Here is a 55277-nt window from a genome sequence, read left to right on the forward strand (position 1 = left end):
AGGCGGGTCAGGGGCGGGCAGGTCAGGGGCGGGCAGGACGCGGATTCAGCCTCAGCGGCTGCCGCTGGCCTGGCCTTGCAGATGGTCGAGCAGCGCCCGGGCCTGGTGCCGGACCTGCTCCGGTGCGGTTCCGCCCGGGTGGTTGCGGGCCGCGACGGAGCCTTCGAGGGTGAGCACCTCGAAGACATCGGCCTCGATCGAGGGGTGGAAGCCCTGCAGCTCGGCCAGGCTGAGATCGGCCAGATCGCACGCCGCCTGTTCACAGTGGCGTACCGCCAGCGCCACGGTTTCGTGCGCATCGCGAAAGGGCAGGCCGCGCTTGACGAGGTAGTCGGCCAGATCGGTGGCCGTGGCATAGCCTTGCAGTGCGGCCTCGCGCATGGCCGGCGCGTGCACGGTCACGCCGCCCATCATGTCGATGAACAGGGTGAGCGTGTCGCGTACCGTGTCTACGGTGTCGAACAGGCCTTCCTTGTCTTCCTGGTTGTCTTTGTTGTAGGCCAGCGGCTGGCCCTTCATGAGCACCAGCAGAGCCAACAGGTGGCCGTGCACGCGGCCTGTCTTGCCGCGTGCCAGTTCGGGTACGTCCGGGTTCTTCTTCTGCGGCATGATGGAACTGCCGGTGCAGAAGCGGTCGGCCAGCGTGATGAACCCCATGCGCGGGCTCATCCACAGCACCAGTTCTTCGGACAGGCGCGAGACGTGTGTCATGATGAGTGCGGCAGCGGCGCAGAATTCGATGGCGAAATCGCGATCCGAGACGGCATCGAGCGAATTGCGGCAGATCTCGTCGAAACCCAGGCGGCGCGCCACCCGTTCGCGGTCGATGGCAAACGTGGTGCCTGCCAGCGCGGCGGCCCCCAGGGGCAGCCGGTTGGTGCGCCTGCGGCAATCGGCCAGCCGCTCGGCATCGCGGCCGAACATTTCGGCGTAGGCGAGCAAATGGTGCCCAAATGTAACGGGTTGTGCCACTTGCAGATGGGTGAAGCCGGGCAGGATGGTGTCCGCGTGCTGCAGGGCCAGGTGGGCCAGACTGCGCTGCAATTGCTGCAGGAGATCGATCTGCACATCGATCTCATCGCGCAGCCACAGGCGGATGTCGGTCGCCACCTGATCATTGCGCGAGCGCCCCGTGTGCAGGCGTTTGCCCGCATCGCCTATGAGCTCGACCAGGCGTTTTTCGATGTTCAGGTGCACGTCTTCGAGATCCAGGGACCAGGCAAACTGGCCCGCGGCGATCTCTTGCCGGATCTGCGCCATGCCGCCTTCGATGGCCGCCAGGTCGGCCGCGCTGATGATGCCGCAGGCGGCCAGCATGTCGGCGTGGGCCAGTGAGCCGCGGATGTCGGCGCTGGCCAGGCGCTGGTCGAAGCCGACCGAGGCCGTGTAGCGTTTGACGAGTTCGGAGACGGGTTCGGAAAAACGCGCCGACCAGGCGTGCGCCTTGTTCTCGAACTGATTGTGGGCAGAATCGGTATTGGGCATAGTGGGCGCATTATAAATGAGCAAGCTGCGTTATATTGTCAGCTTTCCGGACAGTGGCCCATTGTATGACCCCCGACGACATCCAGCAGATCACCGCCATCATCAAGCCCTTCAAGCTCGACGAGGTGCGCGAGGCCTTGTCAGAGATCGGCATCAGCGGCGTCACCGTCACCGAGGTCAAGGGTTTCGGGCGCCAGAAGGGGCACACCGAACTCTACCGGGGGGCCGAATACGTGGTGGATTTCCTGCCCAAGATCCGTATCGACGTGGTCGTGCCCGGCGATCGGGTCGATGGCGTCATCGATGCCATTTTGCGGGCTGCGCGCACCGGGCGCATCGGTGATGGCAAGATCTTTGTCAGCCCGGTGGCGCAGGTCATCCGCATCCGTACGGGGGAAAGCGGCCTCGCAGCCCTGTAGCGGCCGATTCACTGGCCAGGGGCCAGAAGCCGGGCAGAAAGTATTCGGCCACCAGCAGGGGCTGGCCCTGGCGCAAGAAAATCGAATGCCGCGCCTGTACGACATCCTGCGCGCGAGTGGCGATCCAGGGATCACCGGCCTGCCGGGCCTGCAGTTGCCCGAAGCGAAAACGGCTGCGCGTGATGCGTGCATCCCCATACAGGATATCGGCCAGCGGGTGAGAGCCCAGGCCGCGCATGGCCTTCCAGGCCCCCTGGCTGGCCAGGCGCGGGGTGAAACTGCAGGCCTGCACGGCAGGCCGGCCGCCTATGCTCATCAGGATCTCGCGCCACCAGACCGCAGTGCCCACCGGCACTCCGGCTTCATGGGCCCAGCACGCCGGCAGGGCCAGCATGGCCTCGCGCTGTACCCGCAGGGTCAGGTGGCCGAGGCGCCGCAGGCCCGCGGTGAGCGCCCCGGGTTGCTGCAACCAGGCCCGCTGCAGCGGGCCCAGGCCAGGGCGAGGCGCGGCGTGCCAGGCGCGCGGGCAGGCGACAACGGGTTTCATCGGATCGACTTCATCGGGTGGAATACAATGCGCGTCATGACGGACCGGGTACGAATCTCAAAATTGATGGCGCAGCGCGGGTTGTGTTCGCGCCGCGAGGCCGATGCCTATATCGAGCGCGGCTGGGTGCGCGTCGATGGCGCCATCGTACGCGAACTGGGCAGCAAGGCGTTGCCCGATGCGCAGATCGTGCTCGAGCGCCAGGCGGCCCGCCGCCAGGAAGAAAAAGTCACCATCATCCTCAACAAGCCGGTGGGCTACGTATCCCATCGTACCGAAAAAGGGCATCGGCCCGCCGTGGACCTCATTCGCCCCGAGAACCAGCAGCGCGGCCGTGGGCCTGCGTTCGATGCGGCGCATCTGCGCGGCCTCGCGCCGGCGGGGCGCCTGGACATCGATTCGCAGGGGCTGCTGGTCCTGACCCAGGATGGCCGCCTGGCGCGCCAGCTGATCGGCGAGGATTCGACCATCGAAAAAGAATACCTGGTGCGCGTGCAGGGCAATCTGTCGGATCGGGGCCTGGCCCTGCTCAATCACGGTCTGACGCTGGATGGCCGGGCCCTGCGCCCGGCGCGTGTGCGCTGGCAGAATCAGGATCAATTGCATTTCATATTGCGCGAGGGGCGCAAGCGCCAGATCCGCCGCATGTGCGAACTGGTCGGGCTGCGCGTGCTGGGCCTCAAGCGGGTGCGCATGGGGCGTGTGGCGCTGGGCGACCTGGCTTTGGGGCACTGGCGCTACTTGCGCCCCGGCGAGCGCTTCTGAGGGGCCGCGCTGCTGCGCAGCGTATGGCCCGCACGGGCATCCTGGCCCAGCACCCTGGCCAGCCAGGGCAATGCCGTGCGCAGTTCAGCATGCAGTGTGTAAGGTGGGTTGATGACGAACACGCCGCTGCTATGCAGGCCCAGGCCATCGGCCGAGGGTTTGCGTACCTGCAGCGTGGCGTGCAGCCACTCGACTGGCAGGCGTTCGAGTGCGCGCGCCATTTCGGTGGCTTGCACCCGCTGTACCAACGGATACCAGACCATGTAGCAGCCCTGGGCAAAGCGCTGCAGACCGGCCCGTATCGCGGCCAATACCTGGCGGTAGTCGCGCTTGTCTTCGTAGGATGGGTCGATCAGGATGAGCCCGCGCCGTGGGGCCGGCGGCAACAGGGCGGCCAGGCCTGCAAAACCATCGACATGATGAATCCCCACGCGGCGCGGATCGGCGCCAAGGCGTTCGAGCGATTGATGCAGCACCGTGATTTCGGTGGGGTGCAACTCGAACAGATGCAGCTGGTCGTGGCTGCGCAGGGCGTGCACCGCAAGGGCGGGCGAGCCCGGATACAGCGGCCCATCCCGTGCGTCTGAAAAGGCCTGCAGCGCCGTCAGGTAACGCTGTACCAGCACCGGCGGGTCGGGCTGCCCGGGCAGGCGCGCCACGCCGGTGCCGGCTTCGCCGCTCTGGCGCGCCCAATCGCCCTGGAGCGCGTACAGGCCGGCTCCTGCGTGGGTGTCCACCACCCAGAAGGGTTTGTCCTTGCGCTTCAGATATTCGAGGATCTGCACCAGGATGGCATGTTTGAGAACGTCGCCGTGATTGCCGGCATGGAACGCATGGCGATAGCTGAACATGCAGATCTCAACCCAGAGGCGTGCGCAAGGCGTGCAGCGCATCGGTGAATACGGCCTGGCAGCCCCAGGACAGCACTTCGCTGGCTCGTGCGGCGTCGTTGATCGTCCAGACCGCTACGGTGGCGCCGGCCGCAAGAATCCTGCGCAGGGTCGCGGCATCGGCATGCTCGTCGGACAGGTTCAGGCCGATGGCCCCCACGCGATGCACACGCGTGCGCCAGTCGGCCGGCACCGGGCCGTCGATGAGCAGCGCCCTGGGCAGTTCGGGGGCGGCCTCGCGGGCCGCCATCAGCGCGGTTTCGGAGAATGACGACAGCAGGGGCGGCAGCCCGGCGCCGGCCCACCACTGGCGGGCGGCCGCGGCCACCACCTGCCCGGTGCGTGCATCGAACCCGGTTTCGGGCTTGATTTCGATATTGCAGTGCAAGCCCTGCGCAAGGGCATAGCGCGCGACGGCATAGAGCGCAGGAGCGGGTTCACCGGCGAATTCAGGCGAATGCCAGCTGCCGAAATCCATCTGGCCGAGGTCGGCCCACGTCAGCGTGCTGGCCAGGCCGCGGCCGTTCGAGGTGCGCGCGACGTCGTCATCGTGCAGCAGGAACGGGATGCCGTCGACGCTCAGTTTGACGTCGAACTCGACCATGCGGAACCCTGACGCGGCACCAGCGCGCACCGCGGCCAGCGTGTTCTCGGGGGCCAGGGTGCCCCCGCCGCGATGGGCGATGCGGTCGGGCCAGGGCCAGGCCGGGTGGGGCGCTGTCATCTTCGAAGGACTGTAATGGGATGTCATCGGTCTGATTTTATGATTTTTGCAATGCGGATGTTAAACTTCGGATCATTTTCCACATGCGGCCCTGGGGCCGTGAGTCTCCAGCAGGTGAGCCGTTCATGTTCGATTTCATCCGCACGCATCAGCGCCTGATGCAGCTGATCCTTCTGGTGCTGGTCGTGCCCTCGTTCGTGTTCCTGGGGGTCAGTGGCTATTCGTTCGTCACGGCCGATGCGGCGCTGGCCGTGGTAGAGCATGCTGAGGTCAAGCGCGAAGCATTCACCGAAGCGCAGCGCAACCAGTTGCAGCAGATGCAGGAAAGCACCCAGGGCCGGTTCGATCCGGCCATGCTCGACAATCCGCAGGCCCGTCAGGCGCTGCTCGACCAGCTGGTCGATCGTCAGGTGCAGATTGCGGTGGCCTCGAAAAATCACTTCAGCGTGTCGGACGCCACCCTGCGCAAGGCGATTGCCGCTATGCCGCAACTGCAGGTCAACGGGCAATTTTCTCCCGATCGCTACAACGAAATCCTGGCCAGTTACGGCTTGTCGCCGCGCGATTTCGAGGCCGGGCAGCGCGCCGAGCTGTCGCTGGACACGGTGTTGGGGCCGGTGCGCGATACCGCGCATCTTCCCGTGCCCGTCCTGGATCGCATCAAGCGCGCACTGACCGAGCAGCGCACCATTCGCCTGCGCTTTTTCCAGGCGGCCGAGCATCGCGAGCAGGTTCAGGTGTCCGAGGCCGACGTACAGGCCTGGTATGACGGCCACCAGGATACCCTGCGCCTGCCCGAGCAGGTCTCGGCCGACTATCTGGTGCTGGATGAGGCGGCCGCCAAGGCTGCCGTACCCGCGGTGGACGAGTCGCAACTGAAGGAATATTACGAACAGAACAAGGCGCGCTATGTCGTGCCGGCACGGGCCGACGTCAGCCACATCCTGGTCAAGCCATCCCCGGGTGACGCCGGGCAGGCCGATCAGGCCGCGCTCGACAAGGCCGAAGACCTCGCCCGTCGTGCGCGCGCGACGCCAGCCGAATTTGCCGAGCTCGCGCGTGCGGAGTCGCAGGATGCCGGTTCGGCCCGTGACGGCGGCCATCTGGGCTGGATGCAGCGTGGCTCGCTGCCGCCGGCGCTCGAAGAGGCGGTGTTCGCCCTCGCGCCGGGCCAGGTGTCCGATCCGGTCAAGGGGCCTGATGGCTATCACATATTCAAGCTCGACGGGCTCGAACCCGAACACGGCGAATCCTTCGATCAGGTGCGCGGCAAGATCGAAGACGAAGTACGCCAGCAACTGGCGGCCGAGCGGTTTGCCGACATGGCCACGCGCCTGACAGGTCTGGTCTACGACCAGCCCGCCAGCCTCGAGCCCGCGGCCAAAGAACTGGGCCTGTCCGTTCGCCATGCCAGTGCCATCGGCCGTGATCGCTTGCTGACAGGCGCAGAGTCGCATGTGTCCGATGCCGCGGCCGACGGCCAGGATGCCGCCATTCTGGGCGACGTGCGGGTGCGTCAGGCGCTCTTCAGCCCGTCGGTCTATGCCGACCGGCAGAATTCCGGGGTCATCGAAATTTCACCGGACACCATGGCCGTCGTGCGGGTGGCCGATGTCGTGCCGGCCCACGTGCCCACGCTCGACCTCGTGCAGGCGCAGATCCGTGCACGGCTGGTCGATGAGCGCGCGCTCGAAGCGGCTCGCGAACAGGGCGAGCAGGTTCTTGCCGGTCTGGAAAAGGGCGCGGAGGCCAGTGATTTCCAGGCACCGGTGACGCTGAGCAGGCTCGATCCGGGCGGCGTGTCCAAAACCATCCTGGATGAAGCCTTTTCCCTGCCGGATCATGATCTGCCCGGCTATGGCGGCGCCACGCTGTCGCAGGCCTATGTCATCGTCCAGCTCGACCAGGTTCAGCCTGGCACGCAGGATCAGGCCGCTCTGGCCGGCCTGGATGCGCAGCTGGCGCAGGTCTGGGGGGGCCTCGAAGAGCAGGCCGTGCTCACGCGCCTGCGCGAGCAGCTGGGCGTGCAGATCACCGACGAGGGTCGCAAGGTGGTCGCGGAGGGTGTGGGCGGGCAGCAGTAAGCCAGCCGCCCCGCATGCAGGTCAGCGGCGCCCGTGCCGGCAGTGGCCGTGTTCCGTGATGCTCGTGGCCAGCGGTGCCCGTGGCCGCGCATCCATGCGCCCGGTGCGGGGCTGTTGCCTTCATCGGGCCCGCAGATACTGCGGTTCGATACCGGGTGGCGTCAACCCTTGGCGCGGGTGATCTTCTGTACCTGGGGCACGTGCCGTATCGCGCGTATCACCTGAGCCAGGTGCTTGCGGCTGTCGACCTGTACCGTCAGGTGCAGCAGGGCGGTGGCCGCGGCCTCGTCGGGCATGGTGAGCTGCATGATGTTCGAGTCGGCATCCGTGACCGCTGCAGCCAGGCGGCCCAGCACCCCGCGCTCGTTGATGACCATCAGGTCCAGGCGGGTGGTCAGGTGACGTGCGGTGTTGGTGTCCCAGATCACCGGGATCCAGCGCTCGGGCTCCTTGGCCTGCTGGCGCTTGGCCACCGGGCAGTCTGCCATGTGCACCACCAGCCCGTGCCCCAGGCGGATCCCGCCGATGATCGCATCGCCGGGCAAGGGGCCGCAGCAATGGGCCAGTTGCACGGCCTGACCCTCGTTGCCGTGGATCACGATGGGTGCGCTGGTGGCGGACGTGTATTCGTCCACCGCCATGGCCGTGGTTTCGAGCATCGGGTTTTCGGGTGCGAAGCGCCGCGCCACGACTGCCGCCAGACGTTTGCCCAGGCCGATGTCGGCCAGGATCTCGGTGCGCGAAGCGCCGCCGGAGCCCTTGGACAGGCGTTCCCATTGGGGGTCATCATCGGCTGGATAGGGAATGGCGAGCTGGTCGAAGGCCTGGTTGAGCAGGCGGCGCCCAAAGGCCACGGACTCTTCATAGCGCTCGGTGCGCAGATAGTGCCGGATCTCGGAGCGCGCCCGACCGGTGCGCACGTAATTGAGCCACTGGGCACTGGGCCGCGAAGCGGCCGACGTGATGATCTCGACGGCATCGCCGCTGTGCAGTTCGGTGCGCAGGGGTGAAAAATCGCCGTTGATCTTGCAGGCCACCGCGTGGTTGCCCACATCGGTGTGGATGGCGTAGGCAAAATCGACCGGTGTGGCGCCCCGCGGCAATGACAGAATCTTGCCCTGGGGCGTGAAGACGTACACCGCATCGGGAAACAGATCGATCTTGACGTGTTCGAGGAATTCGCCCGAATCCCCCGTCTGGCCCTGGATGTCGAGCAGCGATTGCAGCCACTGGTGGGTGCGTTTCTGCAGATCGTTGAGCGAGGTGCCCTGCTCTTTGTACAGCCAGTGCGATGCCACGCCTTCTTCGGCCACGTGATCCATTTCGCGTGTGCGGAACTGGAATTCGACCGGCGTGCCATAGGGGCCGATCAGGGTGGTGTGCAGCGACTGGTAGCCATTGATCTTGGGGATCGCGATGTAGTCCTTGAATTTTCCCGGTACGGGGCGGTACAGCTGGTGCAGGGTGCCCAGGGCCAGATAGCACTCGGGCAAGGTGTGCACCACCACCCGGAAACCATAGATGTCCAGCACGTCGGAAAACGACTTCTTCTGCTGGACCATTTTCTTGTAGATGCCGTAGAGTGATTTCTCGCGCCCCGAGACTTCGGCATCGAGGCCTGCGGCCGGCAGGGCGGTGCGCACGGCATCGGCAATCTTGCCGATGACCTCGCGCCGGTTGCCGCGTGCAGCCATCATGGCCTTGTACAGGACATCGTAGCGGTTGGGGTACATGGCCTTGAAGCAGCGGTCTTCAAGCTCTCGAAAGAGGCTGTTCAGGCCCAGGCGGTGGGCGATGGGGGTGTAGATATCGAGGGTTTCGCGCGCGATCCGGCGGCGCTTGTCGGCCGCCACGGCATCGAGCGTGCGCATGTTGTGCAGCCGGTCGGCGAGCTTGATGAGGATGACGCGCACGTCGCGCGACATGGCCAGCAGCATCTTGCGAAAGGATTCGGCTTGCTGTTCGGCCTTGGTGGCGTATTCGAGACGCTCGAGCTTGGTGAGCCCGTCGACGATCTCGGCCACTTCGGTGCCGAAGCGTTCGGCGATTTCGGTCTTGCTGACGCCCTGGTCTTCGATGACATCGTGCAGCAGCGCAGCCATGAGCGCATCGGCATCGAGTTTCCAGCCCGCGCAGATTTCGGTGACGGCAATGGGATGCGAGATGTAGGGCTCGCCGCTGGCACGAAACTGGCCCAGGTGGGCGCTGTCGGCGAAACGGTAGGCCTCGCGGATGCGCTGGATTTCGTTGGGGCCCAGATACGTGGAGATGATCCTGTTCAGGTCTGCCAGTGAGGCGATGGGCGTGATGGGGGTATCGACATCGGGCAGCATGGGGGCGCCGCGCGGCTTGCGCTTGCGCAGGCGCGGGCCCTTGCGCAAGACCGCGAGCAGCCCGGACGAGGCACCACGCAGGGTGGAGAATGCCATCCGCCGCCCTCCGGCCCTTATGTGGGTACCTTGCGCAGCATCTCGATGCCGACCAGCCCCTGGGATATTTCGCGCAGCGCGGTGACCGTGGGCTTGTTGTGCGTCTGGATGCGGGCTTCGTGCCCCTGGGCCAGCTCACGGGCACGATAGGTGGCGACCAATGTGAGATCGAAGCGGTTGGGCACCTGCTCGAGGCAGTCTTCTACGGTGATGCGGGCCATGAGTATCCTTTCTTAAAGCGTGCTTGGAGAGGGGGTTGCGACGGGTTTGCGGATGCCCAGCTGAGAGAAGAGTTCGGCATGCCGCGCGGCCTGATTGGCGTAGCGCAGGCGGGTGGCTGCCACGATGTGCCGAATTTCTTGTGTGGCCAGGTTAAAGTCTTGATTAATAATAACATATTCGCAGTCAGAGGCATGTGCCATTTCGCCCCCGGCGGCCAGCAGCCGGCGTGCAATGACCTGCGGGGCATCCTGGCCGCGTTTCTTCAGGCGGGCCTCGAGGGCCTCGATCGAGGGTGGCAGGATGAAGATGCCGATGGCCTGCGGATAGTGCCCGCGAACCTGGCGCGCGCCCTGCCAGTCGATTTCAAGAATGATGTCGGTGCCGGTGCGCACGGCGTCTTCGACCCGGTCGCGTGGCGTGCCGTAGTAGTGATCATGGACTTCTGCCCACTCGAGCATGTCGCCGCGATCGCGCATGGCGCGGAATTCTTCGTCGGAGACGAAACGGTAGTGCTGTTTGTCGCGCTCGCCCGGGCGCGGAATGCGCGTCGTGCACGAGATGGACAGTGTGATCCCCGGGTCGTCGGCCAGCAGGGCGTTGACCAGGCTGGACTTGCCGGCCCCGCTGGGGGCCACCACCATGAAAATATTGCCGGCGGAAGGTGTTGTCATTGCGGTCGGGGTGAAACAGGCGTGTCTTGCCCCAGTTCGACCAAAGCAGACTGGTAGGCCGCCAAGCTGGTGCACAGCAGGACGATGGCATCACCCGGGTTGAGGTTGAAGAGCACGTCGCCGATCTGGGTGGCCATGTCGTCGCCCGTGTGCAGGGCGGCCACATGCACGTCACCTGCACTCTGGAATTGTTCGGCAGGGACGAGCGCCGCCACCTGCTCGACATCGGCCGGACGCTGGGCGACGTACGCACGGAACACGTGCCCCTCGAGGTGGATGTCGAGTACCTGGGCATCGTGGGCCAGGCACCGGATCAGTTGGCTGTCTAGCGGCATGCAAAGGGGTTCATACGCGGAAACCCTCATTATACGCAGGCCGGTGCGTGGCGCGCAGGCCGATCGGTGTGCATGTCGGGGCGCAGGCGGCCGGTTGGTGCGCAGGCCGGTCGGTGCGCGGCAGTCGCGCTGGGTGGACGGGCCGCGCGGTCTTGACCCGGTGGATGGGGGGCTAACGCGAGAATGTGGCGATGACCGGTGCGTGATCGGAGGGCTTGGGCCAGCCGCGCGGTTCCTTGTCGATCACGCAGGCCGTGCATTGCCGGGCCAGGTCGGGGCTGGCCAGCACATGATCGATGCGTACCCCATGGTTGCGCCTGAATCCGCCCTGGCGATAATCCCACCAGCTGAAGACCCCGGGCGGCTGGTCGAACAGACGGAAGGTGTCGGCCAGCCCCAGGTCGATCAGGCCGGCAAAGGCTTCGCGTTCGGGCCCGGACACCAGGATGCCGTCTTTCCAGGCTTCGGGGTCATGCACGTCTTCATCGGCCGGGGCCACGTTGTAATCGCCCAGAATGGCGAGTTCGGGATGGCGCTGCAGTTCATCCTGCAGCCACTGGCGCAGGGTATCGTACCAGGCGAGCTTGTAGTCGTATTTGTCGCTGCCCACCGCCTGGCCGTTGGGGCAATAGGCGCTGATGACGCGCAGCGGCTGGTCGCCGGCTTCGGGCAGGGTGGCGGCGATGATGCGCTGCTGGGGATCATCGTGACCGGGCATGTTGCGCTGCACATCGATGAGCGGGCTGCGGCTGAGTATGGCGACGCCGTTGTAGGTCTTCTGCCCCGCCCAGCAGGCGTGGTAGCCGGCATCGCGCAGCGCCTGTTCCGGGAAGCGTTCATCGGGCAGCTTGAGCTCCTGCAGGCAGAGCACATCCACCGGGTTGGCAGCGAGCCATTCGAGGACGTGACCCAGGCGTACATTGAGGGAATTGACGTTCCAGGTGGCGAGTTTCATTCGATTTTAAATTCCGTTAATAATCAAATAATTATCACGTCACTGCACATTGAATTTTCGGCCTAGCTACCCACCTGGCTACCCAATTTGGGCCTGGTGGGCGTCTTTTCTTTGTGTTGCGTGAATACGACCATGGTATCAGCAGGGCATCTTGTTCCGCTCGATCATGGCGTGCACGCTGGTGGCCGTGATGCCGCTGGATCGCTTGCCGATCTTGACCAATTCAAGTTCGCCGTTATGGACCAGCCGATAGATCGTGGAGCGTGAGACTCCCAGCTTTGCCTCTGCCACGTTGATGCGGTAGAGCAGCGCCCGTGTTGACGGGGGGTGAGGAGGATGAGTGGTGAAGGTGCTTGCTACTGTCATAAGTCGATCCTCTTCGGTTGGGAAGCGGGTCGGCTCAACCCGATGGGGTGATTGGATAGCGGCTTGCATGCTGTTCTCCTGGCCGATGTGACTATCGGCCCGAAAATAGCATAAGGATTATGCCGCCAACTTCTCTACCCAACTCTCGGTGATATGCGGCCTTACGGGAGCAAGGCGGCATAATCCGGGAGGCGGCATAATATTACCGAGAATGCGATTCGGCCCTTTGTGGTCGGCAGGAAGGCCTGGATGTTCTCGAATACGCCTGCTGGAGCACACGCCAGTGCCTTGGCATACTCGCTCATCGAGACGGCCAAGGCCAATGGGCGCGAGCCGTATGCCTGGCTGCTGTATGTACTTGAGCGCCTGCCCTCGGCGCGTGATGTCGATGAGATCGAAGCGCTGCTGCCCTGGAACGTGCCCAGCGAAGACCTGGTCATGAATCTGGTCGCCCGGGAAGAGGCTGCCTGACAAACCAGGGCCAGCCTCGGCCCCAGCTGACTTGAGTATCACCCCTGCGACAGCCGCACCCTGACGGTGTGCGTGACCATCCATAACCCGCCCAAAAAAACATCGTTCATACGCCCTCAGAAAGTATCTGATGCATGATCGCTTAGTGGGTCACCACTGACAACCATGGGGTCAATGGACTGCTTACCAGGAATCGGGCGGAAGTAGCCTTTGATGCAGTTCAAGTTGCGGACCGCTACCTGCACATGAGTACGCCGGTGAAACCCGGCACCAGGGTACAGTTCGGCATCTTCTCTGAAAGGCGCTCGTATGGAGTCGTAGGCTGGCAGGTCATTGTCTTCACGATACTTGTGGACCGCCATGATGACCTGGCAGTCGAGTTCTCGTTTGAGCTTGTCAGGGCCACCGGCATTGACGGGCAGTTGAATGCCCAGTTCCTTGTAACTCTTGGCCATGAGGCTGTACGCTTCTGCAACTTCTGTGAGTCCCGAGCGGGTAGTGAGATCCAGGCAGAGTTTCAAGTCCAGAATAGCGCCTACCGCGTCTGGTTCTTTAATCTTGGATTTTGGGTTGCCATCGGCAGCCCATTCGTAGGCCCGCAGCGGGTCGTTTTCCCAGAAATAGATGCCGTGCCCAAGCCACTCCAGCTTGCCTGTGCTTTGTGTGAGGTGCCTGGACGGATCAGCCAGCAGAACGTTGACCGTGCTGCTTTCTGTGCCGTGAAATCCTAGGACGAACGAGGGCTGGGATTTGTACAGATGCCAGGAGTTACTCACGGATCAGGTTCTTCCTCTTGCCATCAGCCGTAAGAACGCCAAGTTCCGTCAGGAACTTGCGCGCTGCTGCTGGGGAAGCAGAAACCTTTTTTCCGTAGGCGCGCATGTCTTTCACCAGTGCGTCACCCTCCAGCACCTTGGTCTGGCCAGCGACTGGTTCAGACGAGCGACGGATACGATAAAGAGTGCTGGTTGTGGTGCGTGGCATGGTCACCTCTGGCGTGTTCGGTAGACAGGCAAGAGCCTTGCTGTATCTTAACATTCCTGGCTCTGCTGCGTCGTTTTCGCAGACGGTTTGGGGGATTGTTGTCATGGGTCCGTCCATGGGTTGGGGAAGTGTCGTACTGGAGGCTTTCATAGAGATTTCCAGGGGTGTGCGGGAATTCGCAGAGAATTCCAACTTTGAGCTCAGGATCTGAGTCCTGCGACTTTTCTGAACTGGATGATATTGCTGATCGTGGGCTTGGATGTCTGGGGGGATGACGTTCCCGTCTCGCAGGCAATCAGAAAATCCGCCCACATGGCCAGCGCCTGCCGCCGCTCGGGGATTTCTTCGCGAACATCGAGCGCCTCAAACCAGGCGGCGACGGCAGGCACGATGGGGACCAAGAAGCCTTTTCTTGTCTTGACCGTTTCGTCAGGAATCCGCCAGACGCCGCGATCCAGAAACAGGTTCTCTTTTTTGGCGCTTGCCAGTTCGATGCCACGCACACAGGTGGCGATCAGGATAGGGCGGGTGCTTTGATGGTGACGGCCTCGCTGGAATCCTCCGCGACATAGGACCAGATTTCCGACAGATCAGCTTCTGCGTTGTCGGTCAGGAAGAGCGTGCGGCCAATAGCTTTCTCCCTCGCTCGGCAATGCGCTGCACATTGAATTCATGGACGCGGCCAGCCGCGACATCTGCGAGCCCCTTGTCGATATCCTGTTTGAGCGTCGCCAGTTCATCCAGCATCAGTTGATGGTACAACTGCAGTTTGCTGAGACGAGCGTATCCACGATGTCGGTGGAAGTGATCGAGGAAACCAATCACAAAACGACTCTAGTCGCTTTTGCGGCTCGGATCTTCTTGCACGATGAAATCGGCAAGCCGCCGGATCTGTCTGCTCTGCCCATCAAAATTGCTGGTGTCGAGCCATTGGCGATAGGCGGACCGCAATACAGGATACTCGCTATCAATGATCGAATACCACGAGGTATCACGATTTCGCTGCCGGGTGACGATAGCCTGACGAAAAATCCCTTCAAACTTGAAACCGTAGTGCAGCGCAGCAGCCCGTGAAACCGAATGCAGCGCATCGCACTTCCACTCGAAGCGGCGGTAGCCAAGTTCTTCAAAAACGTAGCTCATCAGCAGCGACATGGTTTCTGTTGCGAGACGGGTACGCTTCATGCGCGGAGAGTAGGTGACGTTGCCCACTTCAATCACTCCGTTTGAGGCATCGATACGCATGAGGGCGAGGGTGCCGACCGCCTTGCCACTAGCCAAGTCGATCACTGCGTGATGCATCGGGTCGGCCTGCTTGGCGATCGAGGTCAGATAGCTTCGATAGGACCCGAGAGAGTCGAACGGCCCCACAAAGAGATAAGTCCAGTCGCGCGCGTCAGGGGCATCTTGATAGGCCTCGTAGAGGTCGGCTGCATGGCGCTCAACGTCAATACGTTCGATCCTGCAATAGCGACCCACAAGCGGTCGGGCATCGGGCAACTGTGCCCCCCGCCAGCCCGGCAAGGCTGCACCGATGGGTTGCTGGAATTCATTCAATCTGACTGTCACGTGGTTCACCTGGCTCTGGGTTGGTTAAAACACAGGCATCACCCGTGGCATCCACTGGCGGGTTGATGCCGGCCTGTCTCAAGCGCTCTGTGCGGGGGGTCAGTTGTAATCATCCGCTATCGTGAATAACATGGGCGCTCTCGTTCAACAAAATGACTACGGAGAAACAAGGTGGGCATGAATGCAGATGAACTACCCATGGTGGGTATGGGTATTCCGTTCGAAGAATGGACTATAGGCCGAAAGTTCAGAACGGTGGGCCGGACAGTCACTGAGGCGGACATCACGAATTTCGTCTGTGTGACCGGTATGTTGGAAGTGTTGTTCACCAACGTCGATTACCGTGAAAAAGAGTCGCTGATCAAGGGTCGGCTCGCGCCTGGCGCCCTGGTCTACAGTTTTGCGGAAGGTCTGCTCATGCAGTCTGTCATGCAGCATACGGGTCTGGCATTTCTGGGCATGGAATTGAAAGTCCACAAGCCTGTCTTCGCGGGCGACACCATTCATGTGCAGTGTGAAGTCACCGAAGCCAGGCCCACATCCAAGCCTGGCCGAGGGATCGTCACCGCACTCAACAACGTCGTCAACCAGCACGGCGAGGCCGTTCTGGCCTATACCGCCACGCGGATGGTGAAGCGGTTTGATGGCGGCTAGAAAATTTGAATCGGCGCATCATGGCACCCAGGGCGCCCCGCTCACGCTCAGCGCAGCCGCAGGGTCAGGCTCTGTGCCACGGTGCCCACCGGGCCGTGCGCATCGCTCAGCACGGCGAAGGTCTCGCCCAGGCCCGTAGGGCCGAAATTCACGTGCGTGTCGAAACCGACCCAGCCAGGGGTGGGTTGACGTATGAAATGCACGGTCAGATCCACGTTGGCGAAGAAGGCCTGGTCTGAATGCAGGCGAGCCGATATGCCGTTGACCGTATCCACCAGTTTCGTGAAACCCGCCACGGGTGGATCGATCTCATCGGCCACCAGCGGCACCTCTGTTCGCAGCCAGGTCTGCCCGCGCCCAGGGCGATTGCCCGTGCTCTGATGAGCCTCCAGTGTGGCCATGAAGCCGCCTGTCCAGATGTCACCGAGCCGGACCGTAGGCATGGTCTCCCGCGGAGGCAGGGTATTCCATTCGAGCGCCTGGATGGACGTGGTGTCGCTGGTTTCCAGGCGCCAGATGCGGGCCTGGATGCTGGTCTGGTGACCGTGGCACATGCGGGCCTCGATCAGTTCGATCGTGCGGCCGGGGCGCACGACATCGACCTCGATGGTGAACGGGCCTGAGTGGATCACCCCCAGCACATCGAACGTGACCCGTGAGATCAACTTGTCGCCCGGCAGGCGCCGCTCGGCCTCGGCCAGAACCAGCCCGGCCGCTGGCGCCAGATGTTGTTCCCCAGGCTGCCAGGAGCCCTGCGCGTGCAGGGTGGAGATGAACCGGTCAGTGTCCTGGCGTACGTAGTAGGCATGCGGACAGGCCGTACCGTCGTGGCCCAGATGAAGATTCTTGGAGAGCGCCATGGCAGATGTGAAACCTATGAAACCCAATCTTGACTTGCCGGCAGTTTAACCGTTTGCCGGCTGTGCTTCGTTGGCGGTACCCGGGCCTGGGGGGATACCCCTACTTGACGTCATGAGCGTGGCATTTGATAATTATAAAACACTGTTTCAAATAATGAAACACAAGGATTCCAGAATGACTACATCCCAGTCAGAAGTCGGCCCATCGTCTCCTTCCAGGTCCATTGGTACCGGGGGCCGTGTCAAAGGGCAAACCCCAGGGGTACCCTCCACCGTCGATCTGGCCCTGCAGGTGCTCGAATACCTTGTCGAGTCCAGGGCACCGGTGGCGCTCACCGACCTTGCAAAAACATTTGGCACCTCAAAAGCAACGGTATACCGGCACCTGCAGGCACTTGTGAAACATGGTTTCGCCCGCCAGGATGAAGTGACCAGCCGCTATGAAGCAGGCATCAAGTTGCTGCTGCTGGGCGAGGCACTGCGCGAGCGGTATTCGATTCTGTCGTGCGCAAGAGCACAAATGTCCAGCTTGCGCGAGGCCACGGGTCAGGCCATTTCCCTCTCGGCGCTGATCAATGACGAGGTCGTCATTCTGGAACTGCTGCAAGGAAGAACCGTGGTCGAATTCGGGATCCGCCCAGGCACCCGGATGGATCTGCATGCCACGGCACATGGCAAGACAGCGCTCGCATTCGGCCCTGCGCACCTGCTGGACGATCTGCTGGCCAGCCCCCTCAAGAAATGGACATCAGAGACGGTGACCAGCGCATCCCTGCTGAAGATCGCCATCAAGGCCGTGCAGAAGCAGGGCTGGGCCACGGCAGCCGATGGCATCGTCTGGGGGGTCAATGGCCTGGCCGCGCCTGTTTTCGACCACCGCAACCAATACGCTGGCGCGATCGCCATCATCGGCTCGGTACACGACATTCCCGATCATCCATCCAAAGAATTGATCGAACTGGTCATTGGCGCAGCAGGCCAGATTTCCCGTTCGCTTGGCTACACAAAGACATAAGTACAAGGAGGTGCAGTTTGTCTCATTCATTGGCAATAGACATTGGTGGCACGTTCACCGACATCGTGCTGCGCAGTTCAGACGGCCAGCTTACGGTCGACAAGACGCTGACGACGCCAGATGACCTCCTGCGGGGGTTCTTTGCGGGCGTGGATTCCGTGCTCCACAAGGCGGGGCTCACGCCCCGCGACGTCAATGGCGTGATCGTGCATGCCACGACGGTGGTCACGAATGCCCTGATCGAACGCAAGGGGCTGAAAACGGCATTGCTGGTCACCAAGGGGTTTCGCGACGTACTCGCCATCCGCAATGAGCATCGTTACGACATGTACGATCCGCAGATCGAGTTTCAACCCCCGCTGGTGCCTCGCGACCTGACCTTCGGCATCGATGAACGCACCCTGGCCGACGGTACCCTGCTGAAACAGCCTGAATTGTCCGATGTGCAGCCGTACATCGACGAATTGCGTCGCCAGAAAGTCAAGGCGGTGGCAATCTGTTTCCTGAACAGCTATGTCAATCCGGCCAATGAGCGGCTGGTGGGCGACATGCTGCGTGCGGCGATGCCAGACCTGTACATATCGCTGTCGTCCGAGATCGCGCCGCAGATCCGTGAATATCCGCGTGCATCCACGACGGCCATCAATGCATTCACGATGCCGGTGTCCCAGCCGTACCTGCGCGCACTGACCCGGCGGCTGAGACAGGAGGCCTATCCGAACGCGCCGCTCATCATGCTTTCGTCAGGCGGGGTGATCGGTATCGAGGTGGCCGAGCATCATCCCGTGCGGATGATCGAAAGCGGGCCGGCGGCCGGTGCCCTGGCTGCAAGTCATTATGCCGAAGTGCTGGGCCTCGAGCGCCTGATGTCATTCGACATGGGCGGCACAACGGCCAAGGCCTGTCTGATCGAACAGTTCAAGCCGCTGATCACCGGCCTCTTCGAGGTAGACCGACGCTACCGGTTCAAGGAAGGCAGCGGCATGCCGGTGACCATTCCGTCGATCGACATGATAGAGATAGGCGCCGGTGGTGGCAGTCTCGCGTCCGTGGATCATCTGGGTTTGCTGAAGGTCGGGCCCCGCAGTGCAGGTGCCATGCCCGGTCCGGCCTGTTATGGGCGCGGCGGCGACGGGGCCACGGTCACTGACGCGGACCTTTATCTGGGCCTGCTGGATGCCGACAACTTTCTGGGGGGCGCGATGCAGCTCGACCGGCAGGCCAACAGGCGTGTCATCGAGGCACTGGGTACGCAGCTCGGTACCGACCCACACACCGCAGCCCGGGGCATCTACCGGATCGTGGCCGAGGCGATGGCCGGTGCAACGCGAGCGCATGCGACCGACCGGGGGATCGACTATCGTGGCCTGTCGCTGTTCGCCTTTGGTGGGGCAGGGCCCGTCCACGCGTGTGAAGTGGGCGCCTTGCTGCAGAGCGAATCGGTGATTTTTCCGCCGCAGGCCAGCGTGCTGTCGGCATTCGGGACGCTGGTCACGCCGGTGCGTCTCGATCTGGTGCGGGGTGACCTGGGCCGGCTGGATCTCAGCGACTGGTCCAGGGTCGGGCAATTGTTCGATGACATGGCCCGGGAGGCGGACACTGCATTGTCAGCAGCGGGCTGCCGGGCCGAAGATGTCACGCTGATCTTCGGGGCGGATCTGCGCTACCTGGGGCAGCAGAACGAAGTGAGCATCACGCTGCCGGGCGACCCCAGGCAGACGCATGATGTCGGGGTCATTGAAAGCATCTTCAACGAGGCCTATGAGGCGCAGTACGGCTTCAACCCATCCCATGTTCCGCTCGAGATCGTCAGCTGGCGCCTGACCGCTCGCGGGCCGCTGATTCCGTTTCATGGGGCCATCGAACTGCCTGCAGGCGAAGGCGCCCCCAAGGGCGAGCGCGTGGTCCACCTGTGGCAAAGCGACCAGAGGGTTTCGGTGTATCGCCGCAGTGAACTGGCGGCTGGTCAGTGCATCATGGGGCCCGCCATCATCGAGGAACGGGAAACCACCATCGTCATCCCACCGCATTGGCGGGCCAGGGTCAATGACATCGGGTGCATCGTCGCGCAACAGGAGGATCAGTCGTGAATGGCATTGAACTGGAAATTTTGTGGTCCAACCTGGTCAGCATCGTCAGCGAGCAAGCCAAGGCCTTGCAGCGCATCGCGTTCAGCCCCATCGTCCGTGAAGCCGGGGATCTGGCGAGCGCTCTGTTCGATGCACGCGGGCGCATGGTGGCCCAGGCCAATACGGGCACGCCGGGGCACATCAATTCCCTGGCAGCCGCCGGGGGCCATTTGCACAGGGCATTCGAAGGCCAGCTGGTTGAAGGCGATGTGATCATCACCAATGATCCATGGCTGTCGGCAGGGCATTTTTTCGACATCACCCTGCTGTCGCCGATTTTCAATGAAGGCCGGCTGATCGGTTATATCGGGTCCACCATTCATCACACGGACATCGGCGGCTACGGGATCGGGGCGGGCGCACGCGATGTCCATGAGGAAGGCCTGTGGATTCCGCCGCTGAAGTTTCATGAGGCGGGCGTACCGAACCAGACCCTGCATCACATGATCCGCTCGAATGTTCGTACCCCGGATCACGTCTTTGGCGATCTGGCTGCCCAGGTCTCGAGCGGGCAGGCTGGGGGGCGGCAGTTGCTGGCCATGTGCAGGCGCTATGGCCTGGAGGATATCGAAACGTTGTCCGACGAGATCATCGGGCGCTCGGAATCGGCCACCCGCGATGCGATCCGCAAGCTGCCCGCAGGCACCTACCACGGAGAGGCCCGCTTCGACGTGCCGGGTGGCGAGATCATCACGCTCAAGACGGCCCTGACGGTGGATGCTGTGGCGGGCGAAATCAGGATCGACTTCACCGGCAGTTCGGGGGCCAGCGCGGCCGGGATCAATGTGGTCATGAACTACACCCATGCCTACTCTACCTTCGCCATCAGAAGCTGCCTGAATCCGGAATTGCCCAACAATCATGGCAGTCTGGCGCCCATCATCGTGTCGGCCCCCAAGGGCAGCATCGTCAATTGCGAATACCCTGTGCCGGTCAACGCCCGGCATGTGGTGGGCATGTATGTCCCCATGCCGATCCTGAAAGCGTTGCACCAGATTCTTCCCGATCGTGTACTGGCCGAAGGGGCCGGGGCCGTGTGGACCATTCAGGTCCAGGGGCGGCAGGCCGATGGCCGTGCCTTTACCTCGTCCATGTTCAATTATTCAGGGGGCATGGGGGCGCGCAAGACCAAGCCAGGCCTCAGTGCAACCTGCTACCCCACGGGCGTCGGTGCGGTGCCCATCGAGATTCTGGAGGCGGCCATGCCCATCGTGTTCGACTGCAAGGAACTTCGTCCGGGCTCGGGCGGTGCGGGTCTGCAGCCGGGCGGGGATGGCCAGATCATCGCTTTCCACATGAATACCAGCAAGCCCTGGCTGTTGAATGCGGTACCGAGCCGGTTGCAGCAGGGCCCGGATGGCCTCGATGGTGGCGACCCTGGCGCAGCGGGTGAATTCAGGATCAATGACATTCCAGTGGCCGAAGCGCGCAAGATCACCATGCAGGCAGGTGACCGTGTCGTCCTGAAAACCCCCGGAGGTGGTGGGTACGGCAAGGCAGTTTGAAATCCATGAACAGAACGGAGACAACCATGGAACGAAAAATGTATGAAAACATTCGAAACGTGTTCACAGGCATTGCCTTTTGTGGCCTGCTCATGGGTGCTGCCCATGCGGAGCCCTACAAGATCGGCATTTCTGCCGGGCTGACCGGCTATGCCGCTACCGTGGACCGGGCCTGGACCGATGGCGTGAAACTTGCTGCCGAGGCGGTGAACCAGAGCGGTGGCATCAATGGCCGCCAAATCGAGGTCATCGTCGAAGACAATCGATCGGAACCCCAGGAGGCGGTCATCGTCTACCGCAAGATGATCACCAGCGACAAGGTCGATGCCTTTCTGTCCGGTTGCGTATCGGCCGGGAACTTCGCCGCCGCGGGCGCCGTCGTCAGGGCGCAGATTCCCATGATGCTGTGCTCGATCCTGCCCACCAAGCCCAATGAACTGAAATGGGCATTCAGTACGTTGCCTCTGGCCGGGTTCGAGGTCGAGAAGCGGCTCGAATACATCAAGGATGCGACGGATATCCGCAAGGTCGGCATTCTGCACGATCCATCCCCCTATGCGAATCTGCAGAAGAACGTGGCCCTCGAGGCGGCCGAAAAATATGGTCTGGAGATCGTCGGTGTCGAGCAGTACAAGACCGATGACCCGGATCTGTCGGTTCAGATCAGCAAGATGAATGCTGCCGGGGCCGGAGCCATACTGAAGATCGGTCTGGGCGGTACCACCCTGACCGCGGCAAAGAACATCAAGCAGTTGGGTCTGAAGACCCTGTTGCTCACCAGCCTGGAAGATCTGGCCGTGTTCAAGCCTGTGGCCGAGGTGCTGGGTGATCAGTTCTTCTTCGTGGCGTCGCCCTCGCAGGTTGCCGAAGCCTTGCCCGATGGCGCGCTGAAGGACAGCATCGAGAATTTCCTGGCGCCGTGGCGTGAAAAATATGGTGATCGCGATCCGAACTGGTCGGGGCGTGGATGGGATGCGGTGTTCGTGACCAAGGCGGCCATTGAAAAGGCGGGCTCTTTCGAAGGCCCCGAAGTGCGCGACGCGATCGAGGGCGTTACCGGATTCCAGGGCACTTCGGGCGTTTACAATTTTTCTGAAACGGCTCACCAGGGTATCACCGAGAACCCATTCTATCTGGCAACCATTGCCGACGGTCAGGTCAAGATCGTCAAATGAATGCCATGGCGGATGCCCTGATCGAAATCAAGGGCCTCACGGCCCGTTACGGGCAGGTCGAAGCGCTGCATGCAACGGACCTGCACGTGCGCAGGGGTGAGCTGGTCGCCGTGCTGGGGCCCAACGGCGCAGGCAAATCCACGCTGCTGCGCCGGGTGATGGGTCTCGTGCAGGGGGCTGGCTCAGTGCATTTCGAGGGCACCCCGCTGCCGGTCAATGACCCGCGTGGCTGTACGAAGCGGGGCATCGTGATGGTGCCCGAGGGGCGGGGGATATTCGGGCCCATGACCGTGCTCGACAATCTCGATCTGGGCGCCTACCTGATCGGCCATGACAGGGCCGAATTGAAGCGGCGTCTGGAACAGGTGTTCGAGCTGTTCCCGCGGTTGAAGGAGCGCCAGACTCAGCAGGCGGGCTCCCTGTCTGGTGGCGAGCAGCAAATGCTGGCCATCGGGCGTGGCCTGATGGCCGCGCCCAAGCTGCTGCTTCTGGATGAGCCGTCACTGGGGCTGGCACCACGTCTGGCCGATGAAATACTGACCACCCTGGGGCATCTGAATCGGTCGGGCCTGAGTGTGCTGCTGGTCGAGCAGAAAGCACCCATGGCACTGAAACTGGCCTCGCGGGCCTATCTGATGGCAGTCGGGCAAGTGGTTGCGGAAGTGACGCCCGACCAGATCGGTTCTGCGAATGATCTAGCGAGGTATTATCTTGCGTCAACCTGATACAGCCAATGGCGGTGCCATGCGCTATCTGCCGGCTGCGCTGGGCCTTGTCATCCTTGCGCTGTCTCCCATGTTCGGTGACTATCTGGTGACCGTGCTGGGTTTCGCGGCAATCTATGCGATATTTGTCATTGGCCTGAATTTCTTCATGGGATATGCCGGCCAGGTCTCTTTCGGCCAGAACGCGTTTGCTGCCATTGGTGGCTATACCTCTGCCATACTGACGGCCAATTACGACTGGGGCCTGTTGCCGGCTTTTGCCGTCGGGGTCGTGGGCGCCGGGATGGCGGCGTTTGTGGTCGGTTACCCGGCCTTGCGCCTGCGTGGGCATTACCTGGCAATGGCCACACTGGCCCTGGGGCTGATCGTCTACGAAATTGCGGTTGAATGGGATTCCATGACGCAGGGCTACATGGGGATTTCCGGCATTCCACCGCTGGCGCTTGGGGGGTGGGAGATTCTCGATCCCCATTGGCAGCTCTATTTCCTGTCGGCGATCGTGGTGCTGGCCCTGTTTGCGGCCAACCGCCTGAAAAAATCACGTTTCGGCAATGCGTTGCTGGCGATTTCCGGTAGTGAAAGTGCGGCGCAGGCACTGGGGGTCGATATCGCGTACTACAAACTGGCTGCTTTTGTCATCGCTGCAATTTATGCCGCGGTGGCGGGCTCCCTGATGGTTCATTTCGTCGGTTTTGTCAGTCCCGAAGTGTTCGGGCTGAACATGGTCATCGCAGGGTTCATGATGCTCTACGTCGGCGGCATAGGATCGACGCTCGGGCCCATTCTGGGGGCCTGCATCATCAGCCTGCTGCCGGAGATATTTCGTGGATTCAAGGATTACCAGGATCTTGCCTTTGGCGCTGCGCTGATCCTGATCCTGATCTTTGCGCCCAAGGGCGTGGCGTCGTTTGGCCGTTTTTTTGCAAGAGGTAGACGCAATTGAAACTACTTGAACTGGCTGGCGTCACCAAGCAGTTCGGTGGCCTGACTGCGGTCGATGATGTCGGTTTTTCCATCGAGGCCGGTACCATCAGTGCCATCATCGGGCCAAACGGGGCCGGCAAGACGACCCTCTTCAACATGATTTCGGGATTTCTCGCACCGACCAGAGGGACGGTGTCCTTCGATGGTCAGGATGTGACGGGCATGCGGGCGGTCGATATCGCGGCGCGTGGCCTGATCCGGACATTCCAGCTCGTGCAGCTGTTCCCGGACCTGACCGCTTTCGAGAATGTGCGCATCGGTGCACATCTGCAAAGCACGGGGGATATCTGGGCGGCGTTGTGGCGCGGACGGCGGGTGCGTGAACAGACCCGGATGGTCGACCGCATGGCCATGGAACTGCTCGACTTCGTCGGGCTCGAGGACAGGGCCGGCATCGGGGCCACCGAACTGACTTATGGTCAGCAGCGCCTTCTGGAAATCGCGCGCGCCCTGGCTGCCAGGCCCCGACTGCTGCTGCTCGACGAGCCGGCGGCCGGGTTGAACCAGGAAGAAACCGGCAATCTTGCGCTGATCGTGAGGCAGATCGTGGCGCAGGGCGTCACAGTGCTGATCATCGAGCATGACATGCGCCTCATCATGGACATTGCCAGCAAGATCATCGTGCTCGATTTTGGCAAGAAACTGGCTGAAGGCGGACCCGAGCAGGTGCAGAATGATCCGCGCGTCCTGGAGGCCTATCTGGGTGGAGTCGACTATGCCTGATCTGACATTCATCCTGCAGGCACTGGCTTCGGGTATTGGTATCGGCTGTGTCTATGGCCTCATCGGCATTGGCTTCTGCGTCATCTACAACGCCAGCGGCATCGTCAACTTTGCCCAGGGCGCGTTTGTGATGCTGGGTGGCATGATGACCTATGCCTTTTCCGTTCTGGGCGGATTCTCCCTGCTCACGGCCGCCGTGCTTGCGATTGCCCTGGTCAGTGCCCTGGGCGTCCTGATCGAACGCATCGTCGTGCGCCCCCTGTGGCATCGAAACAGCGCCCCTTTCGTCATGATTCTGGCGACGCTGGCCGTGCAGATCGTCCTCGAACGAGCAACCTTGCTGTCGGCGGGTGACCAGCCCAAGTCGCTGCCGAATTTCATTGATTTGCCGCCGCTGATGATGGGGGGCGTGGCAATCAATTATCAATTGCTGTTCATCGCGGTGGCCTCGATCCTGCTGGTGGCTGCCCTGGCTGCTTTCTTTACCCGTACCCGCGTGGGCCGTGCCATGCGCGCGTGTGCGATCAACCGCGAAGCGGCTGCGTTGCAGGGCATCCCCGTGGCCCGGATGCTGGGTTATGCCTTCGCGCTGTCTGCCGGCCTGGGGGCCATCGCGGGCGTGCTCATCACCCCGACCCAGTTCACGGCCTTCGATGTCGGGGTCCCGTTTGCCATCAGCGGATTCATTGCAGCCATCATCGGGGGGTTCGGCAATCCTGCCGGCGCCTTCGTGGGCGGCATCATTCTGGGCCTGGCGCAGTCCATGGCCATCGTGGTCTTTGGCTCTGGTTTCAAGAACATTGCGGCGTTGTCGATCCTGCTGGCATTCATTTCCGTCAGACCCATGGGATTGTTCGGCAAGGCTGAGTGAACACAGGAGGTTTCATGAAAGCACATCAGGTTGATTGGGATTCGATCCCCTGGACGCCGGTTCGCGACGGGGTCGAGCGCAAATCATTTTCCGGCGAAGGCGCCACACTGGCCCTGCATCGTCTGGCGCCCGGGCACGAGCCCAAGCCGCACGCACACCCCCATGAACAGATCGCCTATATATTGGCAGGCAGGATCCGCTTTCATATCGCAGACGAATCGATCTTGATGGGGCCTGGCCAGCTGGTGGTCATTCCGCCCAATACCCGGCACTGGGGGGTGGTCGTGGGTGAAGAGCCCGTGTTGAATCTGGACATCTTCACGCCGAAACGCCCCGAGTATGGCGGCTGAGTGGGCGTCATGGTACAGAACGTGACATTGCGCCAGAGAATCCGTGACGGGTCGCTCCTGATGGGCAGTTTCGTGAAGACCCCGGCCTATCAGATCGTCGAGGTCATGGGGGCAGCAGGGCTGGATTTCCTGGCCATCGATGCCGAGCACGCGCCCTTTGGCCGCAAGGACATCGATGCCTGCATGCTGGCCGCGCGCGCCTGGGACATACCCGCCCTGGTGCGTCTTTCGGGAACCAGCGACGCTTCTGTCCTGGAAGTGCTGGATACGGGTGCAGCAGGGATCATTTCGGCCCACGCGCAGAGCGCCGCTGCGGTCAGGAAAGTGGTACGGGCCACCCGTTACAGGGACGGCAGCAGGGGGTTTTCAGCATCGCACCGGGCGGGCGGGTACGGTGGCGTTGGCATGGCCGAGTACATCGATCGATCCGACCGCAATACCGTCGTCATCTGTCAGATCGAGGATCGTGCCGGCGTCGAGCAGATTGAGGATATCGTGACCGTAGACGAGGTGGACTGCCTGTTCCTGGGCATGGCCGACCTGGCCGTGTCACTGGGCGTCGATGGCGTGATGCATGAAAAGGTACAGGAGGCCGTCAAGGTCGTGACATCCGTCTGTCGACAGGCCCACAGAACGGTCGGCATGTTCCTGCCCGACATGCGCCAGCTGGCGTATTACAAGGATCTCGGCGTTCGATTGTTCATCATCGGTTCCGACCAGTCGGTCCTGCGCGGCACCCTCGGTGCCCGCATCAAGGATTTCCGGAGCGCGACGGCCGTCTGATGCCCATCGGCCGGCCCGCGTGCTTCGGCCAGGCATCGCGTGGCAATTGGCCATATTCGTCCAGCCGCTGGTTGACGGCCTCGGGCAGCCTGGTCGGCCGCCTGGTGGTGGTCGACATGGCCATGAACAGCTGTTCGCCTGTGGCCACCAGGGTGTCATCGGCGCGATACATGGAAAAGAACGCGTGTATGCGCTTCGCATCGCGGTCAAGGATATCCAGCATCACTCGCAGAGGCTCGCCCTGATGGACTTCGGCCACATAACAGATGTGCGATTCGAGCGTGAACAGTGTGCATTGCAGCGCCGCGCGCCCGGGGGCGTCGAGGCCGATCGTGTCCATCATGAGGTTGGATGCGGTGCAGAACACGTGGCCGTATTCAGCGTCATTCATGTGGCCGTTGTAGTCGACCCACTCGGCAGCGACTTCGGTGTGCAAGAGGAGGTGGCTCATGGGGATACCTGCAAGGTGAGGGCGTTGTGCCAGCGCATGGCGCCCGAGGCATGACCGCGCTTCATCGTTTTTCAGGCTCGCAGCTTGTTTTGCGGGCACCTTCCAGGCCGAAGCGCACGAATTTCATGTAGGTCTTGACGACATCCTTGGGCAACAGGTGCTGTGCGTCTTCATCGTTCATGTAACGCTGGGACAGGTACGTGCGGGTCGCCATGAGGATATATGCGATGGTTTCCAGTTCGCTGTCGGAATATCCCGGGAATTCGCCATTTTGCGCCGAACGACGCAGAAACCGGATGTAGCGTCGCGACACCATGTCGAGGTGTGCGGCGTGCGCCTTGGGGGCGAAGCTTTCGGCCTCGTTCAGGATCCTGAAGAAATGCGGCTCGCGGTCGATGAACTCGAAGAATGCCTCGAAGCTGCGTTCTTCGAGTTCGGCGAAATTGTGCCCACCGATCGAGCGCTCGCGAATGTACTCGAGCATGTTCTTGCCCATGCGTGGCAGCAGCTCATCGAGGATCGCCTGGCGCGTGTCGAAATAATTGTAGAACGTCCCCATGGCCACGTTGGCCAACTGGGTGATCTTGGCAATCGAGGCGGCCGCATACCCTTCTTCACCCACCAGTTTCGTGGCCGCCCACAGAAGGTTGCTGCGCACCAGCTCGGATTTTTCCTTGCGGTTGCGCCCTGCTCGCCACTGGTTGGGGGGGCGCTTTCTCCCGCTGTGAGATGGGGTTCTGGGCTGGAGATTGCGGACGGCCACGATGATGATTGAATTTGAGCGTCAGGAGGTCAGCGTCTTGCGCCTGGCAGGCCACCGAAGCATGCCAGCAGGTCGCTGATCGGGTGTTGATCAGGTGCATCGACAAATGCTTCAAGTTTCTGGTACAGCGCTTCTGGCAGCGAGGTTTCACTGCCTACGCGGCGTATCAGGCTGGCGACCTGCTGTCGATTATAGGCGTAATCATTCACTGTCATCATCTGGCGGTGTTCGAGGTCGGGCTGGCCGTTGATCTTCAGACCGATGACACAGCACAGTTTGTCCACGGACTCATCGGAAAGCAGATCGATGCGTTCCATCAGGGCGGCCACGGCCGGGTCGTCATAAGAGGTCATTCTGTGCATGTCCGGCTCACCGTACAGCAGCGTATTGGCAATGCAGAAAGGAATGCTCATCAAGGTGCCGGAAATCGAGTTGAATGGACCCCGGGCATCCATGCCAGCATAGCCGGTTTCGTACGGATTCATGCTGACGCTGACCTTCTGCACGCTGTCGGACTCGAGGCCTTTGTCGAGCAGGGTCTGCCTGAGCGCCAGTGCGGCAATGACGGGGGTCTGGTTGAATGCGCATACTGGATAGGGTTTGAAGGTGACTCGCAGAATGGACCATTCCTTGCCCAGCCGGGCCGCGAGCGCATCGACATCGCAATCGACGCGTGCCAGTGCCCTGACAAGCCCCGCCCTCCCTTCGAATGCGTGAGGCGCCGCGACGGAACCGGCGCGGGCGAGCTGCGTGGCGGTGTAGCCGGTTTGACCGACCACCCCGACCTGATAGCGCCACTCGTCGGTGCCGTCTGCGAATGACTGCAGCAGGCCCCCCGAGAAAGAGGCGGCATTGGACAGGGCCGCTTCGATCCGATCGACCGGAAGCCGGAGCAGGCGTGCCGATGCGGCCGCCGCGGCAATTGTGCCGTATACCGTGGATGAACGCAGCCCGGCCGGGGTGGTGTACTGCGCGTATCCTTGTTCCAGCAGACCACCGGCTTCGTAACCGGCGACCAGGGCCGGGATCAGGTCAGCGGTACTGTCATGCCCGGCTTCGATCATGGCGGTCAGCAAGGGGATCATGATGGCGCCCAGGTGGGCGGCACCACAGGTGTCTTCCTGGGCACGGCCGTGGAACAGCGCGCTGTTGGCCAGGGCAGCACCGGCCACGGATGTCCTGCGCCCATCACCCAGCAGCGTGGCGCCGTTATTGTCCCAGATGCCGTTCATTGCAACAGCGGCCTGCCGGGCGACCGGGGCATAGGGGGTGTTGTGGCAGCCCATGCCGATGCCATAGCCGTTGAGCAGGCAGGCCTTTGCCTTTTCCACCACCTCGGCAGGGAGGTTGTCGGGCTCGATCTGCTCGATGAACCTGGCAATGATTCGACTCAATCCCATCGTTGTGTCTCCTGGTCAGTTGTTCTATTATGAATAGTGAAGCATGATTCATTTTGATGCTACACTTCGCTTCACAATAGTGCAATAGCGTCGATGTATGGCCGCACCACGCGTGTCGGGCGTACTGCAGACGGCTTGCGGATGCACAACCAGGAGGCATTTCATGGCGTACATGCAGGGTCGGTATGATTTCCTTGATCAAGACAGTGTCGTTTTTGGCATACCAGTCGCACAGGCAATAGCAGATGTGGTGGCCAGTCAGAATGCCCAGCGTGTCTTTCTGATCGCCAGCAAGACGCTCAGCCGGCAAACGGGCGTGGTCGACCAGATACAGGCTGCACTGAAATCCCGTTACGCAGGGCGTTTCGACGAGTGCGTCGCGCACGTACCCATCGACAGCGTCCTGAAGGCAGCGGCTGCGGTTCGCCAGGCGCAGCCCGATCTTCTGGTCACGGTGGGCGGCGGCACGCCTATCGATACCGCCAAGATCCTGCAGATCTGCCTGGCAGAGAACATCACCACGGCCAAGGCATTGCTGGATTTCCGCATTCGCGTCAATGAAGACGGTGCGCGTGTCGTTCCACGGGTGGCGCCTTCGCCCGTACGGCAGATCGCCGCGCCTACGACACTCTCGGGTGCCGAATTCAGCCACCTGGGTGGGTGTTCGGATCCAGACCGCGCCGTCAAGGATCTCTATTCATCGCCGGACATCGGCGCCCGGGTGGTGATCCTGGATCCGGCCATCACCGTGCATACGCCAGACTGGCTTTGGTTTTCCACGGGGATACGAGCGGTGGACCATGCAGTGGAAACCGTCTGCTCCCGCCATCCACAGCCCTTCACTGACGCGACCTGTCTGCATGGTTTGGCCATGCTGGCGACTTCGCTCAGGGCGAGTCGTGCCGATGCCGCTGATCAGGGCAGCCGGCTTGACAGCCAGTTGGGTGTCTGGCTCGCGTCCACGGGTCTGGGGCGTATCGATTGGGGGGCCAGCCATGGCATCGGCCATCAGCTTGGGGCGGTGGCTGGCGTGCCGCATGGCTATACCTCGTGCGTCATGCTGCACAACGTCCTGCGCTTCAATCATGGCGTCAATGCCGATCGCCAGCAACTGATCAGCACAGCCCTGGGGGACGCGGGTCGCGATGCAGCCGACTTGATCGAAGCGCTAGTGCGTGATCTGGGGCTGCCCACCCGCCTGAAGGACGTCGGGGTGGGGCGCGAGCATTTCGAGGCCATTGCAAACGGTGCCATGCAGAACATGATGGTACGCAGCAACCCCCGCCCCATCGATCGTCCTGGCGACGTCATTCAGATCCTGGAGCAATCCCTTTGACCCGATGGCCAGGAATACACGCAGCAGGAGTGCCATTTTTACCGTATCGACTTGCATGAGGACTGGAGGCCATTCGTGACGAAGCAGTCAGCTACAGAAAAAGACAAGCCCGTGGAAAAAGACAAGCCCGTGGCGTACGCTGCGGCAGATCTTCTCGATCTCTATCGGAGAATGATCACCATCCGCATTGTCGAGACACAACTGAGCCGTTTGTTTGCGGATGGCGAAGTACCGGGCTTCATTCACCTGAGCGTGGGCCAGGAGGCGGTTGCAGCGGGCCTGGGCGGGGTTCTGCGCGCCACGGATACGGTCGCTTCCACGCATCGAGGTCATGGGCATGCCCTGGCCAAGGGCATTTCTCTGGATGACTTCTTTTTCGAGCTCATGGCGCGTGACGAGGGGATCTGCCGGGGTCGGGGGGGCTCCATGCACGTGGCCAATCTGTCCATCGGCATGCTGGGCGCCAATGCCATTGTGGGGGCGAGCGTGCCGATTGCCCTGGGCAGCGCCCTGTCGCATCAGGTCGCGGGCAGCGATGCGATCGCCGTAGCCTTTTTCGGTGACGGCGCCATGGCTGAAGGCGTGCTGCACGAATCCCTGAATATGGCGGCGCTGTGGCAGCTGCCGTTGCTGTTCGTCTGTGAAAACAATGGTTGGGCCGAATTCTCGCCCACGGCAGAGCAGTTTGTGGCCGACCTGAAGAATCTCGCCAACGCGTTCGGGATTCCGCATGCCAAGGTCAATGGCAACCAGGTGCTCGAGGTCGAGCAGGCTGGCCAGCAGGCGGTGGCCGCCATACGCGCGGGTCAGGGCCCTTATGTGCTCGAATGCATGACGCATCGCTGGCGCGGCCACTACGAAGGCGACCCGCAGAAATACCGGGACGCCTCCGAGCTTGAACTTCTGGGTGATCATGACCCCGTCATGCTGTTCCAGCGGGTGCTGCGTGAATATGGTATCCCTGACGAAGAGATCGAGCAGATGCGTGTTGCGGTGCATGCCCAGGTCGAGGGCGCCGTCGAGCGCGCCCGCCAGGGCACATTGCCCGTCTGGGCCGATGCCTGTCGCGATGTCTATGCTCACACGATCGAGGTGCGCCATGGCTGAGCTGCGTTTTGGCCATGCCATCAACCGGGCTCTGGAAGAGTCCATGCGCGCCGATGAGCGCGTCATTCTTCTGGGCGAAGATATCGCTGCGGCTGGCGGGCCTTTTGGTGTCACTCGTGGGCTGCTTGACAAGTTCGGCAAATTGCGGGTACGTGATACGCCGATTTCCGAGGCGTCCATGGCTGCGGCGGCGGTGGGTGCTGCGCTCTCGGGCGCCAGGCCGGTGCTCGAAATCATGTTCATGGATTTCATGACGCTGGCGATGGACGGGATCGTCAATCAGGCGGCCAAGGCCCATTACATGTTCGGGGCCCAGGGTTCCGTGCCTTTGGTGGTGCGTACCCCGCATGGGGGCGGCATCAGCGCAGGGCCGCAGCATTCACAGTGTCTGGAAGCCTGGTTTGCGCACGTCCCTGGTCTCAAGGTGGTCTGCCCGTCCAGCCCGGCCGATGCCTACGGTTTGCTCAAGAGCGCCATTGCCGATCCCGATCCGGTCATTTTTGTCGAGAACAAGGCACTGTACGCCATGAAGGGCGAGGTGCCCAATGAGCCCTTTTCCCTGCCATTGGGCAAGGCTCACCCGCTGCGTGCGGGTACGGATGTGTCCATTGTCACTTACGGGGCCATGGTCCACCAGGCCGCCCGAGCAGCTGATCAGCTTGCTTCGCAGGGGGTCTCGGCCGAAATCATCGATCTGCGCAGCCTGCAGCCCTGGGATGAGGGTGCCGTGCTCGAATCGCTGGCGAAAACGCATCGTCTGGTCATTGCCCATGAAGCGGTCGAGGCATTTGGCGTGGGTGCCGAAGTCGCGGCCCGCATGGCAGACATCGGTTTCGATGAACTCGATGCCCCGATCGTGCGTGTGGGCGCCCCGTTCGTTCCGGTTCCGTTTGCACCATCACTCGAGAAAATCTATCGGCCTGACGCCGAACAAATCATCCAGGCCGTCCAGCGCGTGATGGCCTGATCCCTGTCTCTGGAGGAAGAAAATGAGTCAACCGGCCATATTGCAGGAAATCCGCGGACATGTCGCTATCCTCACCGTGAATCGGCCAGAAGTCCACAATGCCCTGAACGCCGAAACCATGCTCGCCTTTGAGCGGGCATTCATGGATTTTGAGGGCAATGCGCAGGTGCGTGCCATCGTCATCACGGGGGCAGGCGAAAAATCCTTTATTGCCGGAGGTGATCTGGCCGAGATGGCGACTCGCGAGGCCTTGCCGCACTACTTTGAATTTGCCGAAGACATCCACCGTATCTTTCGCCGGGTCGAAGCATGCGACAAGCCCACCATTGCGGCCGTCAATGGCTGGGCACTGGGCGGGGGCACCGAATTGCTGCTGTGCACTGACATCCGCATGCTGGCTGACAACGCCGTGATGGCGTTGCCGGAAATCGGGCTGGGCCTGTTCCCCGGCGCCGGTGGCACGCAACGCGCCATCCGTCAGTTGGCGCCGTGCGTGGCACGTGAGCTGATGTTCACGGGCGAGCGCATCGATGCGCACGAGGCGGTTCGCATCGGGCTGGCCAATCGCGTAGTGCCTCGGGGCGACCTGATGAAAGAGGCCTTGTCGCTGGCCGACAGGATTGCAGCCAAATCTCCTGTAGTCATGAAATTGCTCAAGCGCACTCTGGTCGAAGGTGGCGAGATGCCCCTGCGCAGTGCGCTTGCGCACGAACAGGCGATGATCAGCCTGGTATTCGATACCAAAGATGCGCATGAAGGCATGCAGGCGTTTCTCGAGAAACGCAGTGCCAAATTCAGTGGAAATTAAGGTGATGTCACAAAGCGCGGATATTCTGATGCCCAAGCTGGGCCTGACGATGACCGAAGGCCTGCTTTTGGAGTGGCTGGTCGATGCCGGCTCCAGGGTGGCCGCAGGGGATGTGCTGTTCGTGGTCGAGACCGACAAGGTCGCAAACGAGATCACCAGCACGCAGGCAGGTGAAATAGCCGAAATTCTGGTGGCCCAGGGCGAGACCGTACCTGTGGGCACCGTGGTCGGCCGGTGGTGTACGGATGCAGATGAGCCACAGACGGCTGCCGGGCAGACGTCCGATGCCGGGGAGGCGGCATCGGGGCATTCGCCTGCGACTGATCTGCATCAGGTCGAGCCGGTACAGCCAGACGTCGAAGAGGCCCGGGTTCCCGTCGATGTGCCGGCCCGTTTGCGGGCCACGCCACTGGCGCGGCGCCTGGCAGCCGAGCACGATGTGGATCTGCATACCGTGCCGGGTACGGGGCCGCGGGGCCGCATCAAGGCGCAGGATGTGCGCATGGCTGTGGCCACAGACCCCAGCGATCTGGCTGTTTCCTGTGCTGCTGAGGTATCAGGGCCGCAGGGCGGCGCGGCTTCGATTTCAGCGGATGCCGGGCGCTCGGGCACGCGCACCGCTGCCCACGGCCGGATCCGGACCATGGCCCGGCGTCTGGTCCAGGCCAAGCAGGATATCCCGCATTTCTACCTGTTTGTCGAAGCCGAGGTGTCACAACTGCTGGTGCTGCGCCAGCAACTCATCGAGGCCGGTTTCGCGCCTCGACCGACCATCAATCATTTCCTGATCGCCGCTGTGGCGCATGCCCTGCTGCGGCATCCCGAACAGAACCGGATCTGGGACGATGACGGCATCATTGCATTCGACACACCCGATGTCGGTGTCGCGGTCACGACAGAGCAAGGGCTGATGGCGCCCGTTCTTCATGGCTTGTCGGGGGCCGCGCTGGATGGGTTGGCGGCTCGCGCCAATGCCCTGGTCGAGCGTGCCCGCAATGGTCGCTGCGCGGCTGATGACCTGCATGGCGGCGCCATCACGCTATCCAATGCAGGCATGCTTGGGGCCACCTACATGGCACCCATCATCAATCCGCCCCAGTCTGCAATTCTCGGGGTGGGGGCCGTACGGCCCGTTTTCCGGCCAGATGCCCAGGGTCAGCCCGTTCTGTGTCAGGAATTGGGCCTGACGCTGGCTGCCGACCACCGTCTGCACGACGGGGCAAGTGGCATGCGTTTTCTGAAGGCGGTCGTCGATCTGCTGCAAACCCCCCACCAATTACTGCGTACCTTGCCTTGAGCCGCTGTCAACCAGGAAACATGCACATGGATTTCAATTTGAGTGAAGAGCAGACGTTGATCGTGGAAACGGCCGAACGGATCGGGCGTGAGTTCGGGCCTCAGTATTGGGCTGACCTGGATCGGCAGCAGGCATTCCCGGCAGAGTGCTGGCAGGCCATCTGCGATGCGGGTCTTGCGGGCGCGGCGTTGCCCGAGGCGTATGGCGGCGCGGGTCAGGGCATGACCGAAGTGGCGCTGATCGTCGAGGCGCTGGCCGCAGGTGGGGGTGGGGCCACGCTTGGCCAATTGTTCATGACCAATCCGATATTCGGCGGCGTGTCCATTTCGAAGTTCGGCAGTGCCGAAATGAAGCAGGCCCTGTTGCCGCGTCTCATCCGGGGAGACATGCATTTCTGCATGGCGCTGACGGAACCCGATAGCGGCACCAATACACTGGCCATGAAATCATTTGCCCGGCCTGATGGCGACGGCTGGCGGCTCAAGGGGCAGAAGATCTGGATCACCATGGTCGAAGCCGCGCAGAAGATGCTGGTGGTGGCCCGCACCCGAAAGCCCGACGAAGTGGCACGCCGCTCCGAAGGGATTTCGATGTTCATGATCGATATCGATCGTGAGGGCCTGAGCCACACGGCCATCGACAAGGTGGGCACGCGCACCTTGAGTGCCAGCTCGGTTTTTTTTGATGATGTGCGCATCGAACCCGAAGAACTGGTGGGCACCCTGCATCATGGGTTCCAGGAGTTGCTCGATGTGCTCAATACCGAACGCATCGTGACCACCGCCTGCATGGTGGGTGCCGGGCGCCTGGCCATGAGGCTGGCGCTGGATTATGCCGGCCAGCGCAAGGTCTTTGGCGACCGGCCAATTTCTGCCTATCAGGGCTTGCAGTTTCCGTTGGCGCAGGCGCATGCAGAACTGGAATGCGCCAGGCTGATGAACCTGCAGTCCGCATGGCGTTGCGACAATGGCTTGCCCTATGGCTCGCAGGCCAATGTGGCCAAGCTGATCGGTTCTCAGGCTGCCACTCATGCCATTGAACGCAGCATGCAGACGATGGGCGGCATGGGGTTTTCCAAGGAATTCCACGTCGAACGGCTGTGGCGGGATGCCCGTCTGTTCAAATTCGCGCCCATCTCCGAGGAAATGGTCCTGAACTACATCGCCATACACGATCTCGGTATGCCGCGCTCATATTGATGCAAGGCGGACTGCTCGAACCGATTTCTGAACCAGAGGTGATTCCTGATGATGAACTTGACTGCCGGTGTTGATTTTCACAGATTGCGCACACCCGACAAGGTCGCCATTGTGTACCAGGGCCAGGGCATCCGCTATGGCGATTTTCATGGGCGCATCATGAAGATGGCCGGGTATCTGCAGGCCCGGGGGCTGAAGCAGGGTGATGTCATTGCGCTGTTCATGAAGAACAGCCCGGCATTTCTGGAAATCTCATTTGCCGTCAGTGCCATCGGCGCGGTGTTTCTGCCCATCAACTACCGGCTGGCACCCGCTGAGGCCACGTTCATCCTCGAGAATTCCAGCGCCAGGCTTCTGTTCGTGGATGAAGAGTTCGAGCAGATTGCTGCGCTGCCGTTCGATCGTGTCGTCGTGGATGCGGCGATGCAGGCCGACGTCTGCGCCCATCATGCCGTAGCACAGGCGGTACCGGGCGAGGTCTGCGTGGCCCGACCGGACGACCTGGTCAGGCTGATGTACACCTCGGGCACGACATCACACCCCAAGGGCGTGATGCATACGTATTCGAACATGCACTGGAAGTCCGTGGACCATATCATTGCGCTGCCGCTCACCGGGGATGACACATTGCTGTCGGTGGGGCCCCTCTACCACGTCGGCGCCTTCGATCTGCCTGGGGTGGCGATTTTCGAAGTGGGGGGCACCATGTGTCTGCTGCGCGAATTCAACGCGCTCGAGGTGCTGAAGGCCATACAGGCACACCGGGTCACCTGTGGCTGGATGGCTCCGGTGATGCTCAGCCGGGTGCTGGCCGAGCCTTCGGCTGTCGAGCACGACCTGTCTTCCTTTCGCTGGTGCATTGCAGGGGGCGAAAAGACGCCCGATACGCGCATTCGCGACTTTACACGCGTATTCACCCAGGGGCGTTTCATCGACGGCTACGGGATGACCGAAACCTGCAGTGGCGATACGCTCATGGAGCCCGGCAAGGAAATCGAAAAAATCGGCTCCACGGGTCGCGCCCTGGCGCATGTGCAGATCCGGATCATGGACGGGCAGGGCAATGCCCTGCCTGCGGATACCCTGGGCGAGATCTGTATCCGTGGGCCGAAGGTGACCAGGGGGTACTGGAACGATCCGCAGAAAACGGCCGAGAGCTTCTTTGGCGACTGGTTGCGCAGTGGAGACGTCGGATATCTGGATGAGGATGGTTTTCTCTTCGTCACCGACCGCAGCAAGGACATGATCCTGACAGGCGCAGAAAATGTGGCTTCACTCGAAGTAGAAGACGTGATCTTCAAGCTCAAGAAAATCACTGACGCTGCGGTGGTGGGGGTGCCCGACGCCCAGTGGGGCGAGCGCGTCGTGGCCGTGGTTGTTCTGGCGCCCGGCGAGTCACTCACACTGGACGAACTCGCGGCTCACTGTGCCCAGTACCTGGCTTCTTTCAAGGTACCCAGGGCGCTGTATCTGGTGGATGAACTGCCGCGCAACCCGTCGGGCAAGGTGCTCAAGCGGGTGGTCCGCGACAACTTGCAGGCACTTTCCTGGCGTCAGACAATCAGCCAATGAATGGCCTGCGGACACATTCTTTGAATCGTTTACATCAGATTGGGGGTTTGGCATGGCTTCAGAAAAAGCAAGAATCGTCGTGATCACTGGTGGCGCCAGTGGCATAGGCGCAGCATGTGCGCAGTGCATCCAGCGTGAAGGCTGGCTGCCCGTGGTGGCCGATCTCAATTTCGAGCAGGCCCAGGTGGTGGCGGAGCAGGTGGGTGGCCATGCCATCGCGCTGGACGTGGGTGACGAAAACAGCGTCGAGGCTGCAGCGGCGCGCACCGAGGCCGAGATCGGGCCCGTCTGGGGGCTTGTCAATAGTGCCGGCATCGCACAGGCCCCACAAAGGCCCCACGACTTTCCGCTGCATGACTGGGATCGTATCCAGCGCATCGACTTGCGCGGTACATACCTCACTTGCCTGGCTTTTTCCAGGGCCATGCTCGAGCGCTCTTCCGGTGCCATCGTCAATATTTCTTCGATTGCCGGTGCGCATTCCATGCCCCTGCATTCTTATTCGCCGGCCAAGGCGGCCATCATCAACATGACGCAATGCCTGGCCACCGAGTGGGGGCCGTCCGGTATTCGCGTCAATTCCGTGGCGCCGGGCTATACCCTGACCCCATTGCTGCAGGATCAGATCGACCGGGGCCTGCGGCAGGTCGATGGGGCCTTGCAGAACACACCACTGGGGGGGTTGGTCCGACCCGAGCAGATCGCCGAAGCGGTGCTGTTCCTGTTGTCCGATCGGGCCAGTGCCATTACGGGCGTGAATCTGCCCGTGGATGGCGGCTGGTCGGTGGGCACGACCTGGGATATGTATGGCGGGTTGCGTGGCCGTTGAACCGTTTATTTGCCCAGCAGCATCGCCTTGATCTTGCCGACCGCACTGTCGGGTGTCGTGTAGACGACCCGTCCTGCGACAGGCTCGATCCGTGCTGCGGCCCGAGCCAGTGAGAACTGGCACAGAATCAGTGCGTCCACATCGCGCAGTGTTTCGGCAGCACGTGCCACGATGGCGTCATGCTCATCGGGCCGGCCTTGCTTCAGGGCTTCAAGTGCGCCTTCGGCGACAGCCGGACAGATGGTGATGCGCTGCCCGCCGGCATGGGCCATTGTTTCCAGCTCGTGCGTGAGCGGTGGCAGACTGTTCTTGAAACTCACGATCAGGCCGATCCGGTTGCCCTGCTTCAGGGCCTCTTCAAAGGCGGCTTCATTGGGTCGCAATACGGGGATCGCGACAGCCTGCTTGACCTGATCGATGGCCGGCCCGAACGCGGAGCAGGTGAACAGGATGGCGTCGGTCATGTGATCATGGGCGCCGGTGGATTCCGCATAACGCCCGAGTGTCAGAAACCGGTCCATCATGCGTGAGGTGATCTGGCCTTCGGCTGCCAGATCGCTGGCCAGTGAGTCATCGAGCAGGTTGTGGATGTCTGCCTCGGGCCAGCGACGGGCAAAGGCGTCCCATGCGGGCTGCTGGGACTCGGTCAAGGCATGGATCAGCATGATGCGATGATGGTTTTTCATGGGCTAGTCGATAATAATGGTATGAGGTGTGCGTGGAAAGAAGATAACATGACGGTACGCGCGCCACGCCATCCTGGCCATGCCAAAGCGTGTTTTTACATTGACCTGACCAGACCCCCAGACACCATGTTTTCCGGACTCAGTGCTTTTCCCTTGACCCCGCTGTCTGAAACGGCCCTCGACGAAGCCGCGTTTATCCGCCTGATCCAGCGCCTCGTGGCGGCCGGGGTCGACTCCATCTGTGCCCTGGGCTCCACGGGCAGCTATGCCTACCTCACAAGGGCCGAACGTGCGCGCATCGCCCGCCTGGCCGTCGAGCACGCGGGGCCGGTACCTGTCATGGTGGGGGTCGGGGCGCTGCGCACGCGCGAGGTGCTCGATCTGGTGCATGATGCGCAGCTGGCGGGCGTGCAGGGGGTGCTGCTGGCCCCGGTGTCGTACCAGCCACTGCGCTCCGAAGAAGTCTACGGGCTGTACGAAGCGGTATCGGGTGCCCTGTCAGTGCCGCTGTGCGTCTACGACAATCCACGGACCACGCATTTTGAATTTTCCGATGAACTGCATGGCCGCATTGCGCAATTGCCCCACGTGGCGTCCATCAAGATCCCTCCCGTATCGGCCGATCTCGATGTGGCCCGCCAGCGGGTCGCGCATCTGCGCGCCGGTATCCCTGCGCACGTCAGCATAGGCATCAGCGGGGATGCATCTGCGGCCTGTGGCCTGCTGGCGGGCTGCGAGGCCTGGTACTCGGTGATTGGCGGGCTGTTTCCCGAGGTGGCGCTGGCCATTACGCGCGCCGCTCTGGGCGGGGATGCGCAGCTGGCTCTGCATCATTCGGGGCAACTGGCGCCTTTGTGGGCGCTGTATGCCCAGTATGGCAGTGTGCGCGTGGTGGCGGGTGCGGCCGAAATCCTCGGTCTGGCCCCTGCGGGCTGCCTGCCCTTGCCGCTTCAACCCTTGCCGCCCGGCGTGCAGCGCCATCTGGAGACCGTGCTGGCCGACCTGGCGCTGCGCTGAACGCCCGGCCAGCACTGCGCTGAACGCCCGGCCAGCACTGCGCTGAACGCCTGGCCAGTATCCGGCCCGGGCGTGGATGGTTACCGCGCCCGGCCCGCGCCAGTTGCCGTGGGCCGGGGCGACGGGCCTACCTGGCCGCGGCCAGGGCGTCGTTCACCCACTGATCGAACTCTTTTTCGTGGGCCTTGATCCAGCCTTTCACGTGTTTTTCGACATCAGCCGGCGATTTGGCGCCATCTTCCATGGCCTGGTTCTGTGCGTTGATGTCGGCGATAGGAATGGCAACCTCCTCGAAGAACGTCTTCGCGGCCGGGTTCTTTTCGATGAAGTCGCGGTTGGCCACGATGCGCTGGGTGTTCACCAGCCAGCCGTAATCCTTGCCATTGGGCAACTTGGTATTCTGCTCTTTCTGGTCCTCGGGCTGTGAGGAAAATGGCACTTCAAGGAACACCACGTCCTTGCCGGGCTTGAGCACGTTGCTGATCCAGAACGGTGTCCAGGTGTAGTACAGGATGGGCTTGCCCTGCTTGTAGCGGGTCATGGTGTCGGCCATGAGCGCCGTGTAGCTGCCCTGGTCATGGCTGATCCAGTCGCGCAGGCCGTAGGCATCCAGGTGGTGCTCGATGATGCGCTCGCAGCCCCAGCCCGGGTTGCAGCCCGTCATGTTGGCCTTGCCGTCGCCGTCGGTGTCGAACAGCGCGGCGATTTTCGGATCCTTGAGCTGCTCGATGTTGGTGATGCCGTATTCATCAGCTGTTTTCTTGTCGATCAGATAGCCCTGCAGCGAGTTCTTCACGAAAGTGTTGTCGCGCCAGAGTTTCGCGTCTCCGCCCGAATTTTCATAGAAGTCGTTTTGCAGTGGATCCCAATGTACCGGAAAGAACGTGGCATCGCCGTTGGCGACGGCCAGATGCGCGGTGGGAATATCGACCTCGAGGATGGGCTGTACGTCATAGCCCAGGCGCTTGAGGCCTTCCATCACGATTTCCGTCTGGAAATTTTCTTCGGCGATATTGCTCTTGGCTGCGGCGACCTTGATGCCCGTGCCAGGCAGATCGGCAGCGCTGGCCGGCATGGCCGTGATGGCCAGTGCCAGGCCGAAGGCCGCCAGCAACGCGTGTGGCTTTGCAGTTCGGGTGTCATGGGGCATAGTATGGCTCCTGTTGAGGATATTGAAATGCACCAGCCGGATCCTCACTTCGTGGGCTGGTGTTCGGAGTGGGCGACAGATTCGCTGGTGCCCGTCGCATGGCGCCCGGCTGTCAGGCGCCAGACGATGCCTGCGGGCCCGCTCATGTACCAGCGCTGATGCGGGTTGCGCCTGGGCTGGCCCATGGTCTGGGTGATCCGGTCCAGTACGATGGCCAGGATCACGATGCCCATGCCGCCCACGGCGGCCAGTCCCATGTCCAGGCGGCCGATGCCGCGCAGGACCATCAGGCCCAGGCCGCCCACGGCAATCATGGAGGCGATCACCACCATCGACAGCGACAGCATGAGTGACTGGTTGATGCCGGCCATGATGGACGGCATGGCCAGGGGCAGCTGGACCTTGCGCAGCAGCTGCCATGGCGAGGCGCCATAGGATGTCGCCGCTTCGATAAGGTCCGGACGGACCTGGCGGATGCCCAGATTGGTCAGGCGCACCAGCGGCGGCAGCGCAAAAATGATGGTGACGATGACCCCGGGTACGTTGCCGATGCCGAACAGCATCACCACCGGCACCAGATAGACAAAGGCCGGCGTGGTCTGCATGGCATCCAGTACCGGGCGAAAGAAGCGCTCTGCGGTATCACTGCGCGCCAGCCAGATGCCCAGTGGCAATCCGAGGATGACGCAAAACACCAGCGAGGTGAGCACCAGGGACAGGGTGATCATGGACGCCTGCCAGACACCGAGCACCACCACCAGCAGCAGCGACAGCAGGGTGGCCAGGCCCAGAAGCCGGCCTGCCAGTTGCCAGGCGATCAGCGACAGAATGGCGATCATGACGGGCGCTGGCGGATATTGCAGTGCCGCATCCACGTGGCCGAGCAGTACGTCCACCGGCTGGCGCAAGGCCTGGAAGAAGGCGCGAAAGTGCAGCACGATCCAGCCCAGGGCCTGGTTGATCCAGTCTTGCACGGGCAGCGTGCCGTCCCACAGTTGCTGCAACGACAGCCCATGGTCGGCGGCAACGCCCTGCAGCGCATCGCTGCCGCCCGTGGTATCCGTGCCGCCCAGCCATGTGCTGGTCGTGCCGACGGCATCCGACCCCTGCGAAGCGGCGTCGCCACCACTCATTGCAGACCAGGGGTCGGCATCGGCATTGCCGGCACTGGCCGGTACGGTACTGCCATCATCAGGGCTGCTCATGGCAGCCCACGGATCATCCGGGGTGTTGTTCTCGTCCATTATCGGGTTCCTTGTGTTCGATCGGGTCAGGCTGCGCTGGTGGCGTCCGCGGTGCCGGCCTGTGGCATGGCGGCGGTCTCCGGGATCTCGGGCAACGGATCACCATGGGGGTCGGTGGTCGGGTCCAGGAACTTCAGCAGCGTCGTGCGGCTGATGGCCCCCAGGAACCGGCCGTCATCGGTCACGACGGGCAGGGGATAGGGGTGCTCGACCATGCGGGTGTACAGGTCATTGATCAGGGTGTCGGCGGCCACGGGCCTGACATCGCTCAGGAAGGCTTTGTCCAGACCTACGGGGCCGTCCTGGGCGCGCAGTGCCGCGCGCAGGGAATCACTGGAGACCATACCCATGAACCGATGGTGTGGGGTCACCACGAAGGCCCACTCGCGGTCATGGTCCTGCAGCCGCTCGAGCGCCCGCCGGCAACCCCGATTCGGGCTTTCGGAGATTTCCACCTGGGTCTTGCGCGCAATGTCGCCGGCCTTGAACACCGCGGCCACATCGACACCGCGGATGAAGTCGCGCACGTAGGTGTTCGCCGGGCGGCGCAGAATCTCTTCGGGCGTGCCCACCTGGACCACATAGCCATCGTTCATGATGGCGATGTGATCGCCGATGCGCATGGCCTCGTCCAGATCATGCGAGATGAAGACGATGGTGCGTCGCTTTTCGTCCTGCAGGCGCAGGAGTTCGTCCTGCATCTCGGCACGTATGATGGGGTCGAGGGCGGAAAAGGCCTCGTCCATCAGCAGGATCGAGGGGTCGGCTGCCAGGGCCCGCGCCAGGCCCACACGCTGCTGCATGCCACCCGAAAGCTCATCGGGGTAAGACCGTGCCCAGACCTCGAGGCCCACCTGGCGCAAGGCCTGGTGGGCCTGCCGGATGCGCGTGGTCCTGTCCACACCGTCCAGTTCCAGCCCGAAAGCCACGTTATCCTCGACCGTCATGTGGGGCAGCAGGGCAAAGGACTGGAAGACCATGCTCATGTCCTTGCGCCGCAGACGCCGCAGCTGGGCATCGCTATAGGTGCTGATGTCGTGGCCGTCCACGATGACCTGGCCGCTGGTGGGTTCGATCAGGCGATTGAGCAGGCGCACCAAAGTGGATTTGCCCGAACCGGACAGCCCCATGACGACGAATATTTCCCCCGCCTTGATATCGAACGTGGCATCGAACACGCCGATGGTCTGTCGCGTGCGTTCCAGGATGTCCTGCTTTGAATACCCCTGCTTTGCCAGTTCCAGGGCACGGGCCGGATTGTCGCCGAAGACTTTGAAAAGGTTCTTGATCTGGATGGACTTGGCCATGCGCTCTCCTCGCCTGTTGAGCGTCGGGCGCCACTGATTGCAACCGTTCAATGATTACAGGACGTACCCGGCGCAACCTTGTGTTGCCAGACTGGCACCCTGGGGTGCCCGGCCGCCCTGGATCTGCCATGAAACAGGGCGCCGAATGACCGGTTCGCAACGGTGCGTGCAGGCACGAACACCGCCTTTTTATGCTGTCGGTGACCGTTGGGCGGTACCATGCAGCCGCGCTGAAATCTGCATGCTGCAGCAAGCGCAAAGCGTAAGATTATAACGAATTATGTATGTAAGTCCAAATTTGATGGCGTAATCGTTATATAGAATGATGTGGGGCCCATGGTATGGCCGTTCTGCCGCTCCGGGCTTTCAATCGCTGCGCGCCGCTGATTGGCTGCGCGCCGCCCGGATTACTCATGCCACTCGCGCACCCCTTGGAGGATCTGGTCCTGGATCTGCATGGCGTGCGCCAGCACGCTTTGCTTCCAGTCGCTTGCCGATGGTGAAAAGGCTTCGAGCAGTTGCGCGCGCAGCGCCAGTACGGTTTCGCGCGGCAGGTCGGGGCGGGTCTTGAGGTAGCTGTCGCCCTGCAGGGCACGCCGGGTCTCCAGGCTGCTCTGCGTACCGAACTCGATGACCGCGCCAACGATTTCAGCCGGCTGGGCGTAGCGCTGCACCCCCTGGAACAGCAGGCCCTGATAGTCGGGGCGTGCCGAGCCGTCGAATCCCGCCTTGGTCTCGACGCGCTCACGGCCCCACCAGCGGCAGGCCCGCGCCCACCCAGGCCCGCCGGGCTCATTGAAGCACAGAAAGAAAGGCTGCCCCCGTTCGCCAAGCCCGGTGTGCCAGTCGATGAAACCGATCCGGCGTGCCCCTGCCAGGTGGCGTTGAACAATGGTCCGGAGCGTGCGGTTCGACCATTCCGGGCCGGTGCCGCCATAATGCACCCCGTGCGGATGGCTGTACTGTCCTTTGGCCAGCACATCCACGAACGTATCCTGGCCATGTTCTCCGATCCAGGCCTGCAGCCGGGCTTCGGCGGCGTCGAGGGCCTCCGGCGTCCAGGCCTGCGTGGTCAGCGCCGCGTGCAGGCTGGAATAGAGCGGATTGTCCGGAGGCGGGTTGTCCCAGTCGATGAAATTGCGGTTCAGATCGATATTGTTCTCGGTGGTGCGGCTGATGTGCGCAAAGCCCCAGGGGTTGATGGCGTGCACCAGCACGATGCGGATGTCCGCGGCCTGGGGGCGCACCGCCATCTGCCTGAGCAGCGCGACCTGTGCGGCGGATCCGGTGAAGCCCTCGGGCCCGTGCGTGCTGCTCACGATGAGCACGGCCTGCTCGGCCTGTATGGGGCCCAGGACGGCGACATCCGTGCTCAGGGTGCTGCCGTCGGGTCCGCTCACCTGGTCATGCACCAGTGTGTCGGTGCGTGCGCCCGCGGCCGCGGCAGCAGCCAGGAAATTGGCCCGTGCACTGGCATAGTCGGGCATGAAACATGCATGGGTCAGGGCGGCCGGTGCGAGAGGCAAGTCAGAAGTGGTCATGGGGTTGCTCTTGGAGGAAGGTTGTCTGGCCTGGATCGTGAGTGAGGTCCGGCGCGGGCTGTGCTGCCGTGCATGCCGGTACCGGCTGCCGGTCAGGTGTGCTCGAACACCAGCAGCACGCCGCTTGCGCGTGCCGGGGGCACGACCACGCTGCCTGTGGTGTGCCAGGAGCCCGAGCCCGCGCAGCGCGCCGCGGCTTCCAGGTCGCGCACCCGCAGGACCAGCGCAATCGCGCCTTCGGGGGGCAAGTCGATGTCTGCGGGCAGCGCATGGGTCTGGCTGAATGTCTCCGGCGTGACGAACAGGATGTCGGCACGCTGCGGACCCGTGCGGATCACGGCACCCGTGGGGGTGGCATCGGGTTCGGCGTCCAGCACCTGGCCCAAAGCCCGGGCAGCGGAGGCGGGATCCCGGGCCAGCACTTCAACCCTGGAAATACCCGTGACCGTGTTGGGATGCTCGATCAGCTCCGGTAGCCAGACGGCGTGTCGAGTGTGGTGCTGGCAGGCAAAGACACGCAGGTCGGCCGGGCGGTGATCGGGTGGCCAGTTGAAGATGGTGAAGGCCGCCTCGGCCTGACTGCCGTCGGGCCGGTTCACCGGCCGGCTGAAATGCACCGGCCCGATCGCCTGTATGCCCAGCCCGGACAGCGCTTCGACACCTGCTGCCGCATCGTGGGTCCGCAGAGCAAGCTGTTCCAGCCCCTGGCCGCGGCGCGCCAGGAAATCCCGGCTGGGGGCGTTGAGTTCGGTGGGCTGCAGGATGCCGAGCAGTTCGAGGTAGTCATCCTCGAACATGATGGTGTAGTTGCCTGTGCCCAGATGGTCGCTGTGCCGCCCGCGCGGGGACACCGTGAACCCCAGATCGCGCCATTGTGCGGCTGCGTCATCCAGTGCCTGCACCATGATCACCACGTGATCCAGTCCTTCTATGGTTGCCAGCATGAGTCCTCCTGTGGGTATCCGGAAAATAGGCTGTCGGGCATCGCTGGTTCAGATCTCGCGCCGGTCCAGCATGCGATACCTGAGCAGCATCCAGGGCGCAACGTGACGGATCAGGTTGCGCATGGGCAAGGGGCGCGGCTCGGTGAATGGCAGAGCCAGGCGATCTTCCGGGGTACCGCCCACGGCCCGCGCGAATTCGCGGCCCAGTGCAAACGACAGGGCGACGGCGCGCCCGTTGCAGCCCGCCCAGGCCCAGCCGTTCGGGCCCAGGCGATGAAAGCGCGGCATGAAATCATCGGTCATGCCCACGTAGCCCTTCCAGACGTAGTCGAAATGCACCTGTCCAATGATAGGCCAGAGCCGTGCAAGACGCCTGGCCACGTAGGCCGAGAGCCGGGCCCGCTCGTGCAGGGTGAAAAGCAGGTTGCCGCCGGTGACCAGGCGCCCGCGTGCATCGGGGCGCGCAAAATACAGTTCGCCGTGGGTGTCCGACATGGCTTGCCGGCCCGGCAGGATGGCCTGTTGCACGGCCGGGTCCAGGGGTTCGGTCGCCATTTGCCACGAAAACACGGGTACGACCTGATGCGCGATGCGCGGGGCCAGTGTGCTCGCAAAGGCGTCCGTATAGGCATTGGTGGCCAGGACCAGAGCCGGGGCGCGGGCGGTGCCCGTGGGCGTGCGCACGTGCCAGAGGCCATCGCGGTGTTCGTAGTGCAGCACCGGGCTGTGCCCATACAGGCGGGCACCCTGGTTCATCACCGTTCTGGCCATGCCGCGCGCCAGCGCCAGCGGATTCACATGCCCCCCCGTGCGATTCCAGAAGCCGCCATGCCAGGCATCCGACCCGGTCATGCGGCAGACTTCGGCGCGGTCCAGGAGTTCTACGGGTGCCCCGCGTGCCCGCCATTGGCTGCAACGCCGTTCGGCGATACGGATGCGTCCTGGTGAATGCACGGGCTGTACCCAGCCTGTCTGCTCGGCTTCGGCCTCGATGCCATGCTCGGACACGATGTCGAACAGCAGTGCGGCGCAGTCGCGCAGCATCAGTACGAACCGCTCGCCCGCCGCACCGAAGCGGGCCTCGATGTCATCGGGATCGGGGCGCGTCAGGGTGGGGATGACCTGGCCATTGTTGCGGCCCGAGCCGCCCCAGCCTGGCTCGGCCGCTTCGAGCACGACCACTTCGGTGCCCGCCTGGCGCAGGTGCAGGGCAGTCGACAGGCCTGTGAAGCCGGCGCCGATCACGATGGCGTCGGTCTGCAGATCGCCCTGCAAGGGCGGACAGCCTGGTCCCGGCGGTGTGACAGCGGCCCAGAGTGAAGGGATGTCGGCCATGGCGGGTGCAGCGGTGGACCCCATTCAGGACTCCTGGTTCAAGGGTTGCAGGCTTGGGCGCCCGCACGAAAGAACAGGGCGATCGCCAGCGCGCCGGGATCGATGACCCCGGCGGCGGCATCGCCCACATAGCTCGCTCGCCCAAGGCGGGCCGTCATGTGGGCGGTGGCTTCGGCGCCCTGCTGTGCGGCCCGAGCGGCCTGATCCAGCCCCTGTTCGAGCGGGGCGCCGTTCTCCAGGGCCTTCTGCAGGGCTGCCGTGGCGGGCAGCATGGCATCCACCATGGTGCGGTCGCCCGGCCTGGCACCCCCCAGCCGTTGCACGCTGGCGGTGCCTGCAGCCACGCCGGCTGCTAGTGTGGTCAGAGTGACCGCGGTGCTGGCCTGGGCCTTGGCGAGTTCGCGCAGCCACATGCCGAGCAGGGGCCCGCTGGTGCCGCCGGTGTGCAGAAAACCGTTGGCGGCGGCCGCGAGTACCTGCGCATCGCTGGCATCCTGCGCCAGGCTCTGAATGCCGGCCGTGGCACGCTTCAGGGCCTGCGCCAGATTGACGGCGAAGTCGCCATCGCCTGCCGCACGGTCGAGTGCGCCCAGATGCGCTTTCTCGAGCTCGAATGCCGCCGAGAAATTCGCCAGCCAGCGTCGTGTGAATGAATCATCCATGATGTGTTCCTGCGAGCGTGTGTTTCTACCAGCGCAGTGCCGGGGTATGGACGGGGGCATCCCACCAGCGCAGCAGCGCGTCATCGACACGGCTGAGCGTGACGGACACGCCAGCCATGTCCAGCGCCGTGACATAGGCGCCCGTGAGTGTACGGGCCACGGAAATGCCGTGCCGTGCAAGTTGTCGGTGCAGGCTCGCCGTCAGCAGATAGAGTTCGGTCAGGTGGGTGGCACCCAGCCCGTTGACGATGGCCAGCACACGACCTTGTGGCGGTATGGCCAGGGCCTGGACCAGCGGTTCGATGAGTTGTGCCAGCAGGGCATCGGCTCGATCGAAGGCAATGCGGCCCCGGCCGCGTTCACCGTGGATGCCCACGCCGAATTCGACTTCTTCGGCCGGCAATTCGAACGATTTGATCCCCGTGCCCGGATGCGTGCAGGCGTCCAGAGACAGCGCCATGGAGCGCGTGCGCGCCACGACGTCAGCCCCGAGCCGTGCCAGTTCATCCAGATCCATACCGGCCCGGGCTGCGGCGCCACAGATTTTTTCCACCACCAGGGTCGCGGCGGTGCCCCGGCGCCCGGTGCGCGAGCCGGCGATATCGGTGGCCAGATCATCATCGACCAGCACGCGCGCCACAGGAATGCCTTCATCTGCCGCGATTTCTGCCGCAATCGAGAAGTTCAGCACGTCGCCGGTGTAGTTCTTGACGATGTGCAATACCCCCCGGCCGGCATGGACATGCTGCGTGGCTGCACTGATCTGAAAGGCCGTGGGTGAGGCAAATACGGCGCCAGGTACGGCACCGTCGAGCATGCCGGCGCCGATGAAACCGGCATGCAGGGGTTCGTGCCCGGTGCCGCCACCTGAAAGAAGGGCCACCTTGCCCTGCGCGGGTGTGCGCCGGTACAGGAAGAACGGCTCGCGCTGCCAGGCGATCTCCGGGTGGGCCAGGGTCAGCCCTTCGGCTGCGTCGAGCGCGAATTCGTCGGGCTCGTTGATGAAGTAGCGCCGGCTCATGAAGCCCCCGGTGGCGACACCGGCTGCACCGGCAGGGGCATGCGGGCCGCAGCGACCAGCGCATGGAAGATGGCGGGTGGCGTATCGGAATGCATGGTGCAGCCGGGCGCGACGATGATGCGGTCGGCAGTTTCCTGGCGGCTGGCCAGCACGTTGGCGCGCACCTTGCTCAGCGCCCAGTAGAGGGTGCCGACCTCGTCCAGCCCGCCCATGGGCACATGGCGCCCGCCCCGCGCCACTTCGCCCAGGGTGGGGCGCGACTGGTTATGGGACCAGCTCAATACGTCGGCCGGGTAGTCGTTCACCCATTCGGGGATGAGGTCATAGCCATGCACATGCATGACGCGCACCCGGTCGCGCGCCGCCTCTAGGACCTGCCTGTCGTAGGGCGCGATCCAGTCGGCGAACTGAGCGGCATTCAGCCCCCAGCCGTCGACCCCGGCGTCGGCGCCGTTGACGGCCAGAAAAATGCCATCCACGATACCGGCCGATGCGCGGATGAAATCGACCAGGCGGTCGGCGACCCGGCCGATGACTTCGTGGGCCACCTGCGGGTGGGCCTTGAACAGCGGCACCACCCCATCACCCAGGGCCCGGATGACGGTCTGGAAGGGCGAGAACACCGTGTCCAGGGTGGGCACGCCCGGGGCACCGTCGCGGATGCGGCGCAGCACCTCGAGCTGGCGCTCGAAGTTGTCATATGGCAGATCCGGGCTGCCGATGGCGCGCAGCTCGTCTACCGTGGTGGCCTCGCGCAGACCGCCTTCGGTGGGAAAGCGGTAGTCGTCCATCACCTTGATGTAATCCCAATCGTAGGCTCGCACGAAACGCAGGTGCACATCGGCTGCCAGTTCGGGCTCCCAGAGGGCGCTGCCAAAATGAATCCAGCTGCTGACGGGTGGATGATCCACTTTTTCGCCCCGGCTGGCTGCCATGAATCGCTGCTTCTTGTCCATATGTTACAGACCTCCGAGATAGGCCGATTGAATGTTGGGGTCGCGGGCCAGGTCGGCCGATGCGCCCTGCATGACCACGGCACCGTTCTGGAGCACGTAGGCGCGGTCGGACAATGCGAGGGAGCGGTTTGCGCTTTGCTCGACGATGAGCATGGTGGTGCCGCGCGCCTTCCAGTCGAACAGCAGGTCATAGACGATGTCGACATAGGCCGGCGACAGGCCCATGGAGGGCTCGTCGATGGCGATGATGCGTGGCCGCTGGATCAGGGCGCGCGCCATGGCCACCATCTGCTGCTCGCCCCCGGACAGCGTGCCTGCCACCTGGCGCAGGCGTTCCTGGACGCGTGGAAACTGGGCAATGGCCTCATCGAGCCGCTCGCGGACCTGCGGCCGCGTCAGCTGGCGCCGTTGCGCATACAGCCCCATCAGTACGTTTTCCTCGACGGTCATTTCGGGAAACAGGCGCCGTGATTCGGGGATGGAGGCCACGCCGCGCGCGATGACTTCAGGCGTGCTGACGGCGGCCAGGTCTTCGCCATCGAGCAGCACGTGCCCGTCACGCGGCTTGACCAGCTGCAGGGCCGTCTTGATGGTGGTCGACTTGCCGGATGCGTTGCCGCCCAGCACCGCCACCACCTCGCCCGCAGCCACGTGGATGCTGACATCGTGCAGGGCCTGGACTGGGCCATAGAAGACGTTCACCGATTCAAGCCTGAGCAGCACCGTGGCCTCCTCCGAGATAGGCTTCGATCACCCTGGGGTCGTTCAGGGCAGCCTCGGGCGTGTCATCGGCAATGATGCGGCCCGCATCCATGACGATGACCCGCTGGCTCATTTGCCGCACGACGTTCATCTTGTGCTCGATGAACACCAGGGTCAGTTCCGGTCGCGCGGCCTTGATGTCGCGCAGCAGGCTGGCCAGTTCTTCGGTTTCGGTCGGGTTCATGCCCGCCGTGGGTTCGTCGAGCATCAGCAGCCTGGGCCGGCTGGCCAGGGCCCGCGCGATTTCCACCCGCCGGCGGTTGGCGTACGACAGGGTGAACGTGTAGTGGTCCAGCCGTGGCCTGAGGCGCTCGCCGAACAGGTCGATGATGTCCAGGGCGTGGCGTTCAGCCTCACGGTAGCGTGCCCGCCACGTGGGCAATTGCAGCAGGGATGCCGTTGCGTCACGCACGGTGTTGCCGAGCGAAAAGGGGTGGGTGGCGTAGAACAGGCCGTAGTAGGCCCCCACGCGCACGCTGTCGAGCACGCTCAGGCCGGGAAACACGCGCGCGGTCTGGAAACTGCGCACCATGCCCAGCGAAAACCGGTGGGCGGGCGTCAGCCCGGTGACATCGATGTCGCCAAAGCGGATACTGCCCGAGTCTGCCTGCGTCACCCCGGAGAGCAGCTGCACCAGCGTGGACTTGCCTGCGCCGTTGGGCCCGACTATGGCGGTGGTGGAGCCAGGTTCGACGCTCAGGCTGAGATTGTCGCAGGCATGCAGGCCGCCATAGGTCTTGCTCAGATTCTGGACGGTGATCATGGCGTGCCCTGCGTGGTCGTGCGTTCTGCCTGACCCGCGCCGGCCTGCACGCGCGAGCGCCTGAAAGAGAGCGAAGTCAGGCCGGAGGGCAGGAACTTGATGATCAGGATCAGGACCGCGCCATAGATCAGCTCGCGGTATTCGGCGTGCCCGCGCAGGACTTCGGGCAGGGCGATGAGTACGATGCTGCCGGCCACCGCCCCGAAGGGCGAGACGATGCCGCCGGCCAGCACCATGGTCAGCAGCAGGAAGGAAAACAGGATGAGGAACGAATCGGGGCTGACGTACGACTGCTGGTAGGCGAACATCATGCCCCCCAGGCCGGCCATGACGCTGCTCATGATGAAGGCAATGACCACGTAGGGCGTGGCGTGCACCCCGTAGGCATCGGCGGCCAGGCGGTCTTCGCGGATCAGGCGGAAATTCATGGACAGGTGGCCGCGCTGCAGCAGGTGGACCAGGAACAAGGCCAGCAGCAGCACTGCGAAGCAGATCGCCGTCATGGCGCCCGGGAAATCCAGTGCGCGCCCGCCCAGCAGGGCGAAGTGAGGTTCGGCTATGCCGCCGATGCCCATGGGGCCGCGGGTCACCGGGATGGCATTGAGCATGATCAGGTAGCCGATCTGGCCCAGGGCCAGCGTGGCCAGTGCCACCATGTGGCCCGAGAGCTTGAGGACGGGATAGGCAAAGAGCAGGCCGGCAAAGGCCCCGATCACGATGACTGCCAGCAGCACCATCTCGAAGGGCCAGCCCAGCTTCGTGGTGATGAGTGCGCAGACATAGGCCCCGATGCCCATGAGCGCGCTGTTGCCCACCGAGACATAGCCGGTGAATCCCGTGAGCACGGTCAGCCCCAGGGCAGCCGTGGCGAAGATGGCGCCCTGGGCGAAGACCCCGGACCAGTAGCCATCCATCTGAAAGCTCGCCATCAGGCCGATGAGCAGTGTCAGGCCCATGGTCCAGCGCATGGGGATGTGGCGCGTGCCCATGACGGTGACCGGGAAGCCGGAGTTGTCGGCCAGTGGCGATGTGGTGGGAATCGCCCCGGCGCCCCTGGAGCCCCCGAGCCCCTGCAATGCGCGCGACCCGAGCAGCCCCTGTGGGCGCAGGACCAGCACCAGCAACAGCAGTGAAAAGGCCCCGATGTCACGATAGGCCGACCCGATGTAGCCCCCAGCCAGGGATTCGAAAACCCCCAGGACCAGCCCGCCCAGGACGGCGCCGGGCAGGCTGACCACCCCGCCGACCATGGCCGCCGCAAAGCCCTTCAGGCCAAACGGCAGGCCCATGGCGGGGTCGATCTGCTGGAAGTACATGCCGACCAGCACCCCGCCCAGAGCCCCCAGCCCCCCCGAGAGCGCGAACACGGCCAGCTTGGCCGGGCCGGTGTGCACCCCCATCTGCTGGGCCGCCACGGGGTCCTGGGCGGCTGCGCGTATGGAGCGCCCCAGCCAGCTGAACCTGAGCAGCAGGCTGAAAAGCGCCATGAAGAGGACGGTGACGCCCAGAATGATCAAGTCGGTGGCGCCGAAATACAGCGGCCCGAGTTGCAGGCTGATGTCTGCAAAGGGGTTGGGGAACGCCACCGGGTCGGGCGACCAGATCAGGCGCACCCCCTGGTCCAGCATGAAGGACAATGCCAGCGTGCTGAGCAGCGGCGCGATTTCGGCCGAGTCGCCCAGCCATTCCACCGCGATCAGATCGATCAGCAGGGCGATGAGCACCGACCCGACCAGGGCCACCACGAAGGCTGCCCACAGCGGCAGCCCCCAGAGGGCGGTGCTGGCCCACACCAGATAAGCCCCCACCATGACCTGCGAGCCCTGGGCGAAGTTGACCACCTTGGCCACCCCGAACACCAGGGCGAAGCCCAGGGCCACGATGGCATACACGCTGCCGATGGCCAGGCCATTGATGAACTGCTCGATCAGTACAACCATGATTCAGGCAATTTGAAGAACAGGGGAATCCGGGCGCCTGCAACGCTGGATGCGTCAGTTGGCGGGTTCGAATTCGCCGCCTTCTATCTTGAGCCAAGTGATGGTCTTGTCGACGTCCCCGTGCTGGTCGAACTTCATCGCGCCGGTGGTGCCGCGCACCTGGACGTCGAACAGCTTGTCGCCCAGTGCCTTGCGGCCTTCGGCGCCGGTCTGGTCGATATCATCGAGCGCAGTGCCTATCATGGCGATGGAGTCGTAGCCCACGGCCCCGAATGCGTTCGGGGTCTGATCGTAGGCCTTCTTGTAGGCCGCCACGAAGTTCTGCACGACCGGCTCGGTGCTCTCGGCAAAGAAGAACGCCGGCACATACCAGCCTTCGACGGCCTCGTCGCCAGCCAGATCGATCAGCTGGTGGGTATACAGCGCCGTGGATGTGATGACGTCGGGATCCCAGCCAGCCGCCTTCAGGCGTTGCGCAAGCACCGCGCCACTGGCGTAGTGCACGGCCACGTAGAGGGCATCCGGGTTCTTTTCCTTGAGCAGGGTGACCAGCGTGCGCAGGTCGCGTGTGTCGGGGGCCACCGCCTCGGAGGCGACGATGGTGCCGCCCTTGGCCTCGAAGCTTTTCTTGAAGACATTGGCCGCGGAATTGCCCCAGTCATCCTGGCGATACACGATGGCGACCGTCTTGGCGCCGAGCACGTCGGCCACGTAATCGGCGATGCGGTCCGCCTCGATCGACTGGGTGGGTGTGCCACGGAAGGCGTATTTGGCCAGGCCGGTGAAATCCGGGTGCGATGAAGTGGGTGAAATCTGCGGGATGCCGGCCTTGTCGAGTATGGGCGCCGCCGCCATGGCGGCGGTGCTGGTGAAGCTGCCCACGGCGGCGATCATGTCCTTGTCCTGGGCGAATTCGCGCGCGATGTTGGTGGCCGTTTTGGGCTCGCCGCGGTCATCGCGCACCAGGAGCTCGATCTTGTGGCGGTGATCCTGCTTGTTGTATTGGTCTACGTACAGCTCGACCGCCTTGCGGATCTGCTGGCCGTTTTCGGCGTTCTCGCCTGTCAGGGGGACGAAGACGCCGACCTTGGCGACACTGTCGGCCGCCAAGGCCGGGGTGTTGAAGAAGGCCATGGGGGCGACGGCGGCCGCCACGGCGAGCGTCTGGAAGATTCGTTTGTTTGCCATGTTGTATCTCGCTCTGGTGTCAGGCCCGACAATGGGCACGTACAGGCAGAATATAAAACAACTTCGAGTTATTGTTCATGCTTTATGCTCGATGGATATAAGCATTCATGTGCTGGCATGGGCAATCCCATTTTTTTCTGCCAAGCTACAAGTATAGGAATATTCAGCCAACCAGGACATATTCATGAACACGCATTGCCTCATCGAACAACGTCCCCATGACCTGGGGGGGGGTTTCAAGGTCGGTCGCCTGCTGCCGTTTCGCAAACGCCGCATGGTGGGGCCGTTCATCTTTTTCGACCACATGGGCCCCATGCAGCTGGCCCCGGGCATTCCGCGGGC

At 63.0% G+C, this 55277-nt stretch carries 57 protein-coding genes and 1 pseudogene (1 of these 58 running past the window's edge); 25 read left to right on the forward strand and 33 right to left on the reverse strand.

What is annotated here, in order from left to right; all coding sequences use genetic code 11:
- Positions 1-51: 51 nt before the first annotated feature.
- Positions 52-1485, reverse strand: a complete 1434-nt coding sequence (argH, locus tag WCY17_RS08705; RefSeq protein ID WP_372701791.1) for an argininosuccinate lyase — start codon at positions 1483-1485, stop codon at positions 52-54.
- A gap of 80 nt (positions 1486-1565) precedes the next feature.
- On the opposite strand from argH, the gene WCY17_RS08710 reads away from it, so the two are divergent.
- A complete protein-coding gene (locus tag WCY17_RS08710; RefSeq protein ID WP_372701855.1) occupies positions 1566-1904 on the forward strand; it encodes a P-II family nitrogen regulator in 339 nt (112 codons plus the stop codon).
- Here the strand turns inward: WCY17_RS08710 and WCY17_RS08715 are convergent.
- A complete protein-coding gene (locus WCY17_RS08715) occupies positions 1861-2451 on the reverse strand; it encodes a chorismate lyase (protein ID WP_372701792.1) in 591 nt (196 codons plus the stop codon). The genes WCY17_RS08710 and WCY17_RS08715 overlap by 44 nt on opposite strands.
- 36 nt (positions 2452-2487) lie before the next feature.
- Here WCY17_RS08715 and WCY17_RS08720 point away from each other — a divergent pair, with 36 nt between their 5' ends.
- On the forward strand, positions 2488-3216 hold the full coding sequence (locus tag WCY17_RS08720; protein ID WP_372701793.1) for a pseudouridine synthase: 729 nt from the start codon (positions 2488-2490) through the stop codon (positions 3214-3216).
- Here the strand turns inward: WCY17_RS08720 and WCY17_RS08725 are convergent.
- The gene (locus WCY17_RS08725) at positions 3189-4067 is read right to left on the reverse strand and encodes a 23S rRNA (adenine(2030)-N(6))-methyltransferase RlmJ (protein WP_372701794.1); all 879 of its coding nucleotides are present in this window, start codon (positions 4065-4067) and stop codon (positions 3189-3191) included. The two genes, WCY17_RS08720 and WCY17_RS08725, sit on opposite strands and share 28 nt — an antisense overlap.
- Positions 4068-4074: 7 nt before the next feature.
- Positions 4075-4830: a glycerophosphodiester phosphodiesterase gene (gene ugpQ / locus WCY17_RS08730; protein ID WP_372701795.1), complete on the reverse strand. Its 756-nt coding sequence runs from the start codon at positions 4828-4830 to the stop codon at positions 4075-4077.
- A 125-nt stretch (positions 4831-4955) separates the two neighbouring features.
- On the opposite strand from ugpQ, the gene WCY17_RS08735 reads away from it, so the two are divergent.
- On the forward strand, positions 4956-6914 hold the full coding sequence (locus tag WCY17_RS08735; protein WP_372701796.1) for a SurA N-terminal domain-containing protein: 1959 nt from the start codon (positions 4956-4958) through the stop codon (positions 6912-6914).
- A gap of 161 nt (positions 6915-7075) precedes the next feature.
- On the opposite strand, the gene WCY17_RS08740 is transcribed toward WCY17_RS08735, so the two are convergent.
- The 6 genes from WCY17_RS08740 to WCY17_RS08765 form a co-directional block, all read right to left on the reverse strand.
- Complete coding sequence (locus WCY17_RS08740) at positions 7076-9343, reverse strand: bifunctional (p)ppGpp synthetase/guanosine-3',5'-bis(diphosphate) 3'-pyrophosphohydrolase (protein WP_372701797.1); 2268 nt, start codon at positions 9341-9343, stop codon at positions 7076-7078.
- 17 nt (positions 9344-9360) lie between these two features.
- Entirely contained in the window at positions 9361-9564 is a 204-nt protein-coding gene (rpoZ, locus tag WCY17_RS08745) for a DNA-directed RNA polymerase subunit omega (protein ID WP_372701798.1), read from the reverse strand.
- Positions 9565-9576: 12 nt separating this feature from the next.
- Positions 9577-10236, reverse strand: coding sequence for a guanylate kinase (gmk, locus tag WCY17_RS08750; RefSeq protein WP_372701799.1), 660 nt, complete (start codon positions 10234-10236; stop codon positions 9577-9579).
- Positions 10233-10571, reverse strand: a complete 339-nt coding sequence (locus WCY17_RS08755; RefSeq protein ID WP_372701800.1) for a hypothetical protein — start codon at positions 10569-10571, stop codon at positions 10233-10235. Before WCY17_RS08755 ends, gmk begins: the two co-directional genes overlap by 4 nt.
- A 172-nt stretch (positions 10572-10743) precedes the next feature.
- Positions 10744-11526, reverse strand: a complete 783-nt coding sequence (gene xth, locus WCY17_RS08760; protein WP_372701801.1) for an exodeoxyribonuclease III — start codon at positions 11524-11526, stop codon at positions 10744-10746.
- Positions 11527-11664: 138 nt separating this feature from the next.
- Positions 11665-11892 (reverse strand): helix-turn-helix transcriptional regulator, encoded by a 228-nt coding sequence (locus WCY17_RS08765; protein ID WP_372701803.1) that lies wholly within the window; start codon positions 11890-11892, stop codon positions 11665-11667.
- A gap of 195 nt (positions 11893-12087) precedes the next feature.
- On the opposite strand from WCY17_RS08765, the pseudogene WCY17_RS08770 reads away from it, so the two are divergent.
- A pseudogene (locus tag WCY17_RS08770) lies at positions 12088-12363 on the forward strand (transposase domain-containing protein); the annotation flags it as partial.
- Positions 12364-12479: 116 nt separating this feature from the next.
- On the opposite strand, the gene WCY17_RS08775 reads toward WCY17_RS08770, so the two are convergent.
- From WCY17_RS08775 to WCY17_RS08795, 5 genes are all read right to left on the reverse strand, one after another.
- The gene (locus WCY17_RS08775; RefSeq protein ID WP_372701804.1) at positions 12480-13139 is read right to left on the reverse strand and encodes a hypothetical protein; all 660 of its coding nucleotides are present in this window, start codon (positions 13137-13139) and stop codon (positions 12480-12482) included.
- On the reverse strand, positions 13132-13452 hold the full coding sequence (locus WCY17_RS08780) for a hypothetical protein (RefSeq protein ID WP_372701805.1): 321 nt from the start codon (positions 13450-13452) through the stop codon (positions 13132-13134). The genes WCY17_RS08775 and WCY17_RS08780 overlap by 8 nt, the downstream gene beginning before the upstream one ends.
- 95 nt (positions 13453-13547) lie before the next feature.
- A complete protein-coding gene (locus WCY17_RS08785; protein ID WP_372701806.1) occupies positions 13548-13850 on the reverse strand; it encodes a hypothetical protein in 303 nt (100 codons plus the stop codon).
- Positions 13851-13956: 106 nt separating this feature from the next.
- Positions 13957-14094: a hypothetical protein gene (locus WCY17_RS08790; protein WP_372701807.1), complete on the reverse strand. Its 138-nt coding sequence runs from the start codon at positions 14092-14094 to the stop codon at positions 13957-13959.
- A gap of 87 nt (positions 14095-14181) precedes the next feature.
- Entirely contained in the window at positions 14182-14916 is a 735-nt protein-coding gene (locus tag WCY17_RS08795; RefSeq protein ID WP_372701808.1) for a GNAT family N-acetyltransferase, read from the reverse strand.
- Between the two features lie 177 nt (positions 14917-15093).
- On the opposite strand from WCY17_RS08795, the gene WCY17_RS08800 reads away from it, so the two are divergent.
- Positions 15094-15570: a MaoC family dehydratase gene (locus tag WCY17_RS08800; protein ID WP_372701809.1), complete on the forward strand. Its 477-nt coding sequence runs from the start codon at positions 15094-15096 to the stop codon at positions 15568-15570.
- A gap of 47 nt (positions 15571-15617) precedes the next feature.
- Here the strand turns inward: WCY17_RS08800 and WCY17_RS08805 are convergent, their stop codons facing one another.
- Entirely contained in the window at positions 15618-16430 is an 813-nt protein-coding gene (locus tag WCY17_RS08805; RefSeq protein ID WP_372701810.1) for a thioesterase family protein, read from the reverse strand.
- Between the two features lie 175 nt (positions 16431-16605).
- On the opposite strand from WCY17_RS08805, the gene WCY17_RS08810 reads away from it, so the two are divergent.
- The 10 genes from WCY17_RS08810 to WCY17_RS08855 are packed head-to-tail and all read left to right on the forward strand — an operon-like array spanning position 16606 to position 26690.
- On the forward strand, positions 16606-17445 hold the full coding sequence (locus WCY17_RS08810) for an IclR family transcriptional regulator (protein WP_372701811.1): 840 nt from the start codon (positions 16606-16608) through the stop codon (positions 17443-17445).
- A 17-nt stretch (positions 17446-17462) separates the two neighbouring features.
- The gene (locus WCY17_RS08815) at positions 17463-19535 is read left to right on the forward strand and encodes a hydantoinase/oxoprolinase family protein (protein ID WP_372701812.1); all 2073 of its coding nucleotides are present in this window, start codon (positions 17463-17465) and stop codon (positions 19533-19535) included.
- Entirely contained in the window at positions 19532-21079 is a 1548-nt protein-coding gene (locus tag WCY17_RS08820; protein WP_372701813.1) for a hydantoinase B/oxoprolinase family protein, read from the forward strand. The genes WCY17_RS08815 and WCY17_RS08820 overlap by 4 nt, the downstream gene beginning before the upstream one ends.
- Before the next feature lie 26 nt (positions 21080-21105).
- The gene (locus WCY17_RS08825) at positions 21106-22254 is read left to right on the forward strand and encodes an ABC transporter substrate-binding protein (protein ID WP_372701814.1); all 1149 of its coding nucleotides are present in this window, start codon (positions 21106-21108) and stop codon (positions 22252-22254) included.
- A gap of 5 nt (positions 22255-22259) precedes the next feature.
- Positions 22260-22979 (forward strand): ABC transporter ATP-binding protein, encoded by a 720-nt coding sequence (locus tag WCY17_RS08830; protein WP_372701815.1) that lies wholly within the window; start codon positions 22260-22262, stop codon positions 22977-22979.
- Positions 22966-23922: a branched-chain amino acid ABC transporter permease gene (locus WCY17_RS08835; RefSeq protein WP_372701816.1), complete on the forward strand. Its 957-nt coding sequence runs from the start codon at positions 22966-22968 to the stop codon at positions 23920-23922. Before WCY17_RS08830 ends, WCY17_RS08835 begins: the two co-directional genes overlap by 14 nt.
- Entirely contained in the window at positions 23919-24686 is a 768-nt protein-coding gene (locus WCY17_RS08840; protein WP_372701817.1) for an ABC transporter ATP-binding protein, read from the forward strand. The genes WCY17_RS08835 and WCY17_RS08840 overlap by 4 nt, the downstream gene beginning before the upstream one ends.
- Positions 24679-25557, forward strand: a complete 879-nt coding sequence (locus tag WCY17_RS08845; protein WP_372701818.1) for a branched-chain amino acid ABC transporter permease — start codon at positions 24679-24681, stop codon at positions 25555-25557. Before WCY17_RS08840 ends, WCY17_RS08845 begins: the two co-directional genes overlap by 8 nt.
- A gap of 14 nt (positions 25558-25571) precedes the next feature.
- Positions 25572-25907, forward strand: a complete 336-nt coding sequence (locus WCY17_RS08850; RefSeq protein ID WP_372701819.1) for a cupin domain-containing protein — start codon at positions 25572-25574, stop codon at positions 25905-25907.
- Between the two features lie 9 nt (positions 25908-25916).
- The gene (locus WCY17_RS08855) at positions 25917-26690 is read left to right on the forward strand and encodes an HpcH/HpaI aldolase/citrate lyase family protein (RefSeq protein ID WP_372701820.1); all 774 of its coding nucleotides are present in this window, start codon (positions 25917-25919) and stop codon (positions 26688-26690) included.
- On the opposite strand, the gene WCY17_RS08860 is transcribed toward WCY17_RS08855, so the two are convergent.
- The 3 genes from WCY17_RS08860 to WCY17_RS08870 all read right to left on the reverse strand — a co-directional run bounded on the left by WCY17_RS08860 (position 26659) and on the right by WCY17_RS08870 (position 29304).
- Complete coding sequence (locus WCY17_RS08860) at positions 26659-27141, reverse strand: thioesterase family protein (RefSeq protein WP_372701821.1); 483 nt, start codon at positions 27139-27141, stop codon at positions 26659-26661. The two genes, WCY17_RS08855 and WCY17_RS08860, sit on opposite strands and share 32 nt — an antisense overlap.
- Before the next feature lie 61 nt (positions 27142-27202).
- A complete protein-coding gene (locus WCY17_RS08865) occupies positions 27203-27904 on the reverse strand; it encodes a TetR/AcrR family transcriptional regulator (protein ID WP_372701822.1) in 702 nt (233 codons plus the stop codon).
- A 29-nt stretch (positions 27905-27933) separates the two neighbouring features.
- A complete protein-coding gene (locus WCY17_RS08870) occupies positions 27934-29304 on the reverse strand; it encodes an MmgE/PrpD family protein (protein ID WP_372701823.1) in 1371 nt (456 codons plus the stop codon).
- A 172-nt stretch (positions 29305-29476) separates the two neighbouring features.
- Between WCY17_RS08870 and WCY17_RS08875 the strand changes: the two genes are divergently transcribed.
- From WCY17_RS08875 to WCY17_RS08910, 8 genes are all read left to right on the forward strand, one after another.
- Positions 29477-30640: an iron-containing alcohol dehydrogenase gene (locus WCY17_RS08875; RefSeq protein ID WP_372701856.1), complete on the forward strand. Its 1164-nt coding sequence runs from the start codon at positions 29477-29479 to the stop codon at positions 30638-30640.
- A gap of 171 nt (positions 30641-30811) precedes the next feature.
- Complete coding sequence (locus WCY17_RS08880) at positions 30812-31747, forward strand: thiamine pyrophosphate-dependent dehydrogenase E1 component subunit alpha (RefSeq protein WP_372701857.1); 936 nt, start codon at positions 30812-30814, stop codon at positions 31745-31747.
- On the forward strand, positions 31740-32714 hold the full coding sequence (locus tag WCY17_RS08885; RefSeq protein ID WP_372701824.1) for an alpha-ketoacid dehydrogenase subunit beta: 975 nt from the start codon (positions 31740-31742) through the stop codon (positions 32712-32714). The genes WCY17_RS08880 and WCY17_RS08885 overlap by 8 nt, the downstream gene beginning before the upstream one ends.
- A gap of 22 nt (positions 32715-32736) precedes the next feature.
- Complete coding sequence (locus tag WCY17_RS08890; protein ID WP_372701825.1) at positions 32737-33522, forward strand: enoyl-CoA hydratase/isomerase family protein; 786 nt, start codon at positions 32737-32739, stop codon at positions 33520-33522.
- Positions 33523-33550: 28 nt separating this feature from the next.
- Positions 33551-34819: a dihydrolipoamide acetyltransferase family protein gene (locus WCY17_RS08895; RefSeq protein ID WP_372701826.1), complete on the forward strand. Its 1269-nt coding sequence runs from the start codon at positions 33551-33553 to the stop codon at positions 34817-34819.
- Between the two features lie 26 nt (positions 34820-34845).
- A complete protein-coding gene (locus tag WCY17_RS08900; RefSeq protein WP_372701827.1) occupies positions 34846-36018 on the forward strand; it encodes an acyl-CoA dehydrogenase family protein in 1173 nt (390 codons plus the stop codon).
- A gap of 48 nt (positions 36019-36066) precedes the next feature.
- Entirely contained in the window at positions 36067-37590 is a 1524-nt protein-coding gene (locus WCY17_RS08905) for a long-chain-fatty-acid--CoA ligase (RefSeq protein WP_372701828.1), read from the forward strand.
- Between the two features lie 52 nt (positions 37591-37642).
- Entirely contained in the window at positions 37643-38419 is a 777-nt protein-coding gene (locus WCY17_RS08910; protein ID WP_372701829.1) for an SDR family NAD(P)-dependent oxidoreductase, read from the forward strand.
- Positions 38420-38424: 5 nt separating this feature from the next.
- Here the strand turns inward: WCY17_RS08910 and WCY17_RS08915 are convergent, their stop codons facing one another.
- Entirely contained in the window at positions 38425-39105 is a 681-nt protein-coding gene (locus WCY17_RS08915; protein WP_372701830.1) for an aspartate/glutamate racemase family protein, read from the reverse strand.
- Positions 39106-39231: 126 nt separating this feature from the next.
- Between WCY17_RS08915 and WCY17_RS08920 the strand changes: the two genes are divergently transcribed.
- Complete coding sequence (locus tag WCY17_RS08920) at positions 39232-40122, forward strand: dihydrodipicolinate synthase family protein (RefSeq protein ID WP_372701831.1); 891 nt, start codon at positions 39232-39234, stop codon at positions 40120-40122.
- Between the two features lie 127 nt (positions 40123-40249).
- On the opposite strand, the gene proX is transcribed toward WCY17_RS08920, so the two are convergent.
- The 13 genes from proX to WCY17_RS08985 form a co-directional block, all read right to left on the reverse strand.
- Positions 40250-41272 (reverse strand): glycine betaine/L-proline ABC transporter substrate-binding protein ProX, encoded by a 1023-nt coding sequence (proX, locus tag WCY17_RS08925; protein WP_372701832.1) that lies wholly within the window; start codon positions 41270-41272, stop codon positions 40250-40252.
- Between the two features lie 44 nt (positions 41273-41316).
- Complete coding sequence (gene proW, locus WCY17_RS08930) at positions 41317-42516, reverse strand: glycine betaine/L-proline ABC transporter permease ProW (RefSeq protein ID WP_372701833.1); 1200 nt, start codon at positions 42514-42516, stop codon at positions 41317-41319.
- A gap of 26 nt (positions 42517-42542) precedes the next feature.
- Complete coding sequence (proV, locus tag WCY17_RS08935) at positions 42543-43823, reverse strand: glycine betaine/L-proline ABC transporter ATP-binding protein ProV (RefSeq protein ID WP_372701834.1); 1281 nt, start codon at positions 43821-43823, stop codon at positions 42543-42545.
- A gap of 407 nt (positions 43824-44230) precedes the next feature.
- Complete coding sequence (locus WCY17_RS08940) at positions 44231-45364, reverse strand: M14 family metallopeptidase (RefSeq protein ID WP_372701835.1); 1134 nt, start codon at positions 45362-45364, stop codon at positions 44231-44233.
- Positions 45365-45456: 92 nt separating this feature from the next.
- Complete coding sequence (locus WCY17_RS08945) at positions 45457-46308, reverse strand: VOC family protein (RefSeq protein ID WP_372701836.1); 852 nt, start codon at positions 46306-46308, stop codon at positions 45457-45459.
- A gap of 48 nt (positions 46309-46356) precedes the next feature.
- Entirely contained in the window at positions 46357-47667 is a 1311-nt protein-coding gene (locus WCY17_RS08950; RefSeq protein ID WP_372701837.1) for an NAD(P)/FAD-dependent oxidoreductase, read from the reverse strand.
- Between the two features lie 14 nt (positions 47668-47681).
- Positions 47682-48305, reverse strand: coding sequence for a DAK2 domain-containing protein (locus WCY17_RS08955; RefSeq protein WP_372701838.1), 624 nt, complete (start codon positions 48303-48305; stop codon positions 47682-47684).
- Between the two features lie 25 nt (positions 48306-48330).
- Positions 48331-49326, reverse strand: a complete 996-nt coding sequence (locus tag WCY17_RS08960) for a dihydroxyacetone kinase subunit DhaK (protein ID WP_372701839.1) — start codon at positions 49324-49326, stop codon at positions 48331-48333.
- Complete coding sequence (locus WCY17_RS08965; protein ID WP_372701840.1) at positions 49323-50282, reverse strand: uroporphyrinogen decarboxylase family protein; 960 nt, start codon at positions 50280-50282, stop codon at positions 49323-49325. The genes WCY17_RS08960 and WCY17_RS08965 overlap by 4 nt, the downstream gene beginning before the upstream one ends.
- 3 nt (positions 50283-50285) lie before the next feature.
- Positions 50286-51005, reverse strand: a complete 720-nt coding sequence (locus WCY17_RS08970) for an ABC transporter ATP-binding protein (RefSeq protein ID WP_372701841.1) — start codon at positions 51003-51005, stop codon at positions 50286-50288.
- Entirely contained in the window at positions 50989-51807 is an 819-nt protein-coding gene (locus WCY17_RS08975) for an ABC transporter ATP-binding protein (protein WP_372701842.1), read from the reverse strand. Before WCY17_RS08975 ends, WCY17_RS08970 begins: the two co-directional genes overlap by 17 nt.
- Positions 51804-53747, reverse strand: coding sequence for an ABC transporter permease (locus WCY17_RS08980; protein ID WP_372701843.1), 1944 nt, complete (start codon positions 53745-53747; stop codon positions 51804-51806). Before WCY17_RS08980 ends, WCY17_RS08975 begins: the two co-directional genes overlap by 4 nt.
- A 54-nt stretch (positions 53748-53801) precedes the next feature.
- Complete coding sequence (locus tag WCY17_RS08985) at positions 53802-54935, reverse strand: ABC transporter substrate-binding protein (RefSeq protein ID WP_372701844.1); 1134 nt, start codon at positions 54933-54935, stop codon at positions 53802-53804.
- Between the two features lie 184 nt (positions 54936-55119).
- Here WCY17_RS08985 and WCY17_RS08990 point away from each other — a divergent pair, with 184 nt between their 5' ends.
- Positions 55120-55277, forward strand: partial view of a pirin family protein gene (locus tag WCY17_RS08990; protein ID WP_372701845.1) — the 5' end (the start) only. It continues 724 nt past the right edge of the window; only the first 158 of its 882 coding nucleotides appear in the window; it begins with the start codon at positions 55120-55122; its stop codon lies off the right edge, out of view.

Source organism: Castellaniella sp. (assembly GCF_041677825.1).
In the GTDB taxonomy this organism is placed as follows: Bacteria; Pseudomonadota; Gammaproteobacteria; order Burkholderiales; family Burkholderiaceae_B; genus Castellaniella.

Bases quoted from the DNA above. Each gene is read 5' to 3' on its own strand.
- WCY17_RS08960 (WP_372701839.1), bottom strand. From the start codon at position 49,326: ATGAGCCGGCGCTACTTCATCAACGAGCCCGACGAATTCGCGCTCGAC.
- WCY17_RS08860 (WP_372701821.1), bottom strand. From the start codon at position 27,141: ATGAGCCACCTCCTCTTGCACACCGAAGTCGCTGCCGAGTGGGTCGAC.
- gmk (WP_372701799.1), bottom strand. From the start codon at position 10,236: ATGACAACACCTTCCGCCGGCAATATTTTCATGGTGGTGGCCCCCAGC.
- WCY17_RS08890 (WP_372701825.1), top strand. From the start codon at position 32,737: ATGAGTCAACCGGCCATATTGCAGGAAATCCGCGGACATGTCGCTATC.
- WCY17_RS08830 (WP_372701815.1), top strand. From the start codon at position 22,260: ATGGCGGATGCCCTGATCGAAATCAAGGGCCTCACGGCCCGTTACGGG.
- WCY17_RS08885 (WP_372701824.1), top strand. From the start codon at position 31,740: ATGGCTGAGCTGCGTTTTGGCCATGCCATCAACCGGGCTCTGGAAGAG.
- WCY17_RS08800 (WP_372701809.1), top strand. From the start codon at position 15,094: ATGAATGCAGATGAACTACCCATGGTGGGTATGGGTATTCCGTTCGAA.
- argH (WP_372701791.1), bottom strand. From the start codon at position 1,485: ATGCCCAATACCGATTCTGCCCACAATCAGTTCGAGAACAAGGCGCAC.
- WCY17_RS08720 (WP_372701793.1), top strand. From the start codon at position 2,488: ATGACGGACCGGGTACGAATCTCAAAATTGATGGCGCAGCGCGGGTTG.
- WCY17_RS08755 (WP_372701800.1), bottom strand. From the start codon at position 10,571: ATGCCGCTAGACAGCCAACTGATCCGGTGCCTGGCCCACGATGCCCAG.
- WCY17_RS08740 (WP_372701797.1), bottom strand. From the start codon at position 9,343: ATGGCATTCTCCACCCTGCGTGGTGCCTCGTCCGGGCTGCTCGCGGTC.
- WCY17_RS08955 (WP_372701838.1), bottom strand. From the start codon at position 48,305: ATGGATGATTCATTCACACGACGCTGGCTGGCGAATTTCTCGGCGGCA.
- WCY17_RS08920 (WP_372701831.1), top strand. From the start codon at position 39,232: ATGTTTTCCGGACTCAGTGCTTTTCCCTTGACCCCGCTGTCTGAAACG.
- WCY17_RS08870 (WP_372701823.1), bottom strand. From the start codon at position 29,304: ATGGGATTGAGTCGAATCATTGCCAGGTTCATCGAGCAGATCGAGCCC.
- WCY17_RS08850 (WP_372701819.1), top strand. From the start codon at position 25,572: ATGAAAGCACATCAGGTTGATTGGGATTCGATCCCCTGGACGCCGGTT.
- WCY17_RS08900 (WP_372701827.1), top strand. From the start codon at position 34,846: ATGGATTTCAATTTGAGTGAAGAGCAGACGTTGATCGTGGAAACGGCC.
- WCY17_RS08905 (WP_372701828.1), top strand. From the start codon at position 36,067: ATGATGAACTTGACTGCCGGTGTTGATTTTCACAGATTGCGCACACCC.
- WCY17_RS08825 (WP_372701814.1), top strand. From the start codon at position 21,106: ATGGAACGAAAAATGTATGAAAACATTCGAAACGTGTTCACAGGCATT.
- proV (WP_372701834.1), bottom strand. From the start codon at position 43,823: ATGGCCAAGTCCATCCAGATCAAGAACCTTTTCAAAGTCTTCGGCGAC.
- proX (WP_372701832.1), bottom strand. From the start codon at position 41,272: ATGCCCCATGACACCCGAACTGCAAAGCCACACGCGTTGCTGGCGGCC.
- WCY17_RS08845 (WP_372701818.1), top strand. From the start codon at position 24,679: ATGCCTGATCTGACATTCATCCTGCAGGCACTGGCTTCGGGTATTGGT.
- WCY17_RS08985 (WP_372701844.1), bottom strand. From the start codon at position 54,935: ATGGCAAACAAACGAATCTTCCAGACGCTCGCCGTGGCGGCCGCCGTC.
- WCY17_RS08855 (WP_372701820.1), top strand. From the start codon at position 25,917: ATGGTACAGAACGTGACATTGCGCCAGAGAATCCGTGACGGGTCGCTC.
- WCY17_RS08780 (WP_372701805.1), bottom strand. From the start codon at position 13,452: ATGACAACAATCCCCCAAACCGTCTGCGAAAACGACGCAGCAGAGCCA.
- WCY17_RS08940 (WP_372701835.1), bottom strand. From the start codon at position 45,364: ATGACCACTTCTGACTTGCCTCTCGCACCGGCCGCCCTGACCCATGCA.
- WCY17_RS08895 (WP_372701826.1), top strand. From the start codon at position 33,551: ATGCCCAAGCTGGGCCTGACGATGACCGAAGGCCTGCTTTTGGAGTGG.
- xth (WP_372701801.1), bottom strand. From the start codon at position 11,526: ATGAAACTCGCCACCTGGAACGTCAATTCCCTCAATGTACGCCTGGGT.
- proW (WP_372701833.1), bottom strand. From the start codon at position 42,516: ATGGACGAGAACAACACCCCGGATGATCCGTGGGCTGCCATGAGCAGC.
- WCY17_RS08875 (WP_372701856.1), top strand. From the start codon at position 29,477: ATGCAGGGTCGGTATGATTTCCTTGATCAAGACAGTGTCGTTTTTGGC.
- WCY17_RS08715 (WP_372701792.1), bottom strand. From the start codon at position 2,451: ATGAAACCCGTTGTCGCCTGCCCGCGCGCCTGGCACGCCGCGCCTCGC.
- WCY17_RS08965 (WP_372701840.1), bottom strand. From the start codon at position 50,282: ATGGACAAGAAGCAGCGATTCATGGCAGCCAGCCGGGGCGAAAAAGTG.
- WCY17_RS08765 (WP_372701803.1), bottom strand. From the start codon at position 11,892: ATGACAGTAGCAAGCACCTTCACCACTCATCCTCCTCACCCCCCGTCA.
- WCY17_RS08975 (WP_372701842.1), bottom strand. From the start codon at position 51,807: ATGATCACCGTCCAGAATCTGAGCAAGACCTATGGCGGCCTGCATGCC.
- WCY17_RS08880 (WP_372701857.1), top strand. From the start codon at position 30,812: ATGATCACCATCCGCATTGTCGAGACACAACTGAGCCGTTTGTTTGCG.
- WCY17_RS08735 (WP_372701796.1), top strand. From the start codon at position 4,956: ATGTTCGATTTCATCCGCACGCATCAGCGCCTGATGCAGCTGATCCTT.
- WCY17_RS08725 (WP_372701794.1), bottom strand. From the start codon at position 4,067: ATGTTCAGCTATCGCCATGCGTTCCATGCCGGCAATCACGGCGACGTT.
- WCY17_RS08950 (WP_372701837.1), bottom strand. From the start codon at position 47,667: ATGGGGTCCACCGCTGCACCCGCCATGGCCGACATCCCTTCACTCTGG.
- WCY17_RS08810 (WP_372701811.1), top strand. From the start codon at position 16,606: ATGACTACATCCCAGTCAGAAGTCGGCCCATCGTCTCCTTCCAGGTCC.
- WCY17_RS08915 (WP_372701830.1), bottom strand. From the start codon at position 39,105: ATGAAAAACCATCATCGCATCATGCTGATCCATGCCTTGACCGAGTCC.
- ugpQ (WP_372701795.1), bottom strand. From the start codon at position 4,830: ATGACAGCGCCCCACCCGGCCTGGCCCTGGCCCGACCGCATCGCCCAT.
- WCY17_RS08980 (WP_372701843.1), bottom strand. From the start codon at position 53,747: ATGGTTGTACTGATCGAGCAGTTCATCAATGGCCTGGCCATCGGCAGC.
- WCY17_RS08805 (WP_372701810.1), bottom strand. From the start codon at position 16,430: ATGGCGCTCTCCAAGAATCTTCATCTGGGCCACGACGGTACGGCCTGT.
- rpoZ (WP_372701798.1), bottom strand. From the start codon at position 9,564: ATGGCCCGCATCACCGTAGAAGACTGCCTCGAGCAGGTGCCCAACCGC.
- WCY17_RS08790 (WP_372701807.1), bottom strand. From the start codon at position 14,094: ATGCTGGATGAACTGGCGACGCTCAAACAGGATATCGACAAGGGGCTC.
- WCY17_RS08945 (WP_372701836.1), bottom strand. From the start codon at position 46,308: ATGCTGGCAACCATAGAAGGACTGGATCACGTGGTGATCATGGTGCAG.
- WCY17_RS08910 (WP_372701829.1), top strand. From the start codon at position 37,643: ATGGCTTCAGAAAAAGCAAGAATCGTCGTGATCACTGGTGGCGCCAGT.